The organism is Rahnella sp. P4_A8 (assembly GCF_056402435.1).
This window is the reverse complement of sequence record NZ_JBFUHK010000027.1, coordinates 1-52,859: the sequence shown is the minus strand read 5'-3', so window position 1 is coordinate 52,859 and position 52,859 is coordinate 1. Positions and strand designations below refer to the sequence as shown.

Sequence of the window (52,859 nt, the reverse complement as noted above, 5' to 3'; positions counted from 1 at the left end):
GTGTCAGTGAGAGAAAAAGCTTGCTGAATGAGGTCAGGAGACAGGAGGTCAGCGAGGCTTTGAACTTCATCGGGGGCAGTGAGATTGATAATACCGAGAGCTTGTGAAAGTTCCATTTAAAAAGGGTCCATGATGAGCATGAACCCTTTTTACACGAGCCACCGGATCGGTCAACTGATCCTTAAACGATCGGCATTACGCTCCGGCGGGTTTTTTGTTTCTGACCTTTTATGTTGCCTGTCGGACTTCTTTATCGGCTGAAAACGTCACCTGTTTCTGTGCTTCCAGCACCCGCAATCTTTCTGTCAGCGCCTGGCTGATCGAGGCATAAGCGGTACTGCCCAGCGCCAGACGTAGTGGCGGACTGACGGCATCGGCAGCGGTGATCATCGCCCGGACAGTATTTACCGCGTCACCTTTAATGGCGAAATCACCGGATGCCATCGCCCGGCGTACCTCACCGGCGGGTGTCTTTTCATAGCACGGCAAGGGCGTGGCATGATCCAGCCCGGCGCCAAATTCTGTGCTGGTCGGGCCGGGTTCCACGATCAGGAAATCAATGCCAAACGGTGCCACTTCCTGCGCAACGGATTCGACAAACCCTTCAATCCCCCATTTGGTCGCATGATAAAGACTGAAGTTGGGATAAGCGATCTGTCCGCCTTCCGATGAAACCTGCACAATCCGGCCGCCACCTTGTCCGCGCAGGTAGGGTAAAACGGCGCGGATAAGCTGGATCGAACCCACCAGGTTAGTGGCGATCTGCCTGTCGATTTGTTCGTCACTGGTTTCTTCGCCTGCGCCGAACAGGCCATAACCGGCATTGCTGACCACGACATCAATACGTCCCATCTTAGCGAATGCTCCGGCAACGGCTGCTCTGATTGCCGGAGTGTCTGTGACGTCGAGCGTGATGCTATGCAACTGATCGCCATAGATCGCCTGTAAGGCGTCAAGCGCACCCGTCTTGCGTACGGTGGCGATCACCCGGTCACCGCGCTCAAGTAGCTGTTCAGTGAGCAGGCGTCCAAGGCCGGTCGATGTGCCGGTAATAAACCATGTCTTTGCCATTATCAAATGCCTCTGTTGCAGAAGTTGCCAGACATTCAGGGTAGGGCAATACTATTGTTGCGTTAATACCCAATAACCCGCATGAACAGGTGAATATTCCCCACCAATGAGCAAACCATTATTGAGCAAACCGACCCTGGCAGAACTCAGGGCCTTTATGGCTGTTGCTGAACACCGCAGTTTCCGCCGTGCCGCCGATCTTTTAGGCATTACCCGATCCTCGCTCAGCCATATTATGCGCGGGCTTGAAGATCGTCTTGGCGCACGCCTTTTGCACCGCACGACGCGCAGTGTGTCACTGACCGAAACGGGTGAACGCCTGCTGAAACGGATTAATCCGCTGATGAACGGGCTTGATGCGGCGCTGGAAGACGTAGCAGGCGAGCCGGGGAGGCTGACGGGTGAATTACGTATCAACGGCAGCGAGGGCGCTATCCGCTTGTTGTTGCGCAATATTGTGCCGCAATTCATGGCGCGTTATCCCGGTGTGGCGCTGGATCTGGTGGCGGAAGGAAAGCTGGTGGATATTGTCGGGGAAGGGTTTGACGCAGGGATCCGGCTGGGAGAAGCGGTTCCACGGGACATGATCGCTGTGCGGCTCAGCCCCGACATGCGCTTTCTGACCGTGGCTTCGCCGGATTATCTTGCGGCGCATCCCGCCCCTGAAACGCCGGATGATCTCGCCCGCCATCAGTGTCTGCGTCAGCGCCTGCCCAGCGGAAAACGCTATCGCTGGGAGTTCCACAAACGCGGACAGGAAGTGGCGGTGGACGTGCCGGGAAATCTGACGCTGGATAATACGCAACTGATGATTGAGGCCGCACAGGACGGGCTGGGGATCGCGTATGTTCCTGAAGATTATGCGCAGGTTGCGCTGAAAGAAGGGCGGCTGATTGCAGTGCTGGAAGACTGGTGCCCGCCAATCCCCGGTTTGTTTCTCTACTTCGCGGGCAACCGGCATGTGCCCGCGAGCCTGCGGGCATTGATCGAGATGGTCCGGGAGAAAAGCGGTTAAACGCCGCTTTTCACGCCGGATAATTCTGTCAGTCCTGACGCAACACCTGATGTCCGTGGGCGATCAGTGCATCGGTGACTTTACGCATCATGCGGCTTTCGGGCGCAAAACGGTGCCAGTAAAGCATACGGCGCTGGAACAGGCCGGGCGTCAGGTCGATCAGCTCGCCGCTTTCCAACTCTTTCTCGATTTGCAGATGCGGGATCATGCAGCAGGTGGTGCCCTGACGGGCCAGTTGCACAAAGGCTTCCGACGAGTTAACGATGTGGCACGGCACGCTGCCCGGCGATAAATCGAAGTTCTGTTGCAGGAAGGCCTGATGCATATCGTCCAGATGGTCAAACGCTACCGCAGGCGCTTTCAGCAAGGCGGAGCGGGTAACGCCGTTCGGGAAATAGCGATCAGCAAAAGGTTTCGAACCCACAAACAAATAGTCCAGCGCACCAAGCTGATCCACCAGACAGCTCGGCAGTGGCTGGGGTTGAATACTTACCGCGCCCACCACTTCACCACGACGCAGACGTTCCTGCGTGCGCGTTTCGTCTTCCACCTGTAAATTCAGGCGGATAGGGGAATCAACCAGCACTGATTTCAGCGCCGGTAACAGCCAGGTTGCCAGACTGTCGGCGTTGACCGCCAGTGAAAGCAGCAGAGGTGTATCATTGCTTTCATTGTTGCTGTCACTGCCAAGCCACTCTTCTTCCAGTAATTCCACCTGATGTAACAAGGCCAGTAATTTCTGTCCCTGTTCAGTCGGCCGGGGTGGAACGGTACGAACCAGCAGCGGCTGGCCGAACAAATTTTCCAGTTGCTTAATGCGCTGAGAGACGGCCGATTGTGTGATGCAAAGCTTCTGCGCTGCGCGCTCAAAACCGCGCTCACGGATCACCGCGTCCAGTGCCTGCAGCGTTCTATAGTCCGGGCGTTTCATCGGAGTTCTGTCCCTTAGATTTAATTTTATCCGAACACTATGCCACAGATTGTCAGGATTTGTGGTGAGGAAAATCTTTGTGTTTGCAGCACAATTGCACTTAATAAGTGTGATCTGGCTGCGGTGTTGTTTATCCAAATTGCCGGGACATGCTTTATAATCACCGGCACTCTTCGTTCCACCGAACTATTCACGCCACTTACGTGTTATCAGACAGAGAAGCCATTATGACGCAGGAAGAATTGAAAAAAGCAGTCGGCTGGGCCGCACTGGATTACGTCACGTCGGGCACCATTGTCGGTGTCGGTACCGGATCCACCGCCGCACATTTCATTGATGCACTGGGTTCCATCAAAGGCCAGATTGAAGGTGCGGTTTCAAGCTCCGATGCCTCTACCGCAAAACTGAAGAGTCTGGGTATTCATGTTTTCGACAGCAATGAAGTGGATTCGCTGGATGTGTATGTCGATGGCGCGGATGAAATCAACGGCTCGATGCAGATGATCAAAGGGGGTGGCGCTGCGCTGACCCGCGAAAAAATCATTGCCGCGATTGCCAAAAAATTCATCTGTATCGTGGATGCTTCCAAGCAGGTTGATGTGCTGGGTAAATTCCCGCTGCCGGTGGAAGTGATCCAAATGKCGCGCTCTTATGTTGCGCGTGAACTGGTTAAACTCGGCGGCCTGCCGGAATACCGCCAGAATGTGCTGACAGACAATGGCAATGTGATCCTTGATGTGCATAACCTGAACATTCTTGATGCCGTCGCGATGGAAAATAAGATCAACAGTATTGCCGGTGTTGTGACTGTCGGCCTGTTCGCCAACCGGGGTGCTGACGTGGCGCTGGTCGGGACTTCTGAAGGTGTCAAAACCGTCAAACTGAAGTAATCAGAATATAAGCAGAAGATCTGGCTGCTTTAGGGCAAGGCAGCCAGCCTAAGCCTCGTCATTGCGCTGTCATAACGCAATGTTATGAAGATGATAATTTTCTGACTGAATCATCTTTTCTTCAAAGGCTTTAATTTGGTGACTTATGTCACATTTCTGTATTTCTCCTCCTGAACGTCTGGCACAGTAAAATTGAACCAGCATGAAATGCTAAAAACCGGCAGGCGTGCTGAGCCTTCTGCTGGGGGGCAGGCAATCGTTTGTATTGATGATGGCGGATTTTTTGTTATGTTGACTGTGAGCAGTCATCTTGCAGTTCGAATTCAGCCAGAAAAATATAGGGTCGGGAAATGGCAAAAGTATCACTTGAGAAAGACAAGATTAAATTTTTGTTAGTGGAAGGCGTCCACCAAAGTGCGGTTGATACACTCCGTGCCGCGGGTTACACCAATATTGAATTTCACAAAGGTGCTTTAGACACGCAATCGCTGAAAGAATCGATCCGTGATGCGCACTTTGTTGGACTCCGATCGCGTACTCAGCTGACTGAAGAAGTGTTCCAGGCAGCCGAAAAACTGGTGGCTGTTGGGTGTTTCTGTATCGGCACCAATCAGGTAGATCTGAAAGCTGCGACCCGTCGCGGTATTCCGGTCTTTAACGCACCCTTCTCCAACACCCGTTCGGTTGCGGAAATGGTGCTGGGCGAAATGCTGCTGATGATGCGTGGCATTCCTGAAGCTAACGCCAAGGCGCACCGTGGTGTCTGGAACAAATTAGCCGTCGGCTCGTTCGAAGCGCGCGGCAAGCGTCTGGGCATTATCGGTTACGGCCACATTGGTACGCAACTGGGGATCCTGGCGGAAAGCCTGGGGATGCGCGTCTTCTATTATGACATCGAAAGCAAACTGCCTTTGGGCAACGCGCAGCCGATTGCCACACTGGAAGAATTGCTCAATACCAGCGACGTGGTCACGCTGCATGTGCCGGAAACAGCCGGAACCAAAGACATGATCTCCGAGTTGCAACTGGCGCAGATGAAGCCGGGCGCGTTGTTAATCAACGCCTCACGCGGTACGGTCATCGACATTCCTGCTCTGTGCAATGCGCTGCGTAACAAACATCTTTCCGGTGCGGCTATCGACGTCTTCCCGGAAGAACCGGCGACTAACAGTGACCCGTTCAATTCTCCGCTGTGTGAATTTGACAACGTGCTGCTGACGCCGCATATCGGCGGTTCAACGATGGAAGCGCAGGAAGGTATCGGCCTCGAAGTGGCAGGCAAACTGGCGAAATACTCTGACAACGGTTCTACACTGTCAGCGGTCAACTTCCCGGAAGCGTCTCTGCCAGCGCACACCGAGAAAGCCAGCCGTCTGCTGCATATCCACGAAAATCGTCCGGGTGTGCTGACCAGCATCAACCAGATTTTTGCGGAACAGGGTATCARCATTGCTGCGCAGTACCTGCAAACCAGCCCAGAAATCGGTTATGTGGTGATTGATGCGGAAACGGATATCAATACGCTGACTACCGCGCTGCAACTGATGAAGGCGATTCCGGGAACCATTCGTGCCCGTTTGCTTTACTGATAAGCCTTTCTGAAACAGACAAAATACCAACCGCCGAAAGGCGGTTTTTTGTTTTATGGCATCAGGGCGTTAAAAAATGTCTGCAGAGGGAATAAAGGGGGGATCAAAACGTCAGAAGTAAAAGGACAGGGTAATCAGACCGCAGAGGATCATTGATGAAAAAGTGATTTCGAACAGGTAGCGGCGCAGCATCATCTGTCAGTACCTCAGGGCAGAAAACGGAGAAAAAAACACCCGGCGAACCGGGTGTTAAATTTTTCAGTCTTGATAAGAGTGAACAGATTCGTTCACAAAGACTTCTTAGTGACTTCTTATGCTGCCGGAGTTGCTTTAGCCGGAGCAGCTTTCTTAGCATGTTTCACGTGCTTTTTAGCCGCCTGCGCCTTCTGAGCAACAGGAGCCGCTTTCTTAGCGTGTTTCACGTGCTTCTTAGCCGCCTGCGCTTTCTGAGCAACAGGAGCCGCTTTTTTAGCGTGTTTCACGTGTTTCTTAGCCGCCTGCGCCTTCTGAGCGACTGGCGCTTTTTTAGCGGCTTTTTTGTGTTTCTTGGCAGCTTGCGCTTTCTGAACAGGTTTCTTGTGTGCTTTATGCTTAGTGGCATGAGCCGGAGCTGCGGTGGTTGTGGTAGCAGCAGGTGCCGGCGTTGCGGTAGTTTCAGCAGCGAAAGCGACAGAAGACAGGCCCATTGCAGCGGCTACAACCAGAGCTAATACTTTTTTCATCTTTAATTCCTCAGGGATCTTGGTTTGTGTGTCTACCCCACTGCGGGGCCGATGTGAGAATAATAGGCGTGACAAACCTTGCTGTCCGTGAGTGATTGGTTTCGGCATGTAACGGTATGTATAAAGAGAAAGTATTATTAATTTCAATTGGTTGGGTTTTTAAAAAGCGAGGGAGACGTGCGGATTTCAAGCTTAGTTACAACATACTTATGAGGTGTGCTTTCTATTTCTGGCTGGCACTCTGCTTACCGTGGATTTATATCGTCTGGCATCACCATCTCCACACTTTTCCAGGCGTGATGACCTCAGGTAAAGGCACATCCCAGTGTTCCACCGGTAAAGCATCGACATGCTGACAATCGTGCGCTAATCCGATCGGATACGGCCCGCCTTCTTTCCAGCGCTCAAGTGTGCGGTCATAAAAGCCACCACCCATACCTAAACGTTGCCCCGCACTGTCGAACGCCACCAGCGGTGTCAGGATGATATCAAGCTGCGCCAGTGGGATCACCTGCGTGACATCCAGTTGTGGCTCAAGAATGTTGAGCCGGTTGCGCACCAGCGTCGTATCGGGCGTATAACGCAGAAAAAGCAGATTACCCGGCGAGAAAGGGTGCAGCACTGGCAGACAAAGCTGTTTGCCTTCGTTCCACAAACGGGCGATCAACGGTGCGGTATCCAGCTCACCATCAAAGGACAGAAACAGGGAGACTGAACTGGCGGACTGAATTTTCGGATGGGTTGCAACGCGTTCTGCAGCCTGCAGCGCAAAATGAGTTTGCTGTTCAGCGGTCAGCGTATTTCTGCGTTGGCGTATTTCACTGCGGATGGTTTGTCGGGCAGAAGCAAAAAGCGGCGTGTAGGGCATAGATACAAACACCAGAAAGGGATGTACCAAAAAGAAAGGGGAATCTCCGAGATGCCGTCGCAGGCTGTAACCCTTGAACCCATGGTTCAAGGTGAACGTGCTGTCGCAATCTTTAGGCTTCTCGGACGGACCGAGCATGCGCACCGATTACGGATCATCACATTCTGTTGGTACTAATTATCGGCTCAGGGGACGGGCCCGCTGGCGAACATCTCAGAGAAATTTTTTACCGTTTCTGACGACCTGTGACCAGTCAGTCAGCAACGTGTGTTATTCGAAAGGCGCCCCTTCACGTTCAGAGATCCGGCCTTGTTCGAGCAATGCCTGCTCGATGGTTTGTTGCAACATCCGTATACGTTGTTCCATATTGGATGCGTAGTCGCGCGTTTTCAACCTTTCCTGAGCAAGTTCGTGACATACGTTCAATGCCGCGATGAATACCAGTTGCTCCGTATTGGTGACTCTAGTGCGAACTTTCAGATCTTGCAACCGCTGATTAAGATCTTCAGCTGCCAGATTCAGTGCTTCCTGTTGTTCTGGCGGACAATTCACCCGTAAAGAGCGACCAAAAATTTGAATATCTACCGGTTGTGCAGACATGCCACCTTCCTGCTGATTTATTCGTCCGCCCCAACGTGACCACTACGACCTGGCGCAGGATGTTGGAAGCGGGCGCCACTATAACTATCTCAATACCAGGTTACAACCCCATGACCGGCTGACTGCTGCCCGATTGTTCAGAGCGTGCCATTCATGTTTAAGACCACCTCATCACGGGCTGCTAATCTGGTACTACGACAGACCTTGGTGGTAGCATAACACGAACTTAACCTGCCAACGATGGCGAATGCGCATGTCTATAGAGAATACTTACCCTACTTACGATTCGTTGGATCAAAACCTGAAACAACAATCGGTTGCTTTGACCGCAGCAGAAATGCACGGTTTGATCAGTGGTTTGCTGTGCGGTGGCAATCGCGACGGCAGCTGGCTGACGATGGTGCATGATCTGACTAACGAAGGTATGGCCTTCCCGCACACGCTGGCAGATTTGCTGCAACAATTGCGCAAAGTGACGTCAGACACTCTCGAAGATGACAGCTTCGAATTCAAAATGTTGATGCCCGACGATGAAAAACACATCTTTGAGCGTGCCGATGCGCTGGCCGGATGGGTTAACCATTTCCTGCTTGGCCTGGGCATGATGCAGCCAAAACTCGCCAAAGTGAAAGGCGAAGTCGGTGAAGCGATCGACGATTTGCGCAGCATCGCGCAACTGGGCTACGACGAAGATGAAGATCAGGAACAACTGGCGCAATCTTTAGAGGAAGTGGTGGAGTACGTCCGTGTTGCCGCCATTCTGTGCTTTGGTGAATTTGGCCACAGCCGCCCGACGGCTGCGGAAAATCACCGTACTTTGCATTGATGGTACATTGCATTACATAAACTGATTGCACTCATTAAAACGATTTCAGGAGAAGGTGATGACTCAGCAAGAGTACGAGAATCGTCGTCAGGCGCTGTTAGCGAAGATGGCCCCGGGAAGTGCTGCGGTAATTTTTTCTGCGCCCGAAGCACCACGCAGTGCCGACAGTGAATACCCGTATCGTCAGAGCAGTGATTTCTGGTATTTCACCGGTTTCAATGAGCCGGAAGCGGTATTGATCCTGGTGAAAAGTGATGAAAATCATAACCACAGCGTCCTGTTTAACCGCGTCCGTGATCTCACCGCTGAAATCTGGTTTGGTCGTCGTTTAGGTCAGGAAGCCGCGCCCGCCAGGCTTGGCGTGACCAAAGCGCTGCCTTTTGATGATATCAACGATCAGCTTCATCTGCTGCTTAACGGTCTCGACGTGCTGTATCACGCACAGGGCGATTACGCCTATGCGGATGAAATCGTTAACCGTGCCATGGAAAAACTGCGCAAAGGCTTCCGTCAGAATCTCTCGGCCCCGGCCACTGTCACCGACTGGCGTCCGTGGGTGCATGACATGCGCCTGTTCAAATCGGCTGAAGAGATTGCCGTTATGCGCCGCGCCGGACACATCACCGCGCTGGCCCATACCCGTGCGATGGAAAAATGCCGTCCGGGCATGTTCGAATATCAGCTTGAAGGCGAGATTCATCACGAATTCACCCGTCACGGTGCACGTTATCCTTCCTATAACACCATTGTGGGCGGCGGCGAAAACGGCTGCATCCTGCATTACACCGAAAACGAATGTGAACTGCGTGACGGCGATTTAGTGCTGATTGACGCTGGTTGTGAATATCAGGGTTATGCCGGTGATATCACCCGCACGTTCCCGGTGAACGGCAAATTCAGCAAAGCGCAGCGCGAAATCTACGACATCGTGCTGGCGTCAGAATATAAAGCGCTGGAAGTGTTCGGGCCGGGCAGCAGCATTCAGGCCGCGACCGAAGCCGCAGTTCGCGTGATGATTGAAGGTCTGGTCAAACTGGGCGTGATGAAAGGTGATGTTGAAACCCTTTACGCGGAGCAGGCACACCGCCAGTTCTTCATGCACGGTCTTTCCCACTGGCTGGGGCTGGACGTTCATGATGTCGGCCATTATGGCTCAGTGGATCGCAGCCGTACGCTGGAGCCGGGCATGGTGCTGACCGTTGAACCGGGTCTGTATATCGCGCCGGATGCCGACGTACCGGAAGCGTACCGCGGCATCGGTATCCGTATTGAAGACGACATTCTGATCACCACCACCGGTATTGAAATTCTGACCGGCGATGTGGTGAAAGAAGCCGATGATATTGAAGCGTTAATGGCGGCGGCAAAGAAATAATATGAGCATCGTAATTGTTGGCGGCGGCATGACCGGTGCCACGCTGGCGCTGGCGATTTCCTCGCTGACGCAGGGACGTTTGGCGGTGCATCTGGTGGAAGCCACTGCGCCGGAACATCACGGACACCCGGGCTTTGATGCCCGCTCGATTGCGCTGGCACAGGGAACCTGCCAGCAATTATCGCGGGTGGGGATCTGGTCTGCCCTGGCGGCAATCGCCACGCCAATCCGTGATATCCATGTCAGCGATCGTGGTCACGCGGCCTTTGTGAATCTCAATGCCGCGCATTATGGCGTCGAGGCGCTGGGGCAGGTGGTTGAGTTGCATGAAGTCGGTAAGCGCCTGTTTGCGATGCTGAAAAATGCACCCGGCGTCACGCTGCATTGTCCGGCGAAAGTTATGGATGTCGCGCGTTCACAAGATTCCGCCAGCGTGACGCTCGACAGCGGTCAAACGCTGACAGCACAGCTTTTGGTGGCCGCTGACGGTTCGCATTCTTCGCTGGCAAAAGCCTGCAATATTGGCTGGCAGCGTGAAGATTATGGCCAGATTGCCGTCATCGCCAACGTGGCGACCAGCGAGCCGCACCACAATCGTGCTTTCGAGCGTTTCACCCAACACGGTCCGCTGGCACTGCTGCCGATGTCCGATGGCCGCAGTTCACTGGTCTGGTGTCATCCGCGCGAAGCGAAAGGCAAGATTGATCACTGGAGCGAAGCGCAGTTCCTCAGTGAGTTGCAAAAAGCTTTCGGCTGGCGACTGGGCACCTTCCGGCAGGCCGGTAAACGGTTCAGTTATCCGCTGCAATTACAGCAAGCCAATAGTCACATCAGCCACCGTCTGGCGCTGGTTGGCAACGCGGCGCAAACGCTGCATCCGATTGCCGGACAGGGTTTTAACCTCGGTCTGCGTGACGTCATGACGCTGGCGGAAACACTGGCTAATGCTGCTGCACAAGGTGCCGATGTCGGCAGTTACCGCGTGCTGAGTGAATATCAGCAGCGCCGTCAGCCCGATCAGCAGGCAACCGTCGGCGTTACCGATGGCTTGATCCACCTCTTTGCCAACCGCTGGCTGCCGTTAATGGTCGGGCGCAATCTCGGTTTACTGGCGATGGAAGGCATTACGCCATTACGCGATGCTTTCACTCGCAGAACGTTAGGTTGGGTTGACCGTTAATCCCTACAGGAAAAATTATGCAATCTTTTGATGTGGTTATCGCCGGTGGCGGAATGGTTGGTCTGGCGCTGGCGTGCGGATTACAGGGCAGCGGTCTGCGTGTTGCCGTACTGGAAAATCAGCAGCCGGATCTTGATACGCCCTTGCCGGAACAGCCTGGCTTGCGGGTTTCAGCGATCAATGCTGCCAGTGAACGTCTGCTGAAATATATCGGCGTCTGGGACAACATTATTGCGCAGCGTGCCAATGCCTATCAGGGGATGGAAGTCTGGGATCGCGACAGCTTCGGCAAAATCGCGTTCCGCGGCGAAGAATACGGTTTCAGCCATCTGGGCCATATTATTGAAAATCAGGTGATCCACCGCGCCTTGTGGCAACGTGCGGAAAAATCTTCCGACATCACATTGCTCACACCGGCAACACTGAAAAATGTGGCGTGGGGAGAAAATGAAGCCTTCATTACCCTGAGTGATGAACGTCAGCTCAGCGCGCGTTTAGTGGTCGGCGCGGATGGCGCACAGTCGTGGCTGCGTAAGCACGCCGATATTCCGCTGACCTTCTGGGATTATCGCCATCATGCACTGGTGGCGACCATACGCACTGAAGAACCGCACCAGTCTGTCGCAAGGCAGGTATTCCACGGCGAAGGTATTCTGGCATTTCTGCCGCTGGCGGATGCACATCTGTCTTCTATCGTCTGGTCAGTGTCACCGGATGAAGCGCAGCGCCTGAGTGCGCTTGAGCCGGAAGAGTTCAACAAAATCCTTGCCAGTACCTTTGACCTGCGTCTGGGTATTTGTACCGTAGAAAGCGATCGCGTGACCTTTCCGCTGACCGGCCGTTATGCCCGCAGTTTTGCCGGACAACGTCTGGCGCTGGTGGGCGATGCGGCACACACCGTGCATCCGCTGGCCGGGCAGGGTGTCAACTTAGGTTTTATGGATGCCGCAGAACTGGCCTCCGAAATCAAACGCCTGCAAAAAGAAGGCAAAGATTTCGGCCAGCACATGTACCTGCGTCGTTACGAGCGTCGTCGTAAACACAGCGCTGCGCTGATGCTTGCCGGGATGCAGGGCTTCCGCGAACTGTTTGCCGGTGACAATCCGGCCAAAAAACTGCTGCGTGATATTGGCCTGACGCTGGCGGATTCCCTGCCGGGCGTGAAGCCGAAACTGGTCCGCCAGGCAATGGGGCTGAATGATTTACCGGAATGGTTACGGGACGATTCGCTTCGATTGAAATAATCTAATTTTAGCTCAATTTTTCCATTACATTTTCTAATCCGGGGCCGGATTTCTCATTCTGCAAATGGTGAGAAATCCGGCCTTGTCGTTATATAACATCGATACTTTTGATGTTTATTTGTAGATTTTGCGCCACAAACCCCAGTTTACCAGTCAAAAACTCTGCACAATGCCCTTGTGAGATCACTGACATTCATTCTGCTCTGCATATTTTAACTTATGGTTAGCAGGGAGATTCAGTGGTAAGTTCGAGCAAGGGTATCGTTTGCGCCACCACGCAAAATCCCGTCATCATTCGAGCTATCTCCGCGTTGGCTTCCTTCGCGAACCCCGGTCACATACTTATGTATGCTCCCGGGGATTCACTCAGTTGCCGCCTTGATCTAACACGAATGATTTTGGGTTTTTACGTGGTGTGCCGTTTATGCATTTGTATTCAAATGAGGAATAAGATGGTTAAGCAGACTCAGCTTTATGAACAACATGTTGCGTGCGGTGCGCGTATGGTCGATTTCCACGGCTGGATGATGCCTCTGCATTACGGCTCCCAACTGGATGAACACCACATCGTGCGTCAGGATGCCGGTATGTTTGACGTCTCGCACATGACCATTGTCGATCTCCACGGTGCCCGTACCCGTGAATTCCTCCGTTACCTGCTGGCGAACGATGTCGCCAAACTCACCGTTCCCGGCAAAGCGCTCTATACCGGTATGCTCAATGCGTCCGGCGGCGTGATCGACGACCTGATTGTTTACTTCCTCAACGAAAATTATTTCCGTCTGGTGGTTAACTCCGCTACCCGCGAGAAAGATCTGGCATGGATTTCGCAGCATGCAGAACCGTACGCTGTTGAACTGACGGTGCGTGATGATCTGGCGCTGGTCGCTGTACAGGGGCCGCAGGCGAAAGAAAAAGCGGAAACCTTGTTTACCGCCGGGCAAAAACAAGCTGTCGCGGGCATGAAGCCGTTCTTTGGCGTGCAGTCCGGCGACCTGTTTATCGCGACAACCGGTTATACCGGCGAAGCGGGTTATGAAATCGCGCTGCCGCAAGAGCAGGTGGCGGATTTCTGGCAGAAATTGCTGGCAGCAGACGTGAAGCCCGCCGGTCTGGGCGCGCGCGACACGCTGCGTCTGGAAGCCGGTATGAATCTCTACGGTCAGGAAATGGACGAAGGCGTTTCGCCGCTGGCGGCCAACATGGGCTGGACCATCGCCTGGACACCGGAAGACCGTCACTTTATTGGCCGTGACGCACTGGAAAGACAGCGCGAGCAGGGCACCGAACAGCTGGTCGGCCTGGTGATGACCGAGAAAGGTGTATTGCGTAACGAACTGCCGGTGCGATTCACCGACAGCGCGGGCAACACGCTGGAAGGCGTGATCACCAGCGGGTCATTCTCTCCGACGCTGGGCTACAGTATTGCACTGGCACGCGTTCCGGCAGGCATTGGCGAAAATGCCATTGTGCAGATCCGCAACCGTGAAATGCCGGTAAAAGTCACCAAACCCGGTTTTGTCCGTAACGGCAAACCGCTGGTGCAGTAACGAATTCGTGATAAAAATTATCCGGTTAACGCTGAATTAAGCACTTTTTTTGGAGAAAGTAACATGAGCAATGTTCCAGCAGATTTGAAATACGCATCCTCCCACGAGTGGATACGTTCAGAAGGCAACGGCGTTTATACCGTAGGCATCACCGAACACGCACAGGAGTTACTGGGCGATATGGTTTTCGTTGATCTGCCAGAAGTCGGCCGTGAAGTTGCCGCCGGTGAAGATTGCGCCGTGGCTGAATCCGTCAAAGCGGCGTCAGATATTTACTCTCCAATTAGCGGCGAAATCGTTGCAGTTAACAGCGAACTGGAAGGTTCTCCGGAGCTGGTCAACAGCGAGCCATACGGCACCGGTTTCCTGTTCCAGATTAAAGCGTCAGACGAAAGCGAACTGGCCAAGCTGCTTGATGCACAAGCCTACTCAGCGTCCATCGACGAGTAATTACACATTGCATTACCCGCCCCGCAACCCGCTTGCGGGGCAGTTCCAGACCCGTAGCTTTTGTCAGTATCCCAAGACACCTCCAGCAGATTTCAGGAATGCGTAGCAAATGACTCAGACTCTCAGCCAACTCGAACACAGCGAAGCCTTTATCGGCCGCCACATCGGTCCGTCTTCTCAGCAGCAGCAACAGATGCTGGAGACGGTCGGTGCGGATTCTTTAAATGCGCTGATCCAGCAGATCGTTCCGGTCGATATCCAGTTACCTGGCCCGCCGGCTGTCGGTGATGCCGTCACGGAACATCAGGCGCTGGCTGAGCTGAAAGCCATTGCCAGCCAGAATCAACGCTATAAATCCTACATCGGTATGGGTTACAGCGCGGTGCTGACACCGCCGGTTATCCAGCGCAATATGCTGGAAAATCCGGGCTGGTACACCGCGTACACGCCGTATCAGCCGGAAGTATCACAGGGCCGTCTTGAAGCGCTGCTGAACTTCCAGCAACTGACTTTAGACTTAACGGGGCTGGATCTGGCTTCTGCTTCTTTGCTTGATGAAGCGACTGCTGCAGCCGAAGCGATGGCGCTGGCAAAACGTGCCAGCAAACTCAAAGATGCCAACCGTTTCTTCGTGGCAGACGACGTGCATCCGCAAACGCTGGATGTGGTACGCACCCGCGCGGAAACCTTCGGTTTTGACATCATCGTTGATAAAGCCGAAAAAGTGCTCGAGCTGGAAGGCGTGTTCGGCGTGCTGCTGCAGCAGGTTGGCACCACCGGTGAAGTTCACGATTACACCGCGCTGCTGGGCGAACTGAAATCCCGCAAAATTATTACCAGCGTTGCCGCTGATATTATGGCGCTGGTGCTGCTGGCTGCACCGGGCAAGCAGGGCGCAGACGTGGTCTTCGGTTCCGCGCAACGCTTTGGCGTGCCGATGGGCTACGGTGGTCCGCACGCGGCATTCTTCGCCTGTGTAGACGAATTCAAACGTTCCATGCCGGGCCGTATCATCGGGGTTTCCCGTGATGCCGCAGGCAAAACTGCACTGCGTATGGCGATGCAGACCCGCGAGCAACATATCCGCCGCGAAAAAGCCAACTCCAACATTTGTACCTCGCAGGTTTTACTGGCGAATATTGCCAGTCTGTATGCGGTATTCCACGGTCCTGAAGGCCTGAAACGCATTGCGTCACGTATTCACCGTCTGACCGACATTCTGGCCGCTGGCCTGAAACAGGGTGGCCTGACGCTGCGTCATAACACCTGGTTTGACACGCTGACTGTTGAAGTCAAAGACAAAGCCGCCGTGCTGGAACGCGCGCTGAGTTTCGGTCTGAACCTGCGTACTGACATTCACGGCGCAGTCGGTATCACCCTCGACGAAGCCACGTCCCGCGAAGACGTTCAGGTTCTGTTCGCTGCCCTGCTGGGTGACGACAACGGTCTGGATATCGACAAACTGGACAAGGCGGCATCGACCGACAGCAACTCCATTCCTGCTGCTATGCTGCGTGTGGATCCGATCCTGACCCATCCGGTATTCAACCAGTACCACAGCGAAACCGAGATGATGCGTTATATGCACCGTCTGGAGAAAAAAGATCTGGCGCTGAATCAGGCCATGATCCCGCTGGGTTCCTGCACCATGAAACTGAACGCTGCGGCAGAAATGATCCCGATAACCTGGCCGGAATTTGCCGATCTGCACCCGTTCTGTCCGACAGAACAGGCTGGCGGTTATCAGCAGATGATTGGTCAGTTGTCACAATGGCTGGTTCAGCTTACCGGTTACGACGCAGTTTGCATGCAGCCAAACTCCGGCGCGCAGGGCGAATACGCGGGTCTGCTGGCCATCCGTCGTTACCACGAAAGCCGTAACGAAAGCGGTCGTCACATCTGCCTGATCCCAAGTTCAGCGCACGGCACCAACCCGGCTTCCGCGCAGATGGCGAGCATGACCGTCGTAGTGGTTGCGTGTGATAAACAGGGCAACATCGACCTGAGCGACCTGCGTGAGAAAGCGGCGAAAGCGGGCGATGAGCTGTCTTGTATCATGGTGACGTACCCTTCAACGCACGGCGTTTACGAAGAAACTATCCGCGAAGTTTGCCAGATTGTGCATCAGTACGGCGGTCAGGTTTACCTCGACGGCGCGAATATGAACGCACAGGTCGGCATTACCACGCCGGGTTACATCGGCGCGGACGTCTCGCACCTTAACCTGCATAAAACCTTCTGTATCCCGCACGGCGGCGGCGGTCCTGGCATGGGTCCGATTGGGGTGAAAGCGCATCTGGCGCCGTTCGTTCCGGGTCACAGCGTGGTGCAGATTGACGGCGTGCTGACGCAAAACGGCGCGGTTTCTGCGGCACCGTTCGGCAGTGCTTCCATCCTGCCAATCAGCTGGATGTATATCCGCATGATGGGCGCGGAAGGTCTGAAACAAGCCAGCCAGGTGGCAATTCTGAATGCGAACTACATCGCGACCCGTCTGAAAGACGCGTATCCGGTGCTGTATACCGGCCGTGATGGTCGTGTGGCGCACGAATGCATTCTGGATATTCGTCCGCTGAAAGAGACGACCGGTATCAGTGAAATGGATATCGCCAAGCGTCTGATCGACTACGGATTCCATGCCCCGACCATGTCCTTCCCGGTGGCCGGTACGCTGATGGTTGAACCAACCGAATCAGAAAGCAAAGTGGAACTGGATCGCTTCATTGATGCGCTGCTGGCAATCCGCAGTGAAATCGACCGCGTGGCGCAAGGCGAATGGCCGCTGGCAGACAACCCGCTGGTGAATGCACCGCACGTGCAGAACGAGCTGGTCAGCGACTGGAACCATCCGTACACCCGCGAAGTGGCGGTATTCCCGGCCGGTTACGACAACAAGTACTGGCCGACGGTGAAACGTCTGGATGACGTGTACGGGGACAGGAATTTGTTCTGTTCGTGTGTACCGATGTCAGATTACGAGTAAGACGCCGATCTGCTCCTCGCTGAGAAGGGTGAGGAGTAAAAAACTCGGGCTGCTCCCTCCCCTGCGAAGGGGAGGGTTGGGGTGGGGTATTAAGGTCAGAATCCAAAAATTAAAGTTAGCTTTGTCAAAGTGTTAGTCCTTAAAACCCCCTCCCGGCCTCCCCCTTCGCAGGGGGAGGAGTAAGCACTTTCCTCATTTCCCCCAATGGAATCTTACACTCATGAAAATCGCTCTCGTCACCGGCGGCAGTCGCGGTATCGGCCGTGCAACGGCTCTTCTTCTTGCGCAGCAGGGTTACGCCGTCGGTGTGAATTACGTGAATAACGAAACCGCAGCGCAATCTGTCATCAATGAAATCCATCAGTCCGGTGGCAAAGCCATCGCGCTGAAGGCTGATATTTCCGATGAAGCGCAGGTTGTCACGATGTTCAAACAGCTGAGCAACGAACTCGGCCCGGTCACCGCGCTGGTGAATAATGCCGGGATTTTGTTCCAGCAGACGACCATTGAAAATCTCTCTGCTGCACGTATCAACAAAGTGCTGACGACTAACGTGACCGGGTATTTTCTGTGCTGCCGCGAGGCGGTGAAAATCATGTCGCACCGGCATGGCGGAAAAGGCGGGGCGATTGTGAATGTGTCCTCGGCGGCTTCCCGTTTAGGTGCGCCGGGTGAATATGTCGATTACGCGGCATCGAAAGGTGCGGTGGATACCCTGACAACCGGTCTGGCGCTGGAAGTGGCGGCGTACGGTATCCGCGTTAACTGTGTGCGTCCGGGTCTGATCTACACCGAAATGCACGCCAGTGGCGGTGAGCCGGGGCGGGTCGATCGCGTGAAAGCCAATCTGCCGATGCAGCGCGGCGGTCAGCCGGAAGAAGTCGCACAGGCGATTGCCTGGTTGCTGTCGGATTCCGCCTCTTACGCCACCGGCAGCTTTCTCGATCTGGCTGGCGGCAGATAGTCAGCGTAAATCATTGATAGCGGGGTTCGCTCCCCGTTCACTCCCCCAAAACGGTCAAATCCACACAACCGGTCATTAACGGTCATTAAATTGCACGAGGAATTGTGACCGTTTGCAAATCTGTTGCTGTTCTGTTGCAACGCAAATGACGATTTAATGCCGTTCCCACCACAGATCCAAACTTTAACATTTCATCTTTTCTCACCTTTTCGTGACAACTATCACAGGACGATTGTGGCAAAAAATGCGCACAGTCGCCTTTGAGGCACTGCGCATTCCATAAACATCCGGCTGCGTATCCTATTTGACATCGGGAAAGAGGAATCACCACATGCTGCCAGTAGAGCGACATCGATATATCACCGAAATTCTCAGCCAGCGCGGACGCATTCTTGTGCAGGAAGTGGCGCAGTTATGCCGCATCTCGCTGGAAACCGCGCGGCGGGATCTGGCGCTGCTGGAAAAGCGTGGCGTGCTGTTACGCAGCCATGGCGGCGCGGTGTTTAAAGAACATTCGGCGGCAGAAAAAACCTATGTGCCGTCGCAGATTGAACAGGGTGAATCCTTTCGTGACCGCAGCAATCAGTCGCCGGACAGCAAAACGCGTATCGCCAAACGGGCGTTACAGCTGATCAATCCCGGCGATTGCCTGCTGCTCGACAGCAGTTCCAGCAGCTGGTTTCTGGCGCGCCAGTTGCCTGACATTCAGCTGGTGGTGCTGACCAACTCGGTGCACATCATTCAGACGCTGGCGGTGAAAGCTAACGTGCGGGTGATCGGACTGGGCGGCGAATACTCGGCGAAGTATGAAGATTTTGTCGGCGTGCTGGCTGAACAAATGCTGAAAGAGTTCGTCATCAACAAACTGTTTTTCTCCTGTCACGGCATCAGCCACGAAGGCGGTATCCGTGAAAGTAACGAGCATCACGCACGGCTGAAACAGCAAATGCTGCTTTCCTCCGAGCACAAAATTTTGCTGGCTGACTCCAGCAAATTCGGCCGCCGCTCTTTTGCGCGGATCTGCCACTACCGGGAAATCGACACACTGATAACAGACCATCTGGAGGATGAAGAATTCCGCCAGGAACTGGCCTGGAGCAACGTTAACGTGATTGAAGTTTCTCCGTCACCCCTACAGAAAAAAACTAAAAACAGCCGCAACGGCCCGTTAGCTGCGGCACATAACTGACCTCCCAGGAGAGTAAACATGATCAAGAAATCCGTTCTTGCCTGCCTGTTCGCCACAGCCATGTTGTCCCTGTCTGCGCACGCCGCCGACAAAATTCGCATGGGCGTGGTGGTGAAAGTCGGCGGTAACGCCTGGTTCAACGCGATGGAAGCCGGGATCAAAAGCGAAGCGGCCAAACGCGGGATTGACGCGTGGCAGGTCGGGCCGACCAGTGCGGATCCGGCGTTACAGGTGCGTGCGATTGAAGATTTGATCGCCCAGAAAGTGGATGTGATCGGCGTGGTGCCCAACGACGCCCGCGTGCTTGAGCCGGTACTGAAACGTGCTCACGACGCCGGGATCAAAGTCATCGTGCATGAATCGCCGGATCAGAAATATGCCGACTGGGATTTCGAAATGGTCGATGCCACGCAGCACGGCATTAATCACATGATCGCGCTGGCGCAGTGTATGAAAGAGAAAGGCGATTACGCGGTATACGTCGGAAGTCTTACCGTCCCACTCCATCAGAAATGGGCTGATGCCGCCATCAATTACCAGAAAGAACATTATCCGGATATGCATCTGGTCGGCGACAAATTTGGTGTCGGCGAATCCCTTGATGACAGCATCCGTACCACCAACGACCTGATGTCCAAAGATGCCAACCTGAAAGGCATTCTGGCGATCGGCTCGCAAGGCCCGATTGGCGCAGGCCGCGCGGTGCTTAACCGTGGCAAAACTGACGACATCTGTGTGTTCGGGCCATTCAGTCCGGGTCAGGGCGCCAGTCTGGTGAAAGCCGGGGCCATCAAAGGCGGCTTTATCTGGAACCCGATGGTCGCGGGTGAAGTCTTTGTGCGCATCGCCGAGAAGCTGGAGAAAGGCGAAAAAATCACTGACGGCATGACCATTGAAGGCATGGGCAAAGTGAAAGTCGATGAAGCAACGCACACCATTCTGGGCAACGAAACCGAAAGCCTGGACAAAGCGAACCTGCCGAAACTGGTCAAAATGGGGCTGTAATCATGGCAATCTCCGAGATCATTCAAACAGAGAACGCGCCGCTGATTGATGTGCAAAACCTGTCGGTGACGTTTGGCGGGCAGCGTGCACTCAACGACATTTCCCTGCGGCTGATGCAGGGCGAAGTTCACTGCCTGGCGGGCACCAACGGCTGCGGGAAAAGTACGTTGATCAAAGTGATCTCGGGGGTTTATCAGCCGGACAACGGTTGCCAGATCACGCTCAGCTCGCCGTCGCAGGGCAGCCAGAGTTTCAGCAAACTCTCTCCGGATCAGGCACGTCAGTTTGGCGTGCAGGTGATTTATCAGGACTTGTCGCTGTTCCCGAACCTCAGCGTGTTCGAGAACATCGCCTTCGACCACAACTTACAAGGGCTGATGGGCTGGTATCGCCCGTCGCGCCTGCGGAAAACCGCGCAGCGCATTCTGACTGAACTGAATTACACGCTGGATCTCGACAGCAAAGTCTCGGCGCTGCCGATTGCCCAGCGCCAGCAGGTGGCGATTTGCCGTGCACTGGTCGCCGATGCGCGGTTAGTGATTATGGATGAGCCGACGGCCTCGCTGACCCGCACCGAAGTGAATCAGTTGCTGCGCACCGTGCATTATCTGAAAAGCAAAGGCATCAGCGTGGTGTTCGTCAGCCATCGCCTCGATGAAGTGCTGGAGATTTCCGACAGCGTCACGGTGATCCGTGACGGCAAAAAGGTCGGCACATTCCCGGCCTCTGAAGTCAGCAGCGAACGCCTGACCGAACTGATGACCGGCCTGAAACTCGATTACCGCCTGAAAGCCGCCAACATGAATGACGAACGCATCATGCTGGAAACCGACAAACTCAGCCGCGCAGGCCAGTATCACGACGTCAGTTTCAAACTGCATGCCGGAGAAGTGCTCGGTTTATGCGGTCTGCTCGGTTCCGGCCGCACCGAACTGGCACTCAGTCTGTTCGGCATGACCAAACCCGACAGCGGCAAAATCTACCTCGACAGCAAGCCGGTGCGTTTTCGCAGCCATGAAGACGCGATCAAATCCGGCGTCGGTTATGTGTCGGAAGATCGCCTGACGCTCGGCCTGATCCAGCAACAATCGGTGGGCGACAACACCGTGCTGGCGATCATGGATCAGCTGCGCAGCCGTTTTCATCTGATCGACGAATACCGCAAAAACAAGATCATTCAGCAGTGGATCGAAAAACTCGGCGTCAAAGTCGCCAGTCCCGAACAGGCGATTTCCACCCTTTCCGGTGGCAATCAGCAAAAGATCGTCCTCGCGAAATGGGTGCTGACACAGCCGAAAATCCTGATCCTCGATTCGCCAACGGTCGGCGTCGATGTCGGCGCGAAAGCCAGCATTTATCAGTTGATCCACCAACTGGCGGAAGAGGGGATTTCCATCCTGCTGATTTCCGACGAAGTGCCGGAAGTCTATTTCAACTGTGACCGCGTGCTGCATTTCAGTGAAGGCACGGTGGTTGGCGAATATCTGCCGGGCGCGATTACCCAGCAACAACTTGCGGAGGCGGTCAATGCTTAAGCTCAGCCGGTTACGCCCGTCCAGCAACGAAGGTTATTTAGCCTGGGTATTGCTGGTGGTGATCGTCACCTTTTCCTTACTCACCAACCAGTTTCTGACTTTACAGAACCTGCTGGATCTGACCGAAAGCTACGCCGTCAGCGGCATCTTTGCCCTCGGTCTGTTCGTGGTGCTGGTCACCGGCGGAATCGATATTTCGTTCGCCGCCGTGGCTTCTGTCGTGCAGTACCTCATCGCCACGCTGGCGATTCACTACGGCCTGAGCAGCCCGACCGGCAGCATTTTACTGGCGGTCGCCATCGGCACGGTGCTCGGGATGATCAACGCGATTCTGATCTACTGCCTGCGCATCGTGTCGATCATCGTCACCATCAGTATGCAGTCGCTGCTGTTCGGCATGCTGATGTGGCTGACCAACGGCACCAGTTTGTACGACCTGCCGGACTGGCTGACGACGCCAATCCGTGTGCTGCCGTTCAGCGTCGGCGAGCAGCATTATCAGATTGGATTGCCGGTGGTGGTGATGTTAGTGGTCGCCGGACTGAGCTGGATCCTGCTTAACAAAACCCATCTCGGACGCCAGTTATTTGCGGTCGGCGGTGACCAGGAATCCGCACGCCGTATCGGTATTCGCGTCGGTTTGCTGCATCTTTTTGCCTACGGATATCTCGGCGCGATGGCGGCGATTGGCGGGCTGGTGCAGGTGTATCGCGTCGGTGAAGTGGTGCCGAATGCACTGGTCGGCGGCGAGCTGGATGTACTGGCGGCGGCAGTGCTCGGCGGTGCCAGTCTCAACGGCGGCAAAGGCAGCGTGGTCGGCACCCTGATGGGCGTGTTCCTGATTGGCGTGCTGAAAAACGGCCTCAACCTGATCGGCGTTTCCAGTTACTTCATGAATATCGTTATCGGCGTGGTGATCGTCGCGGCCATCACCGTCACCCATTACAAGAAACGCAAAGAAACCGAAGTCGGCTTCGCCTGAGGAAAACCGCTATGTTCGCAAAAAGCAGAAATGTGAGTCTTAAAGCGAAGCCCGATACGCGGCCTCGCCTGAAAATCGCTTCCCTGAAAATAGATAACACCACGCTGGGATTATCGCTGTTATTGCTGGTGGTGATCATCGGTTTCAGCCTGGCGATGCCGGGGCGGTTTTTCAGTGATGCCACCTTTATGAGCGTCGCCTTCCAGTTGCCGGAACTCGGTTTACTGACGCTGGCGATGTTTATCCCGATCCTCAGCGGTGGTCTGAACCTGTGCATTATCGCCACCGCTAACCTGACCAGTTTACTGATGGCATGGGTGTTTCTCACCTGGTTGCCGCCGGATGCCAGCATGGCGATGCAGGCGGTGTGGCTGACGCTGGCGCTGGTTGGCGCAATGATTCTGGCGCTGGTGATTGGCATGCTGACCGGCGCGCTGGTGGCGTATGTCGGCGCCCATCCGATTCTGGTGACGCTGGCGACCATGACCATGGTGAACGGCGTCGGCATCTACCTTTCACGCGGTGCGGCGATCAGCGGTATGCCGGACATCGTGCGCTTTATCGGCGCGGAAACCCTGCTCGGCGTGCCGGTTCCGCTGATTATCTTCCTGCTGACTGCAGCCTTAATCGCGGTGTTTTTAGAACGCACCCGCCTCGGTAAATACATCTACATGAGCGGCAGCAACATCAACGCCACCCATTTCAGCGGCGTGAATACCCACCGCGTGCTGATCGCCATCTACGTGATTTCCAGCATGTTATGCGTGATTGCCGGGCTGATTATGATGGCGCGTTTCAACTCGGCGCGCATGGGCTACGGCGACTCGTATCTGCTGCTGACGGTGCTGGCCATCATCCTCGGCGGTACCGATCCCAACGGTGGCTTCGGCAAAGTCGCGGGCGTGGTGCTCTCGCTGATTGTCCTGCAGGTGATTTCCACCGGCCTGAATCTGATGAACGTCAGCCCGCATTTCAGCCTGGCGATGTGGGGCGCGGTACTGATCGTGGTGCTGGCGCTGAAATTCTTCCGCAGCCGTTATCTGCAAAAAAGGGCGGGGCGAATGAGCGCTGCCAAAGCGCGGGCGGCTCAACCTTAAACAGTTTTTTAAAATTGCCTCTGACTTAGGAAAACATCATGGAATACAAAATTTCTCCGTCGCTGATGTGCATGAGCCTGATCGACATTAAACAGCAACTCGAGGTGCTGAACCGTCGCGCCGACATGCTGCACATTGACATCATGGACGGGCATTACGTCAAAAATATCACGCTGTCGCCGTTCTTTATTGAGCAGATCCGCCCGCATACGCCGCTGGTTCTGGACGTGCATATGATGGTGGAAAACCCGGCTGACTTTATCGAGCCAATAGCCCTTGCCGGTGCCGATTTTATCTGTCCGCACGCCGAAACCATTAACCGCGACGCGTTCCGCATCATTAATCAGATCCGCTCGCTGGGCAAAAAAGTCGGCGTGGTGCTCAACCCCGCGACACCGGTGGAATACATCCAGCACTACATTCATCTGCTGGATAAAATCACCGTGATGACCGTCGATCCGGGCTATGCCGGTCAGCCGTTTATCCCTGAAATGCTGGGGAAAATCGCGCAACTGCGCGATCTCAAACAGCAGAAAGGCTACCGCTATCTGATCGAAATCGACGGATCCTGCAACCTGCGCACCTATCAGGATCTGATGGGCGCGGGCGCGGAAGTGCTGATCGTCGGCAGTTCCGGCCTGTTCACGCTGGACAACGATCTGGATGTTGCCTGGGACAAAATGCTCGATCAGATGCGTCAGGCGCGTCACGCAGCCTGAGGGCAGGAGAGCCGTATGCCRCACTTTCTTGGAGTGGATGTCGGGGGCACCAATACCCGTTTAATGCTGATGGACAGCCAGCAAAATTTTCGCGGCTACCACAAAACCCCGACCCAAAGCTGGGCGGGGCAGTCCGATCCGTTACAGGGGCTGGAAAACCTGATCACGGCGTATTTGCAGGAACAGGACCCGCATAATCAGGTGGCGCAGGTGATGCTCGGGCTGCCGGGCATATTGTCCCGCGACCGCCAGACCGTGCTGTCGCTGCCGTTTATCTCCGCGCTGGATAATCAGCCGGTGGCGGCGCTGCTCTCGCAACGTTTACACCTGCCGGTGGCGATGGACAAAGACGTTAACCATCTGATGTGGTGGGATTTAACCCAGCACAGCGCACTGCCGGACGTCGCCGTCGGGCTGTATCTCGGCACCGGGCTGGGCAACAGTTTGTGGATCCACGGTGATTTTTACCACGGCGCGCACGGCGGTGCGGGCGAACTGGGGCACATCCCGCTGGCGGGGAATCCGTTGCTTTGTCCGTGCGGCAAAACCGGCTGCGTCGAAACGCTGACGTCCGGCAACTGGCTGACCGGCTGGGCGCGGCAACATGCGCCGCAAACGCCGTTCGCCGACCTGTTTGTACGTCATGCGGGGCATGTGGATTTAACCGAATTTGTGGCACGACTGGCGCGCACCGTCGCCAGCGAAATGAACATTCTGGATCCCGAATATCTGGTGCTGGGCGGTGGCGTGCTGGCGATGGAAAACTTCCCGCTGGCCGAACTGGAACAACAGTTACGCAGCCATTTACGCAGCCCGTATCCGGCGAACGGTCTGACCATTCATTTCAGCGCCGTCACCGACGAGACTGGTTGTCGTGGCGCTTGTTTAGCCGCACAGCGCGTTTTTCCGTCGCAGCCAGCTCTGGCCGCCGGAACATTTTCCTTCAGGAGAGAGGCATGAACAAAGGCAAGGTATGCGTATTTGGGTCTTTCAACCTCGATATCGTCGCAGGCATGGCGCGTTTCCCCAAACCGGGGGAATCCCTGATTGCCCGCAACAGCATGATGGGCGCGGGCGGCAAGGGCGCCAACCAGGCGGTCGCCGCACTGCGTGCCGGTGCGCGGGTGCATTACATCGGTAAAGTTGGTCGCGATGATTTCGGCATGTTTGCCCGCCGCCATCTCGACAGCGCCGGTTTCGACGCCGTCACGTTGTTTTCCACCAGCGAATGCCCGACCGGCAACGCGCTGATTTATGTCGCCGGAGCCGATGCTGAAAACATGATTGCCGTTGATCCGGGCGCCAACCTGACGGTCACCGACGAAGAAGTCGAACAATGCCGTCCTGCCGTCGCCGCCGCTGATATCCTGCTGACGCAGCTCGAAAACAATCTACCTGCGATTGAAAAACTGATCGGCATCGCGAAGGAAAATGACACCTACATTATCCTCAACCCCGCGCCGTTCCAGCCGGTTTCCGACCATCTGCTGTCGCAGGTTGATTTACTGACGCCGAACGCCACGGAATGCACGCTGCTGACCGGTATTGAAGTCCGCGATATTCCCTCTGCCCAACGCGCCGCCCACGCGCTGCACGCTAAAGGGATCCAGGCACTGATCATCACGTTAGGCACGCAGGGCGCATTGCTTTCAGTCAACGGCGAAACGCAGATTATCCATGCCTGTCCGGCGACCCCGGTCGACACCACTGGCGCAGGTGACGCCTTCAACGGCGCGCTGGCCTCCCAACTCGCCGCCGGAGCCACACTCCCGGATGCCGCGCAGTTCGCATCCGCCTACGCCTCGGTTTGTGTGGAAAGAGCAGGCGCGGCGGCATCGATGCCGACATACGAAGAAGCGCGTGAGAGGATGGGAGTTGTGGTGGTTTGAAGCAGGACCCCTGCGAAGGTTGCGAGTTTTTCTTTACTCCTCCCCCTGCGAAGGGGGATGTTGGGAGAGGGCCGACCGGCGTTATTCCTGCGAGACATCTTCCAGATTTCAAAGTAACTTCCTGTAATTCCATCCAGCTCATTTCATTCGAAAAATGGCAGGAATATAGTCGCTTCGCTGCGGAAGAACCGTAGTCAGAATTAGCGTTCTGGATCAGATTTACTCGATTGCACTGTGGCATAATGCCGCAGGTTTTGAGTCACCTGTAAATTATGGTGGTTCAGGCAGGGGCTTCTCAGAAGCGCCGGTTTTCGAGTCCGGTAACGCTAACTCTGTCTGAGCCACCACCCGAGGTTAGCGTCTCGTGTGGGGCAAAACATAATTTACTCGAGACTTTAAAATGACCGATTCAATTACCGAAACCACCCATCCCGAAAATTCCCTCACCGTTTTCCGTGCCCTGATTGCCGATTTGGATCTGAGCCATTTCACCGATCCCCAGCTTTACGATCTCGGCGCTGTCGCGTCTGAATCCGCTGAAGGGCTTTGCCAGGGTTTGCTGTGCCTGAGTGAAGGGCTGGAAAATAGCGAACTGTTGCCGCCGGAAGGCGTTTCGCAGGTGAGCGCCTATCTGAAAGCCTCTGCGCATCTGCTTCCGGCACTGTTTGAGTTGTCAGAGAAGGCGGGGATTGCGTTAACGAAAGCGAAAATGGGGGGGTAATCTTTTGCTCATCCCCATGCAAAAGCTGCGGGTTTTTCTTTGCTCCTCCCCCTGCGAAGGGGGAGGCCGGGAGGGGGTTTTAAGGGCTAACTCTTTTCAAAGCACACTTCAACTTTTTGATTTTGCTTTAATACCCCACCCCAACCCTCCCCTTCGCAGGGGAGGGCGCCGACTGCGTTATTCCTGCGAGACATCTTCCAGATTTTATCTTGAACGTTATTACAACTTTATTTTAACCATATATATAACAATTTACTCACACGTCCAAAATCAATGCGGAGGCATTGGCTGGGATCTAATAAAGATATTCTCAATTTAGATAAAAATTTATTATATTAAATTTGATGATGGTTATTATTGCATATAGTTAAGCGAAAGCATTACTGTGTCAGGCGATTGATTTTTAAATTACAAAGAGGTAGTGTTTGTATGGTGAATTTATTATTTCAATAAGGATATTTAAATGGCAATTCCAGCTTGTTTATGGTTGAAAGATGACGGCGGTGCGGAAATCAAAGGGTCTGTGGATGTAAATAATAGAGAAGGTAGTATTGAGGTCACAGGGTTTCACATAATTTACGATTGCCAACAGACCCTTTAACCGGAAGCATTACAGCAACGCGTAATCATTCTGCGATGATTTTCCAAAAAGAGTTTGATTCATCATCACCTTATTTATATAAAGCGGTTTCAAAAGGCCAAACTTTAAAGTCAGCAGAATTTAAATGGTATCATATCAATGATGCAGGGCAAGAAGTTGAGTATTTCAATATATTTATCGAAGGCGTTAAGGTTGTGAGCATTTCCCCGCTGATGCATGATATTAAAGATCCAACCAAAGAAAAGCACAATCATCTTGAAGTTGTTGAACTCCGTTACGAAAAAATAACGTGGAAACATTGCGATGGGAACATCATGTTCACAGACTCATGGAATGAAAGGGCGTAAATTATGTCCAGACACCCTGTAGAAGGTGTAAATCAACATCCTCCTTATGATATATCTGCAATCATCCCCCCAGGCATATCTATGAGTAATCATATGATGACGGCTCGTTTACACAAAGGTCCATCTGCATTAACTTATATATGCTTCTATAATCAGGTCAGGAATCATGGACCCTGGGACTATAAACAGTTGGGTGGAAAATATGAAAATTTCGGGAATTTTCATTACGGGGCTGTAGGAACAGCAGCAGGTATTTCACCTGGTGTTTTATTAAGAGGTGCTGGCGTGGCTCAAAAATTTGCAGGTACAAATGATCCTGAATGGGATTCTTATGAGGGACCAAACTCCCATTGGGATGATCCTAAAGATCAGACATGGATAAGAGCAGGAATTGATTATGCCAAAAGAACGGGTTTTTAGGAAAATATATATTTTCATCGTGTTGGTTATAGCTTTCCTGGGATATTTAATTAAGGTGGTATTAGATTTTTCACCTTATGAACAGACGATTATACGAAAGGAAAGTATAGGCGAGTTTAATACCCTTTATGTGACTGAAGGTAGTGCGGGTGCAACGACCCAAAATACGTATAAATATTATCTTTATCCATCTGTAAAAACAGAGAAAGAGTTTCTGGCGGATGTCAGAGATTATCCTTCTGTTCTTTTTACTTCAGATTCAAATGTCCAAATGCAATTGAAGGGCAGATATCTCTATTTTACAGTTAAAGGAACTATTTATAGTTTTACCAACCAATCTGATTCTGTCTTTATATACCTCAACTCAACCCCATTTTAGTGGGGTTTTATCCGCATGTTACCGTTCAATCTTAAACCCGACCTCTATTTTGTTCAGTAACAATGCTCATATTTCATTCAAATAACCATCACATTCCCGCCATGTGGCTGACACAAATGCAGGACAGGATAGGCACCTTATTTCGCTGACCGGTACCCTGTAATGCGCCGCACGTTGTTCCCTTATCTGATTTTGCTGCCGACGCTGATTTTTCTGTTTTTATTCACCTATTACCCCTTATTTCAGTCAGCGACGGACAGCCTGTTTGACAGTCGTCTGTCGTCAGACGCGCCGCCGTTTGTCGGTCTGCAAAACTATCTGCGCCTGATCCAGGATTCAGTCTTCTGGCGCGCGCTGCTCAATAATCTGGCGTACATCCTGATGACCGTGGTGCCCGGCATTATTCTTGCGCTGCTGCTGGCGGTTGCGCTGTGGGAAAACACCTCGCTGAACCGCTGGCTGCGTACCGCGTTTTTCTTCCCGATGATTATCCCGCTGGTCAGTGCCGCCACCTTGTGGTTGTTCATTTTCATGCCCGGTATGGGGCTGCTGGATTACTACCTGGCGAAAGCATTCGGGCCGATGAATAACAATTATCTCGGTATGAGCAACAGTGCGCTGATTGCGCTGAGCGTGATCGGCGTGTGGAAATTCGCCGGTTATTACATGCTGTTTTTCCTCGCCGGATTGCAGTCGATCCCCGCCTCGGCACGCGAAGCGGCGCTGATGGAAGGGGCGTCGCGCCCGCAGGTTTTCTTCTATATCACGCTGCCGCTGCTGCGCCCGACCATCAGTTTTGTGGTCACTATCGCGCTGATTTATTCGATTACCCAGATAGATCACGTCGCAGTGATGACACAGGGCGGGCCGAATAACGCCACTACCGTCTTGCTGTATTACATCCAGAGTCTGGCGAATGACACCCATGATTTAGGCAAAGCTTCGGCGGCGACATTCCTGACGCTGGTGTTGCTGTTTGGTTTTTCGATGCTGAATCTGCGTGTGCTGGAAAGAGGAGCTCACTATGAGCGTTGAAACGTCTGAAGCGCCGGTGATGACCGGTAAAAAATTGCGGGCGGGCGTGCGTTCGCCATCGATGTTATTGCGCGGTGCGCGCCGTTCGACACTGCCGGTTTTACTGCTGTGCGCGGCCTTTTTATGGATGGCGCCTTTCCTGTGGATGCTGTCGTCAGCATTCAGTGAAAGCAGTTTTTCGCCGGATATGGCCTCGCTGTTGCCGCGCTTCCCGCTGACGTTGCAAAACTTCCGTGATGCGTGGGACAGCGCCGACTGGCTGCGGCTTTACACCAATACCATTTTCTTCTCCTTCGGCACCTTTCTGGTTCAGCTGGTGACGATCACCACTGCCGGTTACGTGTTCGCATATCACGAATTTCGCGGCAAACAGACACTGTTCTACCTGCTGCTGATCCAGCTGATGATCATGCCGGTGATTATGATGGTGCCGAACATGATGATCCTCAAACAGTTCGGGCTGCTCAATACATTGACCGGCGTGATGATGCCGTATTTCGCCTCAGCGTTTGGCGTATTCCTGATGCGTCAGGCGTTTCTCAGCATTCCCCGTGAAATCGAAGAAGCCGCGCTGATGGAGGGCTGCCGCTGGTGGCAGGTGGTGTTCCGCGTGCTGATCCCGATGTCGTGGCCCGCCATCCTCGCCTTTGCCACTGTCAGCATTACCTATCACTGGAATGAATACCTGTGGCCGCTGATGGTGCTTAACGATCCGGACAAACAGGTGCTGACCGTCGGACTGGTGTCTTTCGCGATGGGTGCGGAATCGGGCGGGCAGTGGGGCTTAATTACTGCCGGAACGCTGATGGTGTGCCTGCCGCTGATGCTGGCGTTCATTATTTTTCAGAAACAGTTCCTGAAAAGCTTCGGCTTCTCGGGCATCAAATAAAGGAGTCATCCATGTTTTTAGCTCAGATTTCTGACATGCACTTTCGCAGCCACGGCCGCAAACTGTATGACTTTATCGATGTGAACGGCTGTAACGCCGAAGTGGTCAGCCAGCTTAACGCGCTGGAAGAACAACCGGATGCGGTGGTGATCACCGGCGATATCGTTAACTGCGGTTTGCCGCAGGAATATGAGGTGGCGCGCCGCACGCTGGGCAACCTGCGCTATCCGTTGTTTATCATTCCCGGCAACCACGACGACAAAGCGCAGTTTCTGGAAGCGCTGCATCCGTTGTGTCCGCAGCTCGGTACTGACCCGCAAAATATGCGTTACGCCATCGATGATTTCCCGATGCGTCTGCTGTTTGTCGATTCCAGCCTGGCCGGAGAATCGAAAGGGTACCTGACGCTCGAAACGCTGGCGTGGCTGGAAGGTCAGCTGGAGCAGGGCGGCGATAAACCGACGGCGGTGTTTATGCACCATCCGCCGGTGAAAGTGGGTTCGGCGCAGATGGACGCGATTTCCTGCGAAAACGGCGATCAGCTGCTGGCGCTGATCGACCGTTTCCCGTCGCTGGTTCGCGTGTTCTGCGGCCACACGCACCGCCTGATTTTCACCCAGTACAAACAGGCGATCATCACCACCATTCCCGGTACGGTGCATCAGGTGCCGTATTATCATCACAATCCGGCACCGTTTTATAACCTCGAACCGGCGGCCTGCGTGATGCACCGTCTGGTGGATAACACCGGGCTGGTCAGCTATCTGCATCCGCTGTCGCAATATCCGGGGCCGTATCTGTATGACGCGCAAATCAGTTGCCCGGCGGATGAGCAATGATGTCTGGCATTCGTCTGGAAAATATTACCAAACAGTTTGAAGGCAGCACGGCGGTGAATAAGCTGTCGCTGGAGATTGCCGACGGCGAATTTCTGGTGCTGGTCGGGCCGTCGGGGTGTGGCAAAAGTACCCTGTTGCGCCTGCTGGCGGGTCTTGAAGAGGTCAGCGACGGGCGCATTATGCTCGACGGCAATGACATCTCCGGGCTGTCGCCGCGCGAACGAAATTTCTCAATGATCTTCCAGAACTACGCGCTGTTCCCGCACATGACCGTGGAACAGAACATCACCTTTGGCATGCGTATGCGCAATGAGCCGAAAGATCAGCACCAGGCGCGGGTGGATCGTGTCGCCGGATTATTACAACTGGAGCCGTTGCTCAAACGTAAACCCGGTAAGTTATCCGGCGGCCAGCGTCAGCGTGTTGCGATGGCGCGCGCCATTGTGCGCGATCCGAAGCTGTTTCTGATGGATGAACCGCTGTCGAATCTCGATGCACGGCTGCGCACGGAAGTGCGTGACGGCATCATGCAACTGCATCAGCAACTGAAAACCAGCACCGTTTATGTCACTCACGATCAGATGGAAGCCATGACCATGGCGGATCGGATCGCCGTGCTGGATAAAGGCCATTTGCAACAAATCGGCGCGCCGGAAACGCTGTACGCGCACCCGGCCAACCTGTTTGTCGCCGGATTTATCGGCACCCCGTCGATGAATCTGTTTCTGCTGCCGTGCGCCGCTGGCGTGCTGACAGTCGAAAACCAGCCGGTCCGTCTGCCGCAAACTGAACATGCGCAGGCGCTCGATGAGGTGTATCTGGGCATCAGACCCGAACACATCAGCGACCGGCCGGTGGAAGGCGAAAGCCTGCAATTGCAGGCGACGCTGACCTATCGCGAGCTGCTCGGCGCGGAGTATCTGTGCCATGCCGACACGCCGCTCGGGAAAATCCGTTACGTACGTAAAAACCAGTTGCGGGAAAACAGCGGGGACATTCCACAACCCGGCGACCGCATTACTTTGTATTTCTCTTTGCACGACCTTCATCTTTTTTCAGGCCAAAACCAGCAGAATCTGCACCGGGAGAATCACCATCATGCGTAAAGTATCTGTGCTGGCGCTCGCCATCGGCTTTATTGCCGCAGGCACGGCGTCCGCCAAAGAAAATATCGATTTCATGTTCCCTGCACCGGTTGACGGCAAGCTGACCATGGAAATGACCCGCGTTATCAAAGAATTTAACCAGTCACAAAATGATGTGGAAGTGCGCGGGATATTTACCGGCAGTTATGACACCACCAAAGTGAAAGCCGAAGCGGCAGCGAAATCCGGCCAGCCACCGGCGCTGGTGATCATGTCCGCTAACTTCACGGCGGATCTGGCGATCAAAAACGAAATTCTGCCGATGGACGAACTGTTCAAATTCGGCGACCAGAAAGCCACGCCGTTCCTGACGCAAAACTTCTGGCCCGCCATGCGCCAGAACGCTCAGCTTAACGGCGTCACTTACGCAATCCCGTTCCATAATTCGACGCCTATTCTCTATTACAACAAAACGATGTTCGCTAACGCAGGCATTACCGCGCCGCCGAAAGACTGGGATGAATTGCTGGAAGACTCGAAAAAGCTGACGGATTCGGCGAAAGGTCAGTGGGGGATCATGTTGCCATCGACCAACGATGACTACGGCGGCTGGATTTTGTCGGCACTGACCCGCGCCAATGGCGGCCAGTATTACAACGCCGATTATCCGGGCGAAGTGTATTACGACAAACCATCCACCCTGGGCGCGCTGCGCTTCTGGCAGAATCTGGTATACCGCGACAAAGTGATGCCGTCGGGTGTGCTGAACTCCAAGCAAATCAGCGCGGCGTTCTTTTCCGGCAAACTCGGCATGGCGATGCTGAGCACCGGCGCACTGGGCTTTATGCGTGAAAATACTAAAGATTTTGAGCTGGGCGTGGCGATGATGCCTGCCAAAGTGCGTAACGGTGTCACCATCGGCGGGGCGAGTCTGGTGAGTTTTAAAGGCATTTCCGATGACCAGAAAAAAGCGGCTTACACCTTCCTGCAATATCTGGTCAGCCCGAAAGTGAACGGTGCCTGGAGCCGCTTTACCGGCTATTTTTCACCGCGTATGGCGTCTTATGACACACCGGAAATGAAAGAATATCTGGCGAAAGATCCGCGTGCGGCGATTGCGCTGGAGCAGCTGAAATACGCCTATCCGTGGTATGCGACGTATGAAACCGTGGCGGTGCGTCAGGCGATGGAAAATCAGCTTGCGGCGCTGGTTAATGATGAGAAAGTCACGCCGGAAGCGGCGGCGGCACAGGCACAGAAAGACGCCGACACCATCATGAAACCTTATGTGGAATCAACGGCACTGACTGTTCCAAAGTAGGTGATCTCGCTCCTTCCCCTTTACGAGGGAAGGAGCAAAAAAATTACTTCAGCCAGCCCTGCTGATGGGCGTTATCCAGATGACTGCGGATATGCAGCCACAGTTCAGGATGGATATCGGCGATAAAGGCATTACGGGCTAACACCTGCTCCAGACGGATATTGTTCTCCACCCAGCTCTGCCCCTGATTATTCAGGTTCATGATCATCGGCATCACGCGGTCGATCACCAGCGCAAAGCGCGCTTCCGGGGTTTCACCCGCTTCGTATTCATTCCACAAATCCAGGAATTGTGTGTTCAGCGGTGCAGGCAGCAGGCCGAACAGGCGTTTCGCGGCAATGATTTCCTGATCGTGAACTGCTGCGCGGGCAGCGAGATCGTAAACCAGCACATCACCGGCATCGATTTCGACGATGTCGTGGATCAAAGCCATACGGATGACTTTATTGATATCAACGCCTTCCGGTGCGAAAGGGGCCAGGGACATTGCTGCCACGGCGAAATGCCAGCTATGTTCTGCGGAGTTTTCCTGACGCTCAGTGCCTAACACTTTGGTGCGACGTTGCACGCTTTTCAGTTTGTCGATTTCCATCAGGAACTGAAAAACTTCGGTCATTGCGCCGAAATTCAGCGGGGTAGTGGCTGCAGACATACTAAAACCTTAGTCATATTGACGGCATGGTAAACGGCGTTATTTCACTTTTCCGCTACACCTTAGTCGCTTGATATAAAAAAATCATGTTTTTGGGTGCGGAAAATGCATGTGTCTCAAAAATGTAATCTGAATGAATTATAAACAAATTGAATGAATTGAAGGGCTTCACACAACGGGGTGAATGAAATGATGATCTGCCTAAGAGACTGTTACATCAGATAATACTCATTTTAAGCTTACAGATGTACACTGGAATGGTTCTCAGTTAATCTGATTCTGTTGAACCGTTTTATTAACAATCATTTTCCCTTTTTTGTCTTGAGGATTCTCAACGTATGGGTAAGTTGTCTCCATCCCCACAGGGATATCCGTGGGCCGAAGAAATTGCCAACAGCCTGAGTCACGGCGTTGGTCTGGTTTTCGGGATTGTCGGACTGGTGTTGTTACTGGTTCAGGCGACAGGCGATAACGCCAGCGCCATGGCGATCACCAGTTATAGTTTGTACGGCGGCAGCATGATTTTGCTGTATCTGGCCTCCACGCTGTATCACGCGATACCGCATCAGAAAGCCAAATACTGGCTGAAAAAACTTGATCACTGCGCGATTTATTTGCTGATCGCCGGAACCTACACGCCGTTCCTGCTGATCGGGCTTAACTCCCCGCTGGCAAAAGGATTAATGGCGGTGATCTGGGGGCTGGCACTGTTCGGCGTGATTTTTAAACTGGCATTCGCGCACCGTTTTGAGGTGCTTTCGCTGGTCACCTATCTGACGATGGGCTGGCTGTCACTGATTGTGATTTACCAGCTTGCGACCACACTTTCTCTTGGCGGTGTGATATTGCTGGCGCTGGGCGGCGTGATATACACGCTGGGCGTTATTTTCTACGCCTCGAAACGTTTTCGGTTCGGCCACGCGATCTGGCACGGATTTGTGCTTGGCGGCAGCGCCTGCCACTTTTTAGCCATCTATTTTTATGTCTGATGTGTTTAATTCAATTCAGTAAAGGAAAAGCGGAGCCTGATGCTCCGCTTTTTTGTGCCTGCTATTTCTTACCCGCGTCGTCCGACCACCATTGCACCAGTGAAGGCACCGGCCGCAGATCGTAATGCGCTTCGCCCAGCAGATGATTGAGAATTTTCGCCGATCGCCACGCAGTCAGTGTCAGTTGCCCCTCGGCGCTGCCGTGGCTGTGAATACCGGCATTCACCGCGTAAATGCGGTTCTGCTCCGGGCCGTCCCAGCGCAGATTGAAATTCGGCTGCAGCGGCAGATGCTGCTCGCGGTCATAAGGAATACGATCCAGCAATGGCTCGAGATAATCCGGCAAACCGGGACGGTAGCCGGTTGCCAGGATCACAATATCGGCACTGAAATGTTCCTCGCATTTTTCCAGCCCGTGTTTTGCCTGCAAACTGAAATCGCCGGCCGCATTACGCACGATATGATCCAGTGCACGGTGCGGCAACAAACGCACGTTACGCCGCTGATGCAGCACATCGAAACGGTGATAAAGCTGCTTGTAGATGTCTTCGAGCGTGTGATAACTGATGCCATCAGAGGGCAGTTTTTGTGTTTCGATTTCCTGCTCGCGCACCTCTTCCGGCAGCGTATAAAAGTAATTCACATACTCCGGCGTGAAATACTCATTGGTGAAAATGGATTCATCCAGCGGCTGGAAATTAGGGCGTCGTGATATCCAGCTCAGTTCGGTGAACTCGCCCCAGTGGCCGCTCAGCGCGTTGAGAACGATGTCGGCACCGCTTTGTCCGCCGCCGACAACAACCACACGTTTACCGGTGAAATCTGGCTCACGTAGTTCTATTTCTGCGGCGTGAAAACAGTTATCACCCAGCGCCGCCCGTGCCGGTTTTGGGATCCACGGCGCATGGCCGGTGCCGAGGCAAATATTGCGCGCGCGGTGCTCGCCTTTTTCACTCTGTACGATAAATTCCTGTCGCTTATCGTCGAAATCAATGCGCTCAACCGGTTCGGAAAAATGCAAACCCGCAATGCGGTCACACGCCCAGCGCAGATAGTCGGAAAACTCATCGCGGCTGATGATCAGCTGTTCCGTGGCCAGAAAACGGTAAATCTTCTTCTGATCAACCAGATAATTAATAAACGAAAATTCGCTGCGCGGCGCAACGGTAGTGACCAGATCCTGCAGGACGTAGGTCTGCATGGTCGCCGTGGGTAATAACATACCGGGATGCCAGCTGAATTCCGGGTTAGCATCAAAGAAAGCGGCGTTGAGTTTTTCTGTGTCTTTTGCCATGGCGGCGAGACTTAAATTAAAGGGGCCGATACCAATACCAATTAAATCCTTCACGGGCATCTTTCTGTTCCTTATGTTTTTAGGATATTTTGGAAACGACGTTATTAAGCATAGGTCAGCCGACAGCGGCTGACATTTTTCTCGATAACTTATCGAAATATTCCTAAACTCAGTCAGTTTGCCCTCTCTTTCTTAATGATTTAAAAGGATTTGCTATGACCCGCCTGCGCCGTTTTAAACAAGTTGATGTGTTCACCGCTGAGCCACTCAAAGGCAATGCATTGGCCGTGATATTGGATTCGGAAGGACTGACGGATGCCGAAATGTTTGCGATGGCCCGCTGGACCAATCTGGCGGAAACGGCGTTTGTGCTCAAACCGGTTTCACCCGAAGCGGATTACCGTGTGCGGATTTTTACGACCGACAAAGAGCTGCCGTTCGCCGGACATCCGACGCTGGGCACGGCGTACGCGCTGTTGCAAAGCGGGCTGAAGCCAAAAAACGCGGGATATCTGGTGCAGGAATGCGGTGTCGGGCTGGTGCAGGTGAAGCAACTGGCATATGGCGGTCAGGCATTTTCCGCGCCGCCTGCGCAGATGAAACCGCTGGCGGCTGAACATCACACCTTGCTGGAAACCGCGCTGCGCGGCGGTAATATTCAGGCTGATGTCATGCCGGTTGCGGTTGATATGGGCATCATCTGGCTGGTCGTACGGATGGAAAGTGCGCAGGATTGCCTGAACATCACCGCCGATGCCGCAGCAGTCAGCCAGCTACAAAAACAACTCGGGATTAACGGTATCGCGGTGTACGGTTTACACGATAAAAATGGCCCGGCGGATTATGAAGTGCGGGCGATTATCGATGAGGACGGTGTGCTGAAAGAAGATCCGGTCACCGGCAGCGCCAATGCCTGTCTGGCCCGGGTGCTGAAAGCGGCGAATTTCCCGGATGGCGCTCACATGGCACAAACCTACCGCGTGCGGCAGGGCACCAAACTCCAGCGCGATGGCCGCGTGACGGTCACGTTTGTGGATGGCGAACCCTGGATCGGTGGCGATACCTGTACGCTGATCGACGGCACGTTAGATCTCTGATCAGCGGGGCGTCAGCCCGTGCTGTGCCGTCTGTAACAGATGAATAAACGCCTGCATGTACGGCGTGGCGTTCAGGTTATGGCGGTGCAGCAGCCAGGTGCGGTTTTTTACCGTCGCGCCGTCCACGTTAATCGGGCGGCGGTAAAAATGCTCCGGCAGCGGTAAATAAGTGGCGACAATCGCGTAACCCAGCCCGTGTTCCACCATCGCCATGCACACTTCCAGTTTGTCGACTTCCATCGTGATAGTCGGCGCATGGGAAAAGTTGGCATTCCACCAGCGCTCAATCAGTTGTGTCACGTGCGGGCCGTGATGAATTTTTATCTGTGGCATGTGCGGCAGCAGGGCGAAATCAAAATCCTGACTGTTGATCAGTACGTAATCATCTTCCTCAATCAGATGCTTGCCTTCCTTCCAGTTAAAATCGTCCTTGACCAGCGCCATATCAATTTCCCCGCGCAACAGTTTCTGAATGATTTCCTCGCTAAAACCACTCATCAGATTCACGCGGATCCCCGGATGCGTCTGCCGGAACTGGCTGAGTAATGGTGGCAGACGGTACGCTGCATAGTTGCTCGACACGCCCAGCGAAATCTCTCCCTGCTGTTCCTGATCCAGACTGTGCAGATTGAGTTTCAGTTGCTGTAAATCGTTGAGCACGGTCAACGCGTATTGCGCGAGATATTCCCCCTGCGCGCTGAAAACCAGTCCTTTTTGTCCTTCTTCAAACAGACGGATCGCCAGCTTGCGTTCAATCTGGCGCAAACGGTAACTGAGCGCGGGCTGCGAGGTATAAAGCTGCTCTGCCGCCCGGGTAATGTTTTTATGCTGATATACCGCCCGCAATATCAGCCAGTCTTTCTCGTTCATCGTTTTCCGCCGCCAGTAAAATCCCTCAGCCATAAAATAATTTTTGCGTAAAAGACGCAACAGATAAAAAGGCTCAATTTGACCGAAAACGTCAAAAGCCCTATTTCTGTAAGGCACAGAGACGTCTTATCGCAGTGCCAGATTGTATTCATCCGAAAATAATTTTTGGTTTTTGCACCATCGCAGGGAATAAACATGTCGAATTGCACTACATCAGTTCATCACGCCGGGGAACCGAAAACTCAGATTATTGCGGCTGTGGATTCACTCGCCGCGCAGGCCAGCGCGCTGGCGATGAATATTCATGCCAACCCTGAACTCAGCTTTGAGGAAGTCGAATCCGCAGCGGCACTGATTGCACCACTGCGCGCGGCGGGGTTTGAGATTGAGGAACAACCTGGCGGCCTGGCGACGGCGTTTCGCGCAACCTATGACAGTGGCAAGCCGGGGCCGGTGATCGCGTTGCTGGCGGAATACGATGCGCTGAAGGATCTGGGGCATGCCTGCGGACATAACCTGATTGGCACGGCATCCGTGACGGCCGCGCTGGCGCTGAAACAGCAATCGCATCTGCTGACCGGCAGGCTGGAAGTGATCGGCACACCGGCAGAAGAAGAGGGCGGCGGCAAAATTATTCTCAGCGAGAAAGGCATTTTCGACCATGTGGACGCCGTAATGATGTTCCATCCGCGCGACAAAACCATGGTGGTGCGCGGCGGGCTGGCGTGTGTCGATGCGGTGTTTAAGTTCTATGGCAAAGCGGCGCATGCGGCGTCGGCACCCCAAAACGGCATCAGCGCACTCGATGCGGTGATCCACACTTTCAACGGCATTAACGCCCTGCGTCAAATGTTCACCGACGATGTGCGCGTGCACGGCATCATTTCCGACGGCGGCAGCGCGACCAATATTGTTCCGGCTTATGCGGAGGCGAAGTTCCTGATGCGGGCCAGTACGGTCAGAGGGCTGAGCATTGTTAAACAAAAAGTGTTTGATGCGGCACAGGGCGCGGCGCTGATGGCCGGTGCGCGGCTGGAAGTTGAAGAAGGGCTGACCTACGCCGAGCGCAATAACAATCTGACGCTGGCGGAATACTTTAAACAGAATCTGGACATTCTGGGTGTGGAAGTGGTTCCGCCGCCGCTCAGTGGCGGGATCGGTTCTTCGGATATCGGCAATGTCAGTCAGATAACAGCGGCGATCCACCCGTATATCCGTATCGGTGATGTGCTGCCGCATACACCGGAATTTGCCAAAGCGGCCGGTTCCGGGGCCGGTTTGCAGGCCATGTTGCAGGCGGCAAAAGCGCTGGCGATGACGACAGTGGATTTATGTCAGGACGGCGCAAAACTTCAGGCCGTGCGGGAAGAGTTTTTAAACTGGAAGTCTCATTTTTAACTTAACAATCAAAATAATAACCTTGGGTAAGAGGACAGGATAATGATGAAAAAAACACTGGCGGCTGCCGTTATGGCCCTGACGTTTGGCAGTGCGCTGGCACATGCCGAAGGCGAAACTTTGCGTGTCGGCGCAGATTTAAGTTATCCGCCATTCCAGTTCCGTGATGCGGCGGGCACGCCGACCGGCTTTGAAATTGACGTCACCAATGCCATCTGCAAAGAGATGAAAGTGAAATGTGACTATGTGGTCAGCAGCTTTGACGCTGAAATTCCTTCGCTGATCGCCAAAAAAGTGGATTTCATTTCGCCGCAGGGTGCGACCGAAAAACGTCGCAAAGTGATCGACTTCAGCGATTTTGTGTATCACATTCCGACCAAACTGGTGGTGCAAAAAGGCAGTCCGCTGTTGCCGACGCCGGAATCGTTGCAGGGCAAGCGTATCGCGGTTCAGCAGGGGTCGATTCAGGAAATGTATGCCAATACTTTCTGGCAGCCGAAAGGGGTGGATGTGGTGGCATATGCCGATCAGGACACCATTTATCAGGATCTGGTGGCCGGTCGTTTAGACGGCGCGCTCAGCCCGGCGGTGGCGGTGACCTTTGGTTTCCTCAACAAACCGGAAGGCAAGAATTTTACCCTGACCGGCCCGGAAGTGCGCGACGACAAACTGTTCAGTATCGGTTCGTCGTACGGTCTGCGTAAAGGCGACGACCATATCAAAAAACTGCTCAATGACGGGCTGGCGAAAATCATTGCCGACGGCACCTGGGAAAAGATTAAGACGCAATACTTCGGTCCGCTGGATATATCCGTTCATCAGGAAAAGGCTAAATAATCATGAGTTTGTGCCCGCCTGTTCGTGAGCATTTGTTACCGCTGATGGATGACCTGTTGCGCGAGTTTTCCGGGTTGCACCGGCTTTCCGGCTGCGATGATGCACAACGGGCGGCGCAGCACATGGTGTCTGTGTTGCAGGATCACGGACTGGATGCGCGGCTGATGCAGTGCCCGCTGTATCTCAGCGATCCCCTGGCCGGAAGATTGCGGCTGCCTGAATTTCCGCAATGGCAGTGCGACGCCAAAACCCGTTCGTTCTCGGCCCATTTTCCGCAGGGCGTGGAAGCACAGGGTTATCACGATGACGGCGCCTGTCAGCCGCGTACCGATCTTGAATGGCAACGTTGGGCGCAGGACGTAAAAGGCAAAATTGTGATTGCGGGGCAGGGCTTTGAAGATTACGTGCAACGCCTGTGCGCTGCAGGTGCCGCCGGACTTATCCATATCTGGGGGTCGGCTGAAACCGCACTGCATGAAGAAACCGTCGGGCCGGTCTGGGGGACGCCGGAACCGGATGATTTTCTGCGTTATCCGCGCTTGCCGGTGATTTCCGTTAATCATCAGGATGGTCAGCGTTTGCTGGCGCAGTATCAGCAACACCCGCTGATGACGCTGGAAATCGCCACGGAACTGAATTTTCACGTTGCTGAATGCAGCATGCCGGTGGTGGAAATTCCCGGCAGTTCGCCGGAGTTCGTTCTCCTTTCCTCACATTATGATTCCTGGCACGAAGGCGTCACGGATAACGCGACCGGTAATGCGCTTTGTCTGGCGATGGCAATTCATATTCATCAGCAACCACAAACGTTGCTGCGCGGACTGCGGATTATCTGGTGGCCCGGCCATTCCAATGCCCGTTATGGTGGCTCGGCCTGGTACGCTGACAACTACCGCCAGCAACTGAAACAGCATTGCGTGGCGCATATTAACGTCGATTCGCCGGGGTGTAAGGATGCGGTGAATGTTGTGCTCAATGCCAGTGGTGCGGAATCACAGACCTTTTTAAATGCGGCGGTGAAAGCCGTGACCGGTGAACCGGCGCAGCGCATTACCCCCCTGGGCAAAGGCGGCGATCAGTCATTCTGGGGGTGCGGTCTGCCACTGCATTTTGCCTTTCGTGAAGTCCCGCTGGAAAAAAACAGTCAGTCGCCGGGCAGCGGCGGCGGCTGGTGGTGGCACACGCAAGACGACACTTACGATAAAGTGGATCTGAATATTCTCTGGCGCGATACGCAAATCCACGCGCACTGGCTGGAAGGCCTGCTGACACAACCCGCGCTGCCGCTTGATCCGCTGGCTTACCTGAACGGTTTGCAGCAATCGCTGGCAGAACTCGCCGCCACAATTTCACCTGAATTTGATCTCTTTACCGTGGCTGAAAAATTACAACAATTACAGCCTGTTTTGAGCGAACTGACCACGAACTGGCAGGCGGATCCGCAGACCTGGCAGCGGCAACTGAAACAGGCGATCGCCGGTTTACATCGCCTGCGTTACAGCTCCGTGGATGACTTCCATTACGATCTGAGTTATCGCGGCGGTGCGTTCCCCGGTTTTCAGGAACTGGCTGCACGGCGGGAAGATACCTCGCCGGAAATGTGGCTGATGATGGCAACGCGCTTTCGCCGTCAGCGTGACCGTGCGCTGGCGCTGCTGGACAGCGTGGAGGCTATTTGTCGCTCATGACCAGCAGATACCGGCAGGGCTTGGTGCCGGGATTACTGAATGTGATGGGCAAATCAACGCCGAACGTCAGCGCATCACCCGCGGTTAACGCATATTTTTCAGCACCATAATCAATCGTCAGCGACCCCTCCACCATCCATAAACGTTGTTTATAGGCCTGATGGCTCCAGCCCGGATAACTGACGCGAGCCGCCGCTGGCAGCGTAATTTCGACCAGTTCCGCGCCGCCGTTTTCCTCATGCGCCGTCACCTGACGGCGCAGATAACCGATATCCGGATCCTGCCAGACTTCCTGCTGCGCCAGCGGGCGCAAGGGTGCAGGCTGCTCGTTATCTTCTGACAGCAACTGCGCCAGCGACACGCCCAGACTGGCCGCGAGGCGGCCTAACAGACTGGCGCTCGGGCTGCTGTCCTGCCGCTCAATTTTCGAAATCATTGCCTTACTGACGCCCGAACTGCTGGCCAGTTGTTCGAGGCTTAAACCCTGAGATTTTCGCAAAGCCTGCAGGCGCGTGGCGATCAATTGGTCGATTGACATGAGGTAAGTTCCGTTGTTTACTTTTGTGGAAATAATTCTACTATAGTGGAATTGAGTGCATAACGGAAGCCACCGGGGAACGACTGATGAAAATGATTACCTGCACTGAACGCCAGCATGCTGTCGCAATTTTGGATATCTTTAATGATGCGATTCTGACATCTACGGCGCTTTATGATTATAAGCCACGCCATATCGACAGCATGACATCGTGGTTTGCCACTAAACTGACCCATAACTTTCCGGTGATTGGGCTGGAAGACGCGCAGGGGACGTTACTGGGTTTTGCCAGTTATGGCACGTTCCGCGCCTGGCCTGCGTATAAATATTCGGTCGAGCATTCGATTTATATCCATAAAGATCATCGTGGAAAAGGGTTGGGAAAAATCCTGCTAAGCGCACTGGTGGAAGCTGCCCGTGAACGGGGCGTGCATACGCTGATTGGCGCCATTGATGCGGCTAACAGTGGCAGTATTGCCCTGCACGAAAAAAATGGATTCATCCATACCGGCACGATTAAACAGGCGGCTTTCAAATTTGATCGCTGGCTGGATCTGGCTTTTTATCAGATGATCCTCGAAACGCCCTTAAAACCGGTTGCAGGCTGAGGGCGCCGCGCTGAATGAGAAAGCAAGAGCCGGAGGGCGCGGGTGTTCACGGCGATTTATGCTGGCAGTTATCCAGTCGCAAACGTGAGGCATAAAATGTCAGGTAAAACAGAAGTCATCAAAGATAAGGCATGGGGAAATATTGCCTGTGTGCAGAGCCAGGATCCTCGCTGGCAGGCGGTCGTCAACTGTGATGCGAATGCGGACGGCAAATTTGTTTATGCGGTAAAAACCACCCGAATTTACTGCGCACCGTCGTGTCCGTCGCGGCAGCCTAATCCGGAAAATGTTATCTATTTTGATGATGCCGAAGCCGCAGAACAGGCAGGATTCCGTCCCTGCAAGCGTTGCCGTCAGGGGCTGATTTCACTGGCACAGTTTCATGCTCAGCGTGTGGCTCAGGCCTGCCGGTTGCTGGAACAATCAGCCGACATGTTGACGCTGAATCAGCTGGCTGCCAAAGTGGGCATCAGCGCATATCATTTTCATCGCCTGTTTAAAGCACAAACCGGCGTGACACCTAAAGAGTACCAACAGGCGCAGCGAGCACGCCGGGTACGTGAAAAACTGGCAGATTCTGCGACGGTCACCGAGGCGATCCACGCGGCGGGCTATCCTTCTGATGGCCGGTTTTACGAAACCTCCGTGGCGACACTGGGTATGACGCCGCAAAATTTCCGCTCCGGCGGCCGTGATGTACGCGTCTGGTTTGCCATCGGCAAATCTTCTCTCGGCGATATACTGGTCGCCGAAAGTCAGCGGGGGATCTGCGCCATTTTGCTGGGAGATGATCCTGAAAAGCTGATTAACGAACTGCAAAACAGTTTTCCGCAGGCAGAATTACTGGGCGGTGATCCGGCTTTCGAGCAGCGTATTGCCCTGGTCGTCGGCTTTGTGGAAGCGCCAGAGATGGGTCTGGATTTGCCGCTGGATATTCGCGGCACGGCTTTCCAGCAGCGTGTCTGGCAGGCATTGCGTGATATTCCGCCGGGAACAACAGCCAGCTATGCCGAGATCGCCAACAAAATTGGCTCGCCGAAATCCGTCCGCGCGGTGGCCGGGGCCTGCGCCGCGAACCTGCTGGCGGTCGCCATCCCGTGCCATCGGGTGGTGAAAACCGGTGGCAATATTTCCGGTTACCGCTGGGGGGTAGAACGAAAACGCAGTTTGCTGGCGCGGGAAGAGAAGGGCTGACTATACTGAGCAGACTTTATGATCTCATGAACTTTTTTATAACGAGGGATGCCGTGCCAGCCTGCACTTTACGGATTGCTGAACCCAAAGATATCGATGCTCTTGCTCAATTACATGTTGCCATCTGGCGTGATACTTATCGTGAGCTTGCTCCTCCGGAGGCTTTTGTGGCTCTCGATGTACCGCGTCGGCAAGCGTTCTGGCAGGATAAATTTGCACATCCTGCTGACGGTCAGGGCATTTTTATTGCGGAAACTGATGGAGCATTCGCCGGATTTTGTCTGGCTTCGGCTTCCTCAAACCCGGAATTTGGCGACATGGCAGAAATCAAATTTCTGTATGTTTCTCCGGCATTTAAACGTCGGGGAATTGGCCGACTGTTGATCGCCAAAGCCGCAAAGCATCTTTCCGCTGAAGGTTTTCGCAGCGCAGGGTTGGGCGTTGTCGAAGGAAACGAACCGGCCATTCGTTTTTACCAGGCTTTAGGTGGCCGCGAAGCCGGACGATATACCGATGCCGGGCCACTCTGGCGCTCGCCTAACATAATCTATGCGTGGCCTGATATTACCGTGCTGACTGCACTGTAAATCCCCCTGGCGGTCAAACCCCCGCCTGCGTCAGTGAATAGCGCAGGCAATATTCACCCACGCAGTGTTTCCAGCCGTTGTTTTTGCTGACCTTCCGGCGTGAAATTATCTGCGCTTAACCAGCGTTCAAACGCGGCTTTCGACGCTGGCCATTCATAGTCGAGAACGGAATACCAGCAGGTGTCACGGTTGTGGCCTTTATTGATGATGGCCTGACGGAACATACCTTCATAGTGGAAACCAAAACGCTGTGCGGCCAGTTTTGATGGCTCATTCAGGCTGTGGCATTTCCATTCGCAGCGGCGATATTTCAGCGTATCGAACAGATAGCGTTGCAGCAGATAAATTGCTTCAGTGCCAAAACGCGTGCGTTTCATCAGCGGAGACCAGTTCACCCAGCCAATTTCGGCAACGCCATTCACCGCATCAATGCGCATCAGAGAAACACTGCCGACTGCGCGTTGTGTCTGCATATCGACAACCGCAAAGAACAGGGGATCCTCACTTCTGGCCTGTTGAGAAATAAACAGATCGCAATCAGCCTGGGTCGCAGGACGATCGACGGAGAGATATGTCCAGTCGCGATTATCATCAATGCTGTGCCAGGCCCTGAAGAGATCCTGACTATGGCGTTCAGCGTTCAGAGGCTCCAGACGACACCAGAGGCCGTCAAGCTGAACATGAGAAGGTCGTTCGCGGGGTTGCCAGTCGGGAAGGGCATCACCAATGGGTTGGCCGAAGTGGTTAAGGGTGGTCATAGCGTTTCCATTTTACTCTCAATGAACTTCCATAAAATCAGAATGGAATGACGCCTGCAACCGGCGCTTTAATAAAAATCCGGAAAGCGGGCGCTTAGCCCGCTTCGTTAATACAGGCCAGTTATAAGCATCCGGCACTACCACAGATCCTGATTTTTTCCTCAACAACTTTTTGCATCGCCAGTTTTCCAGGCACGATGTATTTGCGGGGATCATTAGCATCCGGATGTTGTGCAAAATACTCTTTTACCGCGCCAGCAAATGCGATTTTCAGCTCGGTCGCAATATTGACTTTGCAAATCCCAAGTTCTATTGCCTCACGGATCATGCTTTCAGGAATACCGGACGCACCATGCAGGACCAGCGGGACATCGACCTGCTGACGGATTTGCCCAAGGCGGCAGAAGTCCAGTTTCGGTTCGCCCTGATACAGACCATGCGCGGAGCCAATCGCAACGGCCAGCGAGTCAATGCGTGTGGATTCAACAAAGTGCCTGGCCACAACGGGATCGGTGAAAAAACTGTCGCTTTCGTCTACCACCAGATCGTCTTCCTGCCCGCCAAGACGGCCGAGTTCTGCTTCGACACTGGCATCAAAGGCATGACACAACCGTACAGTTTCACACACGTGTTGGATGTTTTCTGCCAGCGGGAAATGTGAAGCATCAATCATTACGGAGCGGATCCCCGACCGGACTTTGTTTTCGATATCGCCCTGATCTTCATGGTGGTCCAGATGCAGCGCCAGTGGAATGCGATACTTCCGCGCAGCCTCATGGCATATCGAGATCAGGTAGTCTGTACCTGCATAACTGAATGTCCCCGGCGTTCCGGCAAGGATCACCGGAGAACTCATGGCTGCCGCCGTTTCTGCCACGACTTGTACCGTCTCGAGGTTGTGAACGTTGAAAGCCGGGACGGCGTAACCTCCGCGCTGAGCTGCGAGCAGCATTTCCCTGTTTGAAATCAGATACATTTTCTTAGCCTCCCGTCATATCCAGCAAAATCTTTCCCGTCATCGGCTTGCCAGCCAGTGCCGTGACGTCCCTGACAAACTCTGCGGGACGGGCAACACTGGCGATCAGGGGGGCCAGGTTTAGTTTATTCTCAGCAAAAAGCTGTATGGCAAGTCGCCACTCACTGCCCGGCCACGGAGAGGAATAGTTCATCCAACTGCCGAGCAAGGTCAGCTCTTTGCGCAGGATATGGCCGAAAGTAGTGACGTCTAAAGTCAGGTCTTTGTGTAAGGTGCCGACCAGCGCGATTTGCGCTTTGGGGCCTGCGATATTGAGAGACAAGGCCACGGTTTGCGCTGTGCCTGCTGTTTCAATAATCAGCTGATTAAAGCGCCGTTCATGAGTTTGCTGGCGGATTTCATCGGCGTTGCATATTGCGCTGTTATAAACGTGGCTGGCACCTGTTTCCTGCGCCAGGGAAAGGCGCTGCGGATTGATATCGATCGCTGTCACCGATTTAGCCCCCAGGGCGCTGGCTGCCTGAATAAGCAACTGCCCGATGGTGCCGGCTCCAATGACTATCACTTCTTTACCCTCACAGCCTCCTGCCAGCTTCAGGGCATGCAAGCCAACGGTGAGCGGTTCCAAAAAAGCGCCTTGCAGAAGTGAAAAATTCTCCGGCAATTTAAATAAGTTTTTACGCGAAACCACGATAAATTCAGCATGGCCGCCACTCCGTCGGGAGCCAATAAATTGATAATGCTTACATTGGGAATACGCTGTTTTGCGGCACTCTTCGCACTGAAAGCATGGCAATAAAGGTACGCAGGCCACGGCATCCCCCTCATATAAATCGCTGACTTCTTCTCCGGTGCTAACGACGTGACCACTGAATTCGTGGCCTAATGTGATGGGATAAAAATGTGAACTGCTGGCGAAAATACGCGGGATATCGGATCCGCAAAGCCCGGAGTAGGCAATGCGAACCAGAACCTCATCGGGTGCACTCAGCGTGGGAGCCGGTTGCTCTTCAATAGTTATTCTGCTGTCAGCATGTACAACAACTGATTTCATAGTCAGATTCCTTAAGCGGGGGATTTCCCCCCGCCGGGATGAAAAATTAAGAGTTAGCCAGTGAAGCGGCTGCCCGCTTTTCTGTTTGTGTGAATTGACGGGCGCGACGCCATGTCAGGAATACACCGATGGCGTAAATAATGCCGATGATGCTGAGCCCGGCGATGTTTTTGAGCGTGCAAAGTTGGATGAGTAAATACGTGATCGGCGAGCCGCCCTGATCCATTGAAGCTACTCTTCCTCCAGCCGTGAGTGCACCCGCATTTGCAGCCAGTTGGGTATGTAAATCAATGGTCTGCGTCGCTATCCACAGTGTGATGCTCATGATGATGCAACCCGAAATCAGCGTGCGGAACAGGTTGCCCTGATGCACGGCCACCGCGATGGCAACGAAGAAGCCGATAGTGGCGAGGTCACCAAATGGCAAGACCTGATTTCCCGGGACAAGCACGGCGATAAGGATTGTCAGAGGAATAAAAATCAGGCTGGCTGAAACAACGGCGGTATGACCGAGTAATAAAGCCGGATCCAGACCAATCAGGAACTCCTGTCCACCAAAGCGGGCTTGCAGACGTGTACGGGCATGGCGGGCAATGGGCGTTAAACCGTCCATTATCGGTTTGATGACTCGTGGCATCAGAAGCATAACCGCAGCGGTTTTAACGGCCAGCTGCAATACGCCTTTGACGTCGTATCCCGCGAGGTAACCAATAATCAGCCCCATCACGAAACCGACGGTGACGGGTTCACCGAACGGACCGAAACGCTTTTGCACATCATCAGCGCTGAAGTGAATTTTGTTCAGCCCTGGAATCTTCTCAATGAGGGTATCAACCAGTACCGCAATCGGGCCGAGATACGCCGAGGAACCATGGGGGATGGCAATACCGTCCAGATTAAAGAAGTCACGCGTATCCTTTGCAAACCAGTCGCCCAGCTTGTAGATGAATGCCGCATGCAAAACGACCCCCATGATCCCCAGCCAGTAAGAACCGGTGGCGAGGTGCAACATGGCACCGGTGAAAGTCATGTGCCAGATATTCCAGATATCCACATTGACGACACGTGTCATACGCGTCAGCAACATGACGATGTTCACACCGATCGCAATCGGAATAGCGACCAGCGCGATTTGTGATGCCCAGGTCATTGGCGACGAGCCCGGCCAGCCAATATCGACGACCTGCAGGTTAATTTCGAAATGCTCTGCCATGGCTTTTGCCGCAGGGCCGATGGAGTCGAGCATCAGGCCAATGACCAGACCGATCCCGACAAAGCCAATACCAATATGAATCRCAGATTTAAATGAATCCCCCAGTTTCATCCCTAATATCAGAGAGAAAACGATGATCACCCCAGGCAGCATGACTGTCGGGCCGAGATCGAGGATGTAGCGCATGATGTCGGTAAACATGACTTACTCCTGTAACAGGGTCAGTATTTGCTGACGTAACGTATCCATACCCACGCCGGAGATAAACGGCATGCCGTGCACCACCGGAATGTTGCCAAATGTCCGGTCAACTTTGGCGGTGGTACAAATCAGATGGGCACCGTCCATATAGGTTTCGATTTCCGTTACCCGGCACTGAACGAGATCCACATGTATGCCATGCGCCTCACACAATTCTTTGATTTCCTCCGCTGCCAGCGTAGAGGTGGCAACGGCTCCGCCACAGGCGACTATAATTTTTCGCTTCACGGTAAGGCTCCTTAACAGATTGTTTTAAATATTATTTTTTTAGGTAAGACGTCGGGTTTATTGCTGAGAACATTTTCAGGTACAAACGGCGGATCGTTTCTCAGGTGCCGGGATAAAAATGTGCCGTTCAAAAAGCGCGGATAACTGTTCTTCAGGCGCTGTCAGTAAGCTTTCGAAAAAAACAGGATCCTGTAGCTGGCTGAATAACTGACGTAACAACATCAGCTGTTCAGAAGGATGAGTGACAATCAGGGCAATAATGAGTGTCGCGGGAATCGTTCCCTCATCATCAGCCTGAAAGAATTCCACCGCTGTATCTGGCCTGATCAGATAAATGGCCGGGCTGCGGGCATGGGTGGCTTCGCAATGAGGAATGGCGACGGCGTGGTGTTCAAGCTGAATGCCGGTGGGATATTCAGCCTCGCGATTGACCAGCGCCTGCGGATACGTCGATTCCACCACGCCCTCCTGCACCATGCGCTCACCGATATGCATGAGTGCTTCGTGATAATCCGCAAAGCTGATACCTGTTTTGACGAAGATTTCGCAATTATGCATGGCAGGCTCCTTCGCATGTCGTTTGCAACGGCGTGCAGCCGAAGTGATATGCGCGTAAAACGTCCTGAATTTTATCGATGATAAGTTCATGCGGATCGCTGGCGAGTTCGCCGTTCATCACCCGTTCAAACTGAGCAGGAAGATATTGGCTCAGCAGACCAAGCGGGATATCTGTTGAACGCAGGTTGGCCATTAAAACGTCCATCGCCCGGTTGATGCGTGTATGAGGCCAGTAGTAGCGAATTCGATCGGATAAGCTGAAATGCAGATCGATAAGCGAAAGGCTGAATGTTGGGTTGTAATACTTTTTCCAGTAACCGGGTTCATCCAGCATGACGCCATCAATGACCGTCAGGATCTGGCTGCGGCATTCTGGCGCAATCAATACCTGTTCAATGTTGGCCAGGGCAAAGACGGCTTCCCGCAAAGCGAAAGTCAGCGCGGGACCCACTTTCAGGATAGCGAAGTGATCTTTCACCAGGTTGCGGTAGGAATCACGGGTCTGGTAATCGGTGGAATGTGCCTCATAAACCAGCGGTGTAGTCGCAATATAAGCTGACAGATCCTGAGCAAGATCAGACTGATAGTGAATCACGCGGCTGTGATCGAATTCAACGCCGGGCTGAACCACGATGGCGACGATCCGATCTATGGCATCATTGAGCCCGAGTTCACGAAATGCCTGATGGTGCATATCCAGAGTCGCTTTTGCATCTTTGGCTTCAGTGACATGAACGTGCTGAATCGCCGATGACTCACCGCCTGGAACCGGAACTTCAGTACCGATCACATAGGTCAGCAACGCTTTCTGCTGTGCAGTTGCCACTTCTTCTGCGACCTGACATAAACGCGCCGCGCGCTGAGCCACGACGAAAGGATCCAGAGGAACAGGATCGTCTGCACAGGACATGGATGCATCCAGATGAATTTTGCTGAATCCGGCTTCGACATAACGCGCGATAAGCTCTTGTGCTTTTGCCATCGCTGTTTCGGCGTTTTCGTGCTGCCAGCAGTTTGGCCCCAGATGATCGCCCCCTAAGATCAGACGTTGTAATGGAAATCCGATTTTCTCGGCAATGGCGAGAACGAAATCCCGAAAATCAATTGGCAGCATGCCGGTATAGCCGCCAAACTGATTTACCTGGTTGGAGGTTGCCTCGATGAGCACTTTTCGGCCAGTGTGTAAGTCTTCCCGTAATGCAGCTTCAATCACCAGCGGGTGCGCAGAGCATACTGAGCAGATCCCGATCCTTTCGCCTGTCTTGTGTTTAGCAATAATGTCTTTCATTTTATGCCTCCGTTTATTTCCGAAGAGGATCATACCTTTCCGAAAGGCAAACAATAGCGTTTTCTGCATTATGTGATGGCGATCGAAATGTTTCGTAAGTTTATTGCATTCGTTTTCTTTCGTTTTAGGGGCGTCTCGGGGATTGAAAAGATAACGTCTGAGAATGCAGCAAAGGCACATGCGGAGTTGCTATGCTTCACAGCGCAGGGAATTTTTACTCCTCATTAAGGTGCCTTTTGTTTACACTGTGAGGAATATGACCTTTCGGATTACTCATAATGAATACTTATGAACGTCGCAATAAAATCATTGATTTAGTGAATGAAAATGGCAGTGTTCTGGTCACTGACCTTTCGACTGCTTTCGAAGTTTCAGAGGTGACAATTCGGTCAGACTTGAGTTTGCTGGAACAAAAAGGTGCGCTCAGTCGTTTTCACGGAGGGGCGGCAAAGTGGATCGC

The 52,859-nt window shown here is 53.7% G+C and carries 53 protein-coding genes, 1 other RNA gene and 1 pseudogene; 37 read left to right on the top strand and 18 right to left on the bottom strand.

Features of this window, described 5'->3' with window-relative positions; genetic code table 11:
- Positions 1-228 precede the first annotated feature (228 nt).
- Positions 229-1,071, bottom strand: a complete 843-nt coding sequence (locus AC1DUO_RS14755) for an SDR family oxidoreductase (protein ID WP_119261926.1) — start codon at positions 1,069-1,071, stop codon at positions 229-231.
- A gap of 106 nt (positions 1,072-1,177) precedes the next feature.
- Between AC1DUO_RS14755 and AC1DUO_RS14750 the strand changes: the two genes are divergently transcribed.
- Positions 1,178-2,086: a LysR family transcriptional regulator gene (locus AC1DUO_RS14750; protein WP_015690335.1), complete on the top strand. Its 909-nt coding sequence runs from the start codon at positions 1,178-1,180 to the stop codon at positions 2,084-2,086.
- Between the two features lie 28 nt (positions 2,087-2,114).
- Here the strand turns inward: AC1DUO_RS14750 and AC1DUO_RS14745 are convergent, their stop codons facing one another.
- A complete protein-coding gene (locus AC1DUO_RS14745) occupies positions 2,115-3,017 on the bottom strand; it encodes a LysR family transcriptional regulator ArgP (protein WP_013576793.1) in 903 nt (300 codons plus the stop codon).
- Positions 3,018-3,244: 227 nt separating this feature from the next.
- Between AC1DUO_RS14745 and rpiA the strand changes: the two genes are divergently transcribed.
- Together rpiA and serA are read left to right on the top strand one after the other, a co-directional pair.
- Entirely contained in the window at positions 3,245-3,907 is a 663-nt protein-coding gene (rpiA, locus tag AC1DUO_RS14740; protein WP_477987751.1) for a ribose-5-phosphate isomerase RpiA, read from the top strand.
- A gap of 350 nt (positions 3,908-4,257) precedes the next feature.
- Positions 4,258-5,496, top strand: coding sequence for a phosphoglycerate dehydrogenase (gene serA, locus AC1DUO_RS14735; protein WP_477987749.1), 1,239 nt, complete (start codon positions 4,258-4,260; stop codon positions 5,494-5,496).
- Between the two features lie 111 nt (positions 5,497-5,607).
- Here serA and ydgU read toward each other — a convergent pair whose 3' ends face one another.
- The 5 genes from ydgU to zapA all read right to left on the bottom strand — a co-directional run bounded on the left by ydgU (position 5,608) and on the right by zapA (position 7,686).
- The gene (ydgU, locus tag AC1DUO_RS14730; protein WP_455769640.1) at positions 5,608-5,688 is read right to left on the bottom strand and encodes a small membrane protein YdgU; all 81 of its coding nucleotides are present in this window, start codon (positions 5,686-5,688) and stop codon (positions 5,608-5,610) included.
- Between the two features lie 119 nt (positions 5,689-5,807).
- Positions 5,808-6,218, bottom strand: coding sequence for an acid resistance repetitive basic protein Asr (asr, locus tag AC1DUO_RS14725; protein WP_013576790.1), 411 nt, complete (start codon positions 6,216-6,218; stop codon positions 5,808-5,810).
- Positions 6,219-6,489: 271 nt separating this feature from the next.
- Positions 6,490-7,086 carry a 5-formyltetrahydrofolate cyclo-ligase gene (locus AC1DUO_RS14720; RefSeq protein ID WP_119261923.1) on the bottom strand — a complete coding sequence of 199 codons (597 nt, stop codon included), beginning with the start codon at positions 7,084-7,086 and terminating at the stop codon, positions 6,490-6,492.
- Between the two features lie 39 nt (positions 7,087-7,125).
- Positions 7,126-7,309, bottom strand: a non-coding RNA gene (gene ssrS, locus AC1DUO_RS14715) — 6S RNA.
- Positions 7,310-7,356: 47 nt separating this feature from the next.
- Positions 7,357-7,686, bottom strand: coding sequence for a cell division protein ZapA (zapA, locus tag AC1DUO_RS14710; RefSeq protein WP_013576788.1), 330 nt, complete (start codon positions 7,684-7,686; stop codon positions 7,357-7,359).
- A gap of 253 nt (positions 7,687-7,939) precedes the next feature.
- On the opposite strand from zapA, the gene AC1DUO_RS14705 reads away from it, so the two are divergent.
- The 25 genes and pseudogenes from AC1DUO_RS14705 (at position 7,940) to AC1DUO_RS14585 (ending at position 34,311) form a co-directional block, all read left to right on the top strand.
- Positions 7,940-8,512: a YecA/YgfB family protein gene (locus AC1DUO_RS14705; RefSeq protein WP_015690331.1), complete on the top strand. Its 573-nt coding sequence runs from the start codon at positions 7,940-7,942 to the stop codon at positions 8,510-8,512.
- A gap of 58 nt (positions 8,513-8,570) precedes the next feature.
- The gene (pepP, locus tag AC1DUO_RS14700) at positions 8,571-9,887 is read left to right on the top strand and encodes a Xaa-Pro aminopeptidase (RefSeq protein WP_013576786.1); all 1,317 of its coding nucleotides are present in this window, start codon (positions 8,571-8,573) and stop codon (positions 9,885-9,887) included.
- A gap of 1 nt (position 9,888) precedes the next feature.
- Positions 9,889-11,067, top strand: coding sequence for a 2-octaprenyl-6-methoxyphenyl hydroxylase (ubiH, locus tag AC1DUO_RS14695; RefSeq protein WP_013576785.1), 1,179 nt, complete (start codon positions 9,889-9,891; stop codon positions 11,065-11,067).
- A gap of 17 nt (positions 11,068-11,084) precedes the next feature.
- Complete coding sequence (ubiI, locus tag AC1DUO_RS14690) at positions 11,085-12,311, top strand: FAD-dependent 2-octaprenylphenol hydroxylase (RefSeq protein WP_112150871.1); 1,227 nt, start codon at positions 11,085-11,087, stop codon at positions 12,309-12,311.
- A 452-nt stretch (positions 12,312-12,763) separates the two neighbouring features.
- Positions 12,764-13,861, top strand: coding sequence for a glycine cleavage system aminomethyltransferase GcvT (gcvT, locus tag AC1DUO_RS14685; protein ID WP_119261922.1), 1,098 nt, complete (start codon positions 12,764-12,766; stop codon positions 13,859-13,861).
- 63 nt (positions 13,862-13,924) lie between these two features.
- Positions 13,925-14,311, top strand: a complete 387-nt coding sequence (gene gcvH, locus AC1DUO_RS14680) for a glycine cleavage system protein GcvH (protein WP_112150869.1) — start codon at positions 13,925-13,927, stop codon at positions 14,309-14,311.
- A 109-nt stretch (positions 14,312-14,420) separates the two neighbouring features.
- Positions 14,421-17,294 (top strand): aminomethyl-transferring glycine dehydrogenase, encoded by a 2,874-nt coding sequence (gene gcvP, locus AC1DUO_RS14675; protein WP_013576781.1) that lies wholly within the window; start codon positions 14,421-14,423, stop codon positions 17,292-17,294.
- A gap of 220 nt (positions 17,295-17,514) precedes the next feature.
- Positions 17,515-18,258 (top strand): SDR family oxidoreductase, encoded by a 744-nt coding sequence (locus tag AC1DUO_RS14670; protein ID WP_119261921.1) that lies wholly within the window; start codon positions 17,515-17,517, stop codon positions 18,256-18,258.
- A 331-nt stretch (positions 18,259-18,589) separates the two neighbouring features.
- Positions 18,590-19,447, top strand: a complete 858-nt coding sequence (locus tag AC1DUO_RS14665; RefSeq protein WP_013576779.1) for a DeoR/GlpR family DNA-binding transcription regulator — start codon at positions 18,590-18,592, stop codon at positions 19,445-19,447.
- Positions 19,448-19,465: 18 nt separating this feature from the next.
- Positions 19,466-20,452 (top strand): substrate-binding domain-containing protein, encoded by a 987-nt coding sequence (locus AC1DUO_RS14660; RefSeq protein ID WP_013576778.1) that lies wholly within the window; start codon positions 19,466-19,468, stop codon positions 20,450-20,452.
- Between the two features lie 2 nt (positions 20,453-20,454).
- Positions 20,455-21,987, top strand: coding sequence for a sugar ABC transporter ATP-binding protein (locus AC1DUO_RS14655; RefSeq protein WP_112198232.1), 1,533 nt, complete (start codon positions 20,455-20,457; stop codon positions 21,985-21,987).
- Positions 21,980-22,969, top strand: a complete 990-nt coding sequence (locus AC1DUO_RS14650; protein ID WP_112150866.1) for an ABC transporter permease — start codon at positions 21,980-21,982, stop codon at positions 22,967-22,969. Before AC1DUO_RS14655 ends, AC1DUO_RS14650 begins: the two co-directional genes overlap by 8 nt.
- Before the next feature lie 11 nt (positions 22,970-22,980).
- Positions 22,981-24,066, top strand: coding sequence for an ABC transporter permease (locus AC1DUO_RS14645; protein WP_013576775.1), 1,086 nt, complete (start codon positions 22,981-22,983; stop codon positions 24,064-24,066).
- Between the two features lie 38 nt (positions 24,067-24,104).
- The gene (gene alsE / locus AC1DUO_RS14640; protein WP_013576774.1) at positions 24,105-24,785 is read left to right on the top strand and encodes a D-allulose 6-phosphate 3-epimerase; all 681 of its coding nucleotides are present in this window, start codon (positions 24,105-24,107) and stop codon (positions 24,783-24,785) included.
- Between the two features lie 15 nt (positions 24,786-24,800).
- Complete coding sequence (alsK, locus tag AC1DUO_RS14635) at positions 24,801-25,745, top strand: allose kinase (protein WP_013576773.1); 945 nt, start codon at positions 24,801-24,803, stop codon at positions 25,743-25,745.
- Complete coding sequence (gene rbsK / locus AC1DUO_RS14630; protein WP_119261920.1) at positions 25,742-26,674, top strand: ribokinase; 933 nt, start codon at positions 25,742-25,744, stop codon at positions 26,672-26,674. Before alsK ends, rbsK begins: the two co-directional genes overlap by 4 nt.
- Positions 26,675-27,074: 400 nt before the next feature.
- Positions 27,075-27,395, top strand: coding sequence for a hypothetical protein (locus AC1DUO_RS14625; RefSeq protein ID WP_112150861.1), 321 nt, complete (start codon positions 27,075-27,077; stop codon positions 27,393-27,395).
- Positions 27,396-27,858: 463 nt separating this feature from the next.
- Positions 27,859-28,343 (top strand): annotated as a pseudogene (locus tag AC1DUO_RS14620) (Hcp family type VI secretion system effector).
- A gap of 81 nt (positions 28,344-28,424) precedes the next feature.
- Positions 28,425-28,763: a polymorphic toxin type 44 domain-containing protein gene (locus AC1DUO_RS14615; protein WP_225444900.1), complete on the top strand. Its 339-nt coding sequence runs from the start codon at positions 28,425-28,427 to the stop codon at positions 28,761-28,763.
- Positions 28,741-29,142, top strand: coding sequence for a hypothetical protein (locus tag AC1DUO_RS14610; protein ID WP_112150859.1), 402 nt, complete (start codon positions 28,741-28,743; stop codon positions 29,140-29,142). Before AC1DUO_RS14615 ends, AC1DUO_RS14610 begins: the two co-directional genes overlap by 23 nt.
- A gap of 162 nt (positions 29,143-29,304) precedes the next feature.
- Positions 29,305-30,177 (top strand): carbohydrate ABC transporter permease, encoded by an 873-nt coding sequence (locus AC1DUO_RS14605; protein WP_013576769.1) that lies wholly within the window; start codon positions 29,305-29,307, stop codon positions 30,175-30,177.
- A complete protein-coding gene (locus tag AC1DUO_RS14600) occupies positions 30,167-31,066 on the top strand; it encodes a carbohydrate ABC transporter permease (RefSeq protein WP_013576768.1) in 900 nt (299 codons plus the stop codon). The genes AC1DUO_RS14605 and AC1DUO_RS14600 overlap by 11 nt, the downstream gene beginning before the upstream one ends.
- An 11-nt stretch (positions 31,067-31,077) precedes the next feature.
- Positions 31,078-31,905, top strand: coding sequence for a phosphodiesterase (locus AC1DUO_RS14595; RefSeq protein WP_013576767.1), 828 nt, complete (start codon positions 31,078-31,080; stop codon positions 31,903-31,905).
- The gene (locus AC1DUO_RS14590; RefSeq protein WP_015690330.1) at positions 31,905-33,011 is read left to right on the top strand and encodes an ABC transporter ATP-binding protein; all 1,107 of its coding nucleotides are present in this window, start codon (positions 31,905-31,907) and stop codon (positions 33,009-33,011) included. The genes AC1DUO_RS14595 and AC1DUO_RS14590 overlap by 1 nt, the downstream gene beginning before the upstream one ends.
- On the top strand, positions 33,004-34,311 hold the full coding sequence (locus AC1DUO_RS14585; protein WP_013576765.1) for an ABC transporter substrate-binding protein: 1,308 nt from the start codon (positions 33,004-33,006) through the stop codon (positions 34,309-34,311). Before AC1DUO_RS14590 ends, AC1DUO_RS14585 begins: the two co-directional genes overlap by 8 nt.
- A gap of 43 nt (positions 34,312-34,354) precedes the next feature.
- On the opposite strand, the gene AC1DUO_RS14580 is transcribed toward AC1DUO_RS14585, so the two are convergent.
- The gene (locus AC1DUO_RS14580) at positions 34,355-34,963 is read right to left on the bottom strand and encodes an HD domain-containing protein (protein WP_013576764.1); all 609 of its coding nucleotides are present in this window, start codon (positions 34,961-34,963) and stop codon (positions 34,355-34,357) included.
- Positions 34,964-35,301: 338 nt separating this feature from the next.
- Between AC1DUO_RS14580 and trhA the strand changes: the two genes are divergently transcribed.
- Positions 35,302-35,952: a PAQR family membrane homeostasis protein TrhA gene (gene trhA, locus AC1DUO_RS14575; protein ID WP_013576763.1), complete on the top strand. Its 651-nt coding sequence runs from the start codon at positions 35,302-35,304 to the stop codon at positions 35,950-35,952.
- 61 nt (positions 35,953-36,013) lie between these two features.
- Here the strand turns inward: trhA and AC1DUO_RS14570 are convergent, their stop codons facing one another.
- The gene (locus tag AC1DUO_RS14570; RefSeq protein ID WP_013576762.1) at positions 36,014-37,306 is read right to left on the bottom strand and encodes a lysine N(6)-hydroxylase/L-ornithine N(5)-oxygenase family protein; all 1,293 of its coding nucleotides are present in this window, start codon (positions 37,304-37,306) and stop codon (positions 36,014-36,016) included.
- A gap of 155 nt (positions 37,307-37,461) precedes the next feature.
- Between AC1DUO_RS14570 and AC1DUO_RS14565 the strand changes: the two genes are divergently transcribed.
- On the top strand, positions 37,462-38,343 hold the full coding sequence (locus AC1DUO_RS14565; RefSeq protein WP_013576761.1) for a PhzF family phenazine biosynthesis protein: 882 nt from the start codon (positions 37,462-37,464) through the stop codon (positions 38,341-38,343).
- On the opposite strand, the gene AC1DUO_RS14560 is transcribed toward AC1DUO_RS14565, so the two are convergent.
- Positions 38,344-39,213 (bottom strand): LysR family transcriptional regulator, encoded by an 870-nt coding sequence (locus AC1DUO_RS14560; RefSeq protein ID WP_013576760.1) that lies wholly within the window; start codon positions 39,211-39,213, stop codon positions 38,344-38,346.
- Between the two features lie 195 nt (positions 39,214-39,408).
- On the opposite strand from AC1DUO_RS14560, the gene AC1DUO_RS14555 reads away from it, so the two are divergent.
- The 3 genes from AC1DUO_RS14555 to AC1DUO_RS14545 are packed head-to-tail and all read left to right on the top strand — an operon-like array spanning position 39,409 to position 43,136.
- Positions 39,409-40,611 carry a M20 family metallopeptidase gene (locus AC1DUO_RS14555; RefSeq protein ID WP_013576759.1) on the top strand — a complete coding sequence of 401 codons (1,203 nt, stop codon included), beginning with the start codon at positions 39,409-39,411 and terminating at the stop codon, positions 40,609-40,611.
- A gap of 42 nt (positions 40,612-40,653) precedes the next feature.
- Positions 40,654-41,448, top strand: coding sequence for a transporter substrate-binding domain-containing protein (locus AC1DUO_RS14550; RefSeq protein WP_013576758.1), 795 nt, complete (start codon positions 40,654-40,656; stop codon positions 41,446-41,448).
- A gap of 2 nt (positions 41,449-41,450) precedes the next feature.
- Positions 41,451-43,136 carry a M28 family peptidase gene (locus AC1DUO_RS14545; protein ID WP_119261919.1) on the top strand — a complete coding sequence of 562 codons (1,686 nt, stop codon included), beginning with the start codon at positions 41,451-41,453 and terminating at the stop codon, positions 43,134-43,136.
- On the opposite strand, the gene AC1DUO_RS14540 is transcribed toward AC1DUO_RS14545, so the two are convergent.
- Positions 43,120-43,674 (bottom strand): helix-turn-helix domain-containing protein, encoded by a 555-nt coding sequence (locus AC1DUO_RS14540; RefSeq protein ID WP_112150853.1) that lies wholly within the window; start codon positions 43,672-43,674, stop codon positions 43,120-43,122. The genes AC1DUO_RS14545 and AC1DUO_RS14540 overlap by 17 nt on opposite strands.
- An 86-nt stretch (positions 43,675-43,760) precedes the next feature.
- Here AC1DUO_RS14540 and AC1DUO_RS14535 point away from each other — a divergent pair, with 86 nt between their 5' ends.
- The 3 genes from AC1DUO_RS14535 to AC1DUO_RS14525 all read left to right on the top strand — a co-directional run bounded on the left by AC1DUO_RS14535 (position 43,761) and on the right by AC1DUO_RS14525 (position 46,063).
- Positions 43,761-44,282 (top strand): GNAT family N-acetyltransferase, encoded by a 522-nt coding sequence (locus AC1DUO_RS14535; protein WP_013576755.1) that lies wholly within the window; start codon positions 43,761-43,763, stop codon positions 44,280-44,282.
- A 96-nt stretch (positions 44,283-44,378) separates the two neighbouring features.
- A complete protein-coding gene (gene ada / locus AC1DUO_RS14530) occupies positions 44,379-45,476 on the top strand; it encodes a bifunctional DNA-binding transcriptional regulator/O6-methylguanine-DNA methyltransferase Ada (protein WP_119262250.1) in 1,098 nt (365 codons plus the stop codon).
- A gap of 53 nt (positions 45,477-45,529) precedes the next feature.
- Entirely contained in the window at positions 45,530-46,063 is a 534-nt protein-coding gene (locus AC1DUO_RS14525; RefSeq protein ID WP_013576753.1) for a GNAT family N-acetyltransferase, read from the top strand.
- Between the two features lie 53 nt (positions 46,064-46,116).
- On the opposite strand, the gene AC1DUO_RS14520 is transcribed toward AC1DUO_RS14525, so the two are convergent.
- The 7 genes from AC1DUO_RS14520 to gatZ all read right to left on the bottom strand — a co-directional run bounded on the left by AC1DUO_RS14520 (position 46,117) and on the right by gatZ (position 52,399).
- Entirely contained in the window at positions 46,117-46,821 is a 705-nt protein-coding gene (locus AC1DUO_RS14520) for a GNAT family N-acetyltransferase (protein WP_112150852.1), read from the bottom strand.
- Positions 46,822-46,942: 121 nt separating this feature from the next.
- A complete protein-coding gene (locus tag AC1DUO_RS14515; RefSeq protein ID WP_119261918.1) occupies positions 46,943-47,797 on the bottom strand; it encodes a tagatose bisphosphate family class II aldolase in 855 nt (284 codons plus the stop codon).
- 4 nt (positions 47,798-47,801) lie between these two features.
- Positions 47,802-48,851 (bottom strand): alcohol dehydrogenase catalytic domain-containing protein, encoded by a 1,050-nt coding sequence (locus tag AC1DUO_RS14510; RefSeq protein WP_013576750.1) that lies wholly within the window; start codon positions 48,849-48,851, stop codon positions 47,802-47,804.
- Positions 48,852-48,897: 46 nt separating this feature from the next.
- Complete coding sequence (locus AC1DUO_RS14505) at positions 48,898-50,265, bottom strand: galactitol-specific PTS transporter subunit IIC (protein ID WP_477987733.1); 1,368 nt, start codon at positions 50,263-50,265, stop codon at positions 48,898-48,900.
- A 3-nt stretch (positions 50,266-50,268) separates the two neighbouring features.
- On the bottom strand, positions 50,269-50,553 hold the full coding sequence (gene gatB, locus AC1DUO_RS14500; protein ID WP_013576748.1) for a PTS galactitol transporter subunit IIB: 285 nt from the start codon (positions 50,551-50,553) through the stop codon (positions 50,269-50,271).
- Between the two features lie 75 nt (positions 50,554-50,628).
- On the bottom strand, positions 50,629-51,111 hold the full coding sequence (gene gatA, locus AC1DUO_RS14495; protein ID WP_013576747.1) for a PTS galactitol transporter subunit IIA: 483 nt from the start codon (positions 51,109-51,111) through the stop codon (positions 50,629-50,631).
- A complete protein-coding gene (gene gatZ, locus AC1DUO_RS14490; protein WP_119261916.1) occupies positions 51,104-52,399 on the bottom strand; it encodes a tagatose-bisphosphate aldolase subunit GatZ in 1,296 nt (431 codons plus the stop codon). The genes gatA and gatZ overlap by 8 nt, the downstream gene beginning before the upstream one ends.
- 278 nt (positions 52,400-52,677) lie before the next feature.
- Here gatZ and AC1DUO_RS14485 point away from each other — a divergent pair.
- On the top strand, positions 52,678-52,859 hold a 182-nt coding region (locus AC1DUO_RS14485), incomplete at its 3' end, for a DeoR family transcriptional regulator (RefSeq protein ID WP_477987730.1).

Excerpts from the sequence above, each read along its gene's own strand:
- AC1DUO_RS14510 (WP_013576750.1), bottom strand. The coding sequence starts at position 48,851 with ATGAAATCAGTTGTTGTACATGCTGACAGCAGAATAACTATTGAAGAG.
- ydgU (WP_455769640.1), bottom strand. The coding sequence starts at position 5,688 with ATGCTGCGCCGCTACCTGTTCGAAATCACTTTTTCATCAATGATCCTC.
- AC1DUO_RS14665 (WP_013576779.1), top strand. The coding sequence starts at position 18,590 with ATGCTGCCAGTAGAGCGACATCGATATATCACCGAAATTCTCAGCCAG.
- AC1DUO_RS14720 (WP_119261923.1), bottom strand. The coding sequence starts at position 7,086 with ATGCCCTACACGCCGCTTTTTGCTTCTGCCCGACAAACCATCCGCAGT.
- AC1DUO_RS14585 (WP_013576765.1), top strand. The coding sequence starts at position 33,004 with ATGCGTAAAGTATCTGTGCTGGCGCTCGCCATCGGCTTTATTGCCGCA.
- AC1DUO_RS14755 (WP_119261926.1), bottom strand. The coding sequence starts at position 1,071 with ATGGCAAAGACATGGTTTATTACCGGCACATCGACCGGCCTTGGACGC.
- AC1DUO_RS14595 (WP_013576767.1), top strand. The coding sequence starts at position 31,078 with ATGTTTTTAGCTCAGATTTCTGACATGCACTTTCGCAGCCACGGCCGC.
- AC1DUO_RS14590 (WP_015690330.1), top strand. The coding sequence starts at position 31,905 with ATGTCTGGCATTCGTCTGGAAAATATTACCAAACAGTTTGAAGGCAGC.
- AC1DUO_RS14545 (WP_119261919.1), top strand. The coding sequence starts at position 41,451 with ATGAGTTTGTGCCCGCCTGTTCGTGAGCATTTGTTACCGCTGATGGAT.
- AC1DUO_RS14560 (WP_013576760.1), bottom strand. The coding sequence starts at position 39,213 with ATGAACGAGAAAGACTGGCTGATATTGCGGGCGGTATATCAGCATAAA.
- AC1DUO_RS14670 (WP_119261921.1), top strand. The coding sequence starts at position 17,515 with ATGAAAATCGCTCTCGTCACCGGCGGCAGTCGCGGTATCGGCCGTGCA.
- AC1DUO_RS14615 (WP_225444900.1), top strand. The coding sequence starts at position 28,425 with ATGAGTAATCATATGATGACGGCTCGTTTACACAAAGGTCCATCTGCA.
- ubiH (WP_013576785.1), top strand. The coding sequence starts at position 9,889 with ATGAGCATCGTAATTGTTGGCGGCGGCATGACCGGTGCCACGCTGGCG.
- zapA (WP_013576788.1), bottom strand. The coding sequence starts at position 7,686 with ATGTCTGCACAACCGGTAGATATTCAAATTTTTGGTCGCTCTTTACGG.
- AC1DUO_RS14625 (WP_112150861.1), top strand. The coding sequence starts at position 27,075 with ATGACCGATTCAATTACCGAAACCACCCATCCCGAAAATTCCCTCACC.
- ada (WP_119262250.1), top strand. The coding sequence starts at position 44,379 with ATGTCAGGTAAAACAGAAGTCATCAAAGATAAGGCATGGGGAAATATT.
- gcvT (WP_119261922.1), top strand. The coding sequence starts at position 12,764 with ATGGTTAAGCAGACTCAGCTTTATGAACAACATGTTGCGTGCGGTGCG.
- gatZ (WP_119261916.1), bottom strand. The coding sequence starts at position 52,399 with ATGAAAGACATTATTGCTAAACACAAGACAGGCGAAAGGATCGGGATC.
- trhA (WP_013576763.1), top strand. The coding sequence starts at position 35,302 with ATGGGTAAGTTGTCTCCATCCCCACAGGGATATCCGTGGGCCGAAGAA.
- AC1DUO_RS14655 (WP_112198232.1), top strand. The coding sequence starts at position 20,455 with ATGGCAATCTCCGAGATCATTCAAACAGAGAACGCGCCGCTGATTGAT.
- asr (WP_013576790.1), bottom strand. The coding sequence starts at position 6,218 with ATGAAAAAAGTATTAGCTCTGGTTGTAGCCGCTGCAATGGGCCTGTCT.
- AC1DUO_RS14535 (WP_013576755.1), top strand. The coding sequence starts at position 43,761 with ATGAAAATGATTACCTGCACTGAACGCCAGCATGCTGTCGCAATTTTG.
- AC1DUO_RS14555 (WP_013576759.1), top strand. The coding sequence starts at position 39,409 with ATGTCGAATTGCACTACATCAGTTCATCACGCCGGGGAACCGAAAACT.
- gcvH (WP_112150869.1), top strand. The coding sequence starts at position 13,925 with ATGAGCAATGTTCCAGCAGATTTGAAATACGCATCCTCCCACGAGTGG.
- ubiI (WP_112150871.1), top strand. The coding sequence starts at position 11,085 with ATGCAATCTTTTGATGTGGTTATCGCCGGTGGCGGAATGGTTGGTCTG.
- AC1DUO_RS14745 (WP_013576793.1), bottom strand. The coding sequence starts at position 3,017 with ATGAAACGCCCGGACTATAGAACGCTGCAGGCACTGGACGCGGTGATC.
- gcvP (WP_013576781.1), top strand. The coding sequence starts at position 14,421 with ATGACTCAGACTCTCAGCCAACTCGAACACAGCGAAGCCTTTATCGGC.
- AC1DUO_RS14650 (WP_112150866.1), top strand. The coding sequence starts at position 21,980 with ATGCTTAAGCTCAGCCGGTTACGCCCGTCCAGCAACGAAGGTTATTTA.
- AC1DUO_RS14540 (WP_112150853.1), bottom strand. The coding sequence starts at position 43,674 with ATGTCAATCGACCAATTGATCGCCACGCGCCTGCAGGCTTTGCGAAAA.
- AC1DUO_RS14645 (WP_013576775.1), top strand. The coding sequence starts at position 22,981 with ATGTTCGCAAAAAGCAGAAATGTGAGTCTTAAAGCGAAGCCCGATACG.
- alsE (WP_013576774.1), top strand. The coding sequence starts at position 24,105 with ATGGAATACAAAATTTCTCCGTCGCTGATGTGCATGAGCCTGATCGAC.
- AC1DUO_RS14550 (WP_013576758.1), top strand. The coding sequence starts at position 40,654 with ATGATGAAAAAAACACTGGCGGCTGCCGTTATGGCCCTGACGTTTGGC.
- gatA (WP_013576747.1), bottom strand. The coding sequence starts at position 51,111 with ATGCATAATTGCGAAATCTTCGTCAAAACAGGTATCAGCTTTGCGGAT.
- AC1DUO_RS14705 (WP_015690331.1), top strand. The coding sequence starts at position 7,940 with ATGTCTATAGAGAATACTTACCCTACTTACGATTCGTTGGATCAAAAC.
- AC1DUO_RS14750 (WP_015690335.1), top strand. The coding sequence starts at position 1,178 with ATGAGCAAACCATTATTGAGCAAACCGACCCTGGCAGAACTCAGGGCC.
- AC1DUO_RS14565 (WP_013576761.1), top strand. The coding sequence starts at position 37,462 with ATGACCCGCCTGCGCCGTTTTAAACAAGTTGATGTGTTCACCGCTGAG.
- AC1DUO_RS14520 (WP_112150852.1), bottom strand. The coding sequence starts at position 46,821 with ATGACCACCCTTAACCACTTCGGCCAACCCATTGGTGATGCCCTTCCC.
- pepP (WP_013576786.1), top strand. The coding sequence starts at position 8,571 with ATGACTCAGCAAGAGTACGAGAATCGTCGTCAGGCGCTGTTAGCGAAG.
- AC1DUO_RS14570 (WP_013576762.1), bottom strand. The coding sequence starts at position 37,306 with ATGCCCGTGAAGGATTTAATTGGTATTGGTATCGGCCCCTTTAATTTA.
- rbsK (WP_119261920.1), top strand. The coding sequence starts at position 25,742 with ATGAACAAAGGCAAGGTATGCGTATTTGGGTCTTTCAACCTCGATATC.
- AC1DUO_RS14580 (WP_013576764.1), bottom strand. The coding sequence starts at position 34,963 with ATGTCTGCAGCCACTACCCCGCTGAATTTCGGCGCAATGACCGAAGTT.
- AC1DUO_RS14515 (WP_119261918.1), bottom strand. The coding sequence starts at position 47,797 with ATGTATCTGATTTCAAACAGGGAAATGCTGCTCGCAGCTCAGCGCGGA.
- AC1DUO_RS14605 (WP_013576769.1), top strand. The coding sequence starts at position 29,305 with ATGCGCCGCACGTTGTTCCCTTATCTGATTTTGCTGCCGACGCTGATT.
- AC1DUO_RS14610 (WP_112150859.1), top strand. The coding sequence starts at position 28,741 with ATGCCAAAAGAACGGGTTTTTAGGAAAATATATATTTTCATCGTGTTG.
- AC1DUO_RS14660 (WP_013576778.1), top strand. The coding sequence starts at position 19,466 with ATGATCAAGAAATCCGTTCTTGCCTGCCTGTTCGCCACAGCCATGTTG.
- AC1DUO_RS14600 (WP_013576768.1), top strand. The coding sequence starts at position 30,167 with ATGAGCGTTGAAACGTCTGAAGCGCCGGTGATGACCGGTAAAAAATTG.